This is a genomic window from Treponema primitia (genome assembly GCF_046533075.1).
GTDB lineage: Bacteria > Spirochaetota > Spirochaetia > Treponematales > Breznakiellaceae > Termitinema > Termitinema primitia_B.
On record NZ_JAJQRB010000083.1, the window covers coordinates 57,672 to 113,748 of the forward strand.

Consider the following 56,077-nt stretch of genomic DNA (forward strand, 5'->3'; position numbering starts at 1 on the left):
GTGCATTTGCAAAAACCGTCAAAACCGCAAATAAACCAAAAATTAGCTTTTTCATAAAAATCACCCCCTAGGTTTCTACTGCGTTACCGCCCCCTGCACAATTCTGAACACATCCCAGCGGTTGCCGTTTCTGTTCTGGGGTACAGCAAAGGTATTGAGCAGCCGGTCACGGTTATATACCCGGATCACCGCCCCAGATTGGGAGAGGGCGCGGGAAGCGCTGTTCCCCCCGTTGGTATAATCCATTACATAGAGGCGATAAACGCTCCGGGTATCGGTCTCCATCACCGTAATCGTTTCAGGGCCGAAGCCGTTGCGGTCATCCCGGTCAAGGAGGACGCTCCCGTCATCGGTACTGTGGGTGTTCCAATAAGAGACGTGGTAGCCCCCGTCCTTTTCAAAGTGGAGGTCCAAGTCCCCGGGCCGTTCGCCCCAGTCAAGAACTATGCGGAGATAATCTCCCCGCATTTCGGGGGAGATCGAATACCATCCGTTGAACACATTGTTGAGCTTTATCTCAAAGTTTATTGGGGTGGTGATAAACCCCTCTTTGGAAAACACCAGGGAGAAAAGGCCGTCATCCCGTTCGGGGAAGCTGATGATCCCTTCGTTATTGGTAACAAAATCACCGATTCCCTCAATGGCGATTTGAGCCCCCGGAATGGGCTTGCCGTCCAGGGCGTTGGCGAAGCGCAGGGGGATGAGCCCGTCCATTTTCAGCTTCATCATCCGGTTCAGTACGGCTAAATCTTCCCCGCTTGCCGCCTGTCCAAAGGCCATTGCGGCCATACAGGAACAAACAAGCAGCAGTATTACTTTTTTCATTTTAATTTACCGCTCCACCTTGGGTAATCTGCGATAACGCATAGTCCCGTACTTCTATTAACTCATCAACCAGGGAAGCCTTGGCCTCGGTAGTTGCCGCAGCGGGGGGGATCTTCGCCTGCTGTATAATAGCCTCCGTGACTTTTTCAGGTTCTATGGTCTCAATCACACTGATAATGTCCTTCCTCGCAAAGCGTACCAGCACATAGGCCACATACCAGGTCTGGCCTGTGGCGGATTTTCCCGAATCAATATACCATTCCAGGGTTTCGTAGCTGGGCAGCTTTGTTCGTATCGAATTGGTAACGGCGGTCTGGATAAGCCGTTCAGCATCTTCAATATCCGTGTCCCGGAAAAGGGACTGTTCGGTAATATCAATTCTGGCGGCGTACTGGTTTGCAATGTTTGCCGCAATGTTTTGCTGCACATTTTCCCGGGCCCGGGTCCGGGCACGCTGCTCGGTCGCGGCCATGTTGGAGGAACCCACATCATAGTACCAGACAGAAGGGGTGTTTGCACTGGGCCGGTCATAGGTTTTTCTGCCGTATTCAAGGGGCATATCCACCCACTGGGGACGTTCCCGCTTCTTGCTCTGCTCAAGGGTATTTTCAAAGGAGGCGTCGGGCAAAAAAAGGAAATTTTTGTATGCCGCAATTTCGCCGCTGGCTATGTTTACCGCTTTTATGCCTAAGCGGTACTGTTCCCCCGCCCGGGCTATATCGCCGGAAATGATATACTGCGCCCCGGTCTGCTTGCCGACTGAAACTGCGGTTTCGTCACTCACATTGCCGAGAAGCTGATACAACGCCTCCGTCTCAAGTTGTGCAATTACCGCCTGCGAGCGTTCCACAATGGTAAAATTCCTGCTGTTAACGAGCTGTGCAGTCAGGGCCCCCGCAGCATAGTCCGAAAGCTGCTTTAACGGCGCCTCTATGCTGACAACCAGCAGGCTGGCCCGCGCCGGGAGCAGCGCCGAGAGGTATATCCTTGCCTCCGCAAGAGTTGAATCCAGCGTTCCTCCGCTTTGCGCAAAAACGCTTCCATAAGATACGAACAGAGCCAATAAAACAGCCATGGTTCTTTTCATGTGAATACACCCCTTCTTTTATAAAATCTATTAATCAAACAGTTTCCCGGACCAAAAATTCCGGGAAAAACACAAAACTTCTTAAAATACTATATTTAAAAGGATAATATTTATCAAGATACGCATAAAATATTTAATTCAGTTATACCACAGAGGAAAGAAGGTGATAATACAAAGATAGCCGGTAGAGACGGCAAAAACTCTATGTTCGGTGTTAAATTCTTACATTTATGTAGCTTTTTATAAAGACTTAATTTCGGGTCATTCGTGCAGCGATATCGTCCAGCTCTTTGTTTTCCTCGGCCTGGGCGAATTTCCGGTACTCGCCCTTACGCTTATCCTTAATCTTATCCAGGACCTTGCGTTCCCGGGAGGCTTCCAGGAAGATATCCCGCTTTTCAGCTACCACCAGTTCCGCCTTGGCGGCGTCCATGAGGAGCTTGTCCCGGGTTTGATCGAGCCGGAGTATGTACCGGTCGTAGTTTTGCATTTCCGCTAAACCGTTTCCCGGGGCGAAGCGTTCCGCCGCGGCATGGAGCCGATCCTCCGCCACAGCGGCAATGTGCTGCTCTATCAGGGTCAGGGCGCCCACGGCCTTGCCCAGTTCTATTTCCGCTTCACGTTCCGCGTATTCCCGCAGTTCCAATACCCGTTGGAGGCCGAATCTGAAACGCTTCATACCCGATACCGGGACAATTCTTCTTCCGGGATCTCCATGTCCGCGATTTTACCCAGGACCCGCAGGCTGTCTGCCACCGCAGTTTTTTCTTCCACGGTCTGAATAAGAAACTGTTCGATGACTTCCCGCTTGGCGATGGCTTCATCAATCGCCGGATTTGAACCGGCGTGATAGGCCCCTACGTTGATCAGATCCTCCGCTTCGGCATAAACCGCCATGAGGCGGCGTATATAGCCCACCACTTTTACGGTAACCGGTCCGGATACGACCGGGGCCAACCGGGATATGCTGGCGAGGACGTCAATGGCGGGATAGTGGTAACGCTGGGCCAGGCTGCGGGAAAGGATGATATGGCCGTCCAGGATTCCCCGTACGGTGTCCGCCACGGGCTCGTCCATGTCGTCCCCATCCACAAGAATAGTGTAGAAGCCGGTGATGGTTCCCTTGTCGGAGGTACCGCAGCGTTCCAGCAGCTTGGGCATGGAGTCGAACATACTGGGGGTATAGCCCCTGGTAGCAGGCGGCTCGCCTATGGCCAGGCCGATTTCCCGCTGGGCCCGGGCAAAGCGGGTAACCGAATCCATGATAAGCATCACATCCAAGCCCTGATCGCGGAAGTATTCCGCCACCGCAGTGGCTGTGTAAGCGCCGCGAAGCCGGGCCAGGGGGGGTGAGTTAGAGGGGGTTACAACAACTACGCTGCGGGCCAGACCTTCAGGGCCGAGACTCTCTTCGATAAATTCATTTACCTCACGGCCGCGCTCACCGATAAGGGCTACCACGTTTACATCAGCATTGGTGTTTTGGGCTATCATTCCCAGGAGGGTGGACTTCCCCACCCCGGAACCGGCGAAGATTCCCATGCGCTGTCCCCGGCCTACCGCCAGCATACCGTCTATGGCCCTGACCCCGGTAACGAGGCGTTCCTTTATCCGCCGGCGTTTCAGCGGATCCGGCGGGCTGGCGATGGCAGGATAATGTACGGGAGATTCTATTTCACCCTTATCGTCCGCGGGGCGGCCCATGGCGTCCAGGACCCGGCCCAGCAGTTTTGGTGAAACCGGTACCCCCAGTTGATCCCCCGAAGCGATTACCCGGTTGCCTATCTCTATACCTTCAATTTCCTCGTAGGCCATAAGCTGGACCACGCCGCCGGAGAGCCCCACCACCTCCGCCTGAATGATCCCCTTACCCCGGGGAACTTCAATGCGGCACACCTCTCCTATCACCGCCTGAGGGCCGGCGCTTTCAATAAGTATACCCCGGACCTTTATAACACGGCCCACATATTTTATGGTTTCCGTTTCTTCCGCTGTTTCGAGGTACTTCTCTAAAAGTGCTTCCATGATCCGCCTCCCCTAATTGGCAATAGCGGATAGGGATGGCGCCCCGCCGGATGAGGTCTTGGGCTTCGTCTTTATCGGGGACATTTCCAGGATCTTCGCCTCAAGCTCCGCAAGCTGGCTGCTGATCCGGGCATCGATCTCGCCAAAATCGGTTTCGATGATACAGCCGCCGGGATCAACCGAGGAATCCTCCGCAACCTGTACGCCCTTTACCCCTTCTATCTGCTTAATAAAACTGTTGATATGATCGGTGGTGAGTTTCACATCCCGGAGATTAACCCGGATAATGATATCCCCATGGCTTTTTACCTTGCGCAGGGCCTGAATCACATTTTCCCTGACCACGCCTTCCTGGGTTTCGGAGATAATCTTGATAACCTTACGGGTCATGAGCAGCACCAAATCTACGATCTGCTGTTCCGTTTCCACGAGTATCTCTTCCCGGCGGCTCTGGGCCCGTTCCAGCACGGTTTGGATCCGTTCAATCAGGCGGTCCGTTTCGGCCCTGCCTTCGGTATATCCTGCTTCCCGGCCTTCCTTCAAACCCGCATCCACCGCTTCCTTACGCTCATTGTCGAAGTTAGCCTGGGCAGTATTTTCAATCTCCGCCGCCTTTTGCTTTGCCTCGGCAAGAATTTTCTCCGCCTCCGCTTCCGCCTGCTGTTTTACCTGCTGGGCTTCATCACTTAAACGGAGAACGTCTTCGTCGGCGCTTGCCTGGGCCGCGCTTATTATCGCGTCCGCCCGGTCCCGGGCTTCCTGGATCATGCCCTCCCGTTCTTCGTCCCAGTGGGACTTGAACAGCTCCGCCTCCCGCCTGAGGTCATCCGCGGTGGGGCCGGTAAATTCCGGCATATCAGGAATTTCATCCAGTTCTTCCAGGGTCGGCCCCAGACTAAGGGACATTGCCTCGTAGGCCTGGGGAGATTCCAGGATAACCTTTTCGTTGCTGAGTATAAGCTCCCCTGGCCTGAAAACCGCCTTGTTAATCATACTACTAACTCATCCTCACCGGCGCGGGCAACCACAATTTCACCGGTCTCTTCCAGATGCCGGATGATGGACACGATCTTCTGCTGGGCTTCCTCAACATCCTTAAGCCGTACCGGTCCCATGAACTCCATATCTTCCTTGAGCATCTGGGCTGCACGCTTACTCATATTCCGGAATATCTTATCCTGCACTTCCGTATCCACCGACTTGAGGGCCTTGGATAATTCCTGGGAATCCACTTCCCGCATAACCCGCTGTATGGCCCGGTCGTCCAGCATAACGATGTCTTCGAACACGAACATCCGTTTCTTGATTTCCTCCGCAAGTTCCGGGTCCTCGTCTTCCAGGGCTTCGATGATCTGCTTTTCAGAAGACCGGTCTACCAGGTTCAGTATTTCTACGATGCTTTCCACACCGCCCGCTGCGGTATAATCTTCGCTGGACAGGGTGGAGAGTTTCTTTTCCAGAACCCGTTCTACCTCCCGGAGTACTTCCGGGCTGGTACGGTCCATGGTGGCGATACGCCGGGCCACATCGCTCTGCACTTCATGGGGGAGGTTCTGCAGAATGATGGAAGCCTTATTCGGTTCCAGGTACGCCAGGATAAGTGCGATAGTCTGGGGATGTTCCTGCTGGATAAAGTTAAGGAGATGCGCAGGATCAGTGCGGCGTATAAAGTCAAAGGGCCGGACCTGGAGGCTGGACGTAAGGCGGTTGATAATATCAATAGCCTTCTGGCTTCCCAGGGATTTTTCCAGGAGTTCCCGTGCGTAGTCGATACCGCCGGTGGTTATAAACTCGTTGGCCATCATGAGTTCCTGGAACTCCATGAGGACCGCTTCCTTCTGGGCCGGCTCTATGGTTTCAAGCCGGGCAATCTCAAAGGTGAGTGTTTCTATTTCATCTTCCCGGAGATACTTGAAGATCTCCGCGGATATTTCAGATCCAATACTTACCAGGAAAACTGCGGCCTTCTGCCGGCCGGTAAATTCCTTTGCGCCCTTCTTCTTTCCTCCGGCGGCGGCGGCCCCGCCCCCTGCAGCTGCTTTAGCCATATACTATTCCTCCAACAGCCAGGTTCTGATAAGCTGGGCCACATCTCCGGGATGTTCCTTCGCCATGTTGATGGCGTTCTCCTGGAGTTCCATACGTTTCCGTTCTTCCACGGACATGGATACTTCCACACCCTGCTCTTCCGCTTCCTGGAAGGCCCGCTCCCGCATCTCCTGATGCTGCCGTGCAAGCTCCTCTTCCCGGGCCCGTCTGCGCCGTTCCATTTCCCGGGTAATCATCCTGAAGGCGATAAACCCAATGAGCAGTAACGCTACCCCCGAGAGCAATACCAGGATGGTGGTCTGCATCTGTTTCTGCCGGAAATAAGCGGCGTCATCTTCGGCAAACTGCTTCGTCCGGTCAAAGCGGATATTCTGCACCGTCACCGAATCTCCCCGGGCGGCGCTGAAGCCGATAGCATCCTGGATCAGCGCCTGGGCGGCGCGGAGATCCTCCGGCGCTACCGGGGTGTATTCCCGTTCCAGGGAACCGTCTTCCAGTATCACGGGGTTCTTCTTTTCATCATACTTCAATTTCCAGGTTCCGTCGATATTCACCGAAATAGTTACCCGGTCGATACTGGGGCTTTTCTCTTCCTCAATACGGCGGCTGTTAATTTCCTCATTATGGGTAAGGGTTTTCTGTTCAACCTCCCCATAGAGGTTGCTCATATCCCGGAACGCCGGCGGCATCTGGCCCTCAACCCCGGCGGGACCTTCGGGGTTAAGTCCCGTACCCTTCCAGGCGGTACTGGACTCTGATTTGGACCGGGTAATGGACAGGGCGCTTTCAGAATCATCATAGGAGAGGCCCGGAGTTCGGGGCTTTACGGTGATGGGATAGAATTCTTCGGTACTCACCGCCTTCTTGGACATATCCATGGCGATCTTAATATTGAGGTCCCGTACCCGGTCGGTAGTAAAGGTGTACTGAAGAGACTTAAGCACCGTAGCCCGGTATTTAGCTTCCAGGGTCTGGACCAGTTTGGTTTCCCGCTCAATAACTGCCAGCCGGTCGAATTCCGCCATGCCCGCAAAATCGTTGAGCACCAGACCGTTCTGATCCGCAATAACGATATTATCGTCCTTGAGTCCTTCCACGGCAAATTTAAGTATTTTTTGGATGCCCTCTATTTTTTTACGGTTCGCCGTAATATCGCTCATGGGCTTGGGGGTAATGATAACGCTGGCGGTAACCGGGTTCTGGTCCGACGCGAAAAGTTCCCGCTCGGGCATAACGATAGTAACATTGGCGTCGTCCACTTCATCCAGGGATTTTATGTGATCCGTAACCATCTGGGTGATGGCCCGCCGGAGGTTAACATTCCGTTCAAAATCGGTGATGGTCCACCGGTCCCGGTCGAAGATGGCCCAGGGATCGGTTCCTGCGGGAATCATATCTTCCCGGATAAGGATGGAGCGGATCCGCTGGGCGGTCTTGGCGTCCTCCACCAGGATAACCCCGGCGGCATTGACCGTGGTCTTGACCCCTTCCTCGTTGATCCTGGTGATGATCCGGTCCCGGTCATTTTCATCTTTAATGGGAACATCAATAACCGGCACCATGGTGGGCGCGGAAGAAACCGATACCAGGGCCACAAGCCCGGCGATAACCGCAACGGTTATACCGATGAGTATGCCCCTTTGCATCCAGGACCACTTGCCCCATAGACCGGTGATCTGTCCTACAACTTTTTTAAACCATTCGTTCATATTCCCCTCCCCAGAAGAACGGCGCCAAAGCGCCCTGTATATGTACTATCTCGTATTAATTATATCCTTCCACCCCTGGACCACGCGGCTGAGCACGGTCCTGGCTATATTCAATGACATACTGGCCTTGGCCTGGGCAATGGTAATATCCTGGGGGTCCATGGAACCCGGATCGGTGATAGCCTTTTGGACCAGATCTGCGGAAAACTGCTGCTCCGCACTAACCTTGTCCAATGCCTTGAGCATCACATCCTCAAAGCTGCCGCTGCGAAGTACCGCCTCGGAACCGATCATGTTGCCCATTTCGGATATTACGGACCCCCTGCCCTGGGCGATATTGCCGCCTATGGAAAAGGGGCCGCCCCGGGGTACCATGTGCTTAGGATTCGTAATTGCCATGGGGACCTTATCCCCAGTTACCAGTTCAGGTTTGTAAATATTCATCTATCCCCTCCCCTATACTTTTACCTGCTGCCTATCTCAAGGGCCCGCAGAAACATTGTTTTAGATCCGTCAATAATAGAAGCGTTCGCTTCATAGGCCCGGGATGCGGCGATCATATCCACCATTTCGGTGACCACATCCACGTTGGGCATCTCCACATACCCCGCCCGGGGCCCGGTCTGTATCGCATCGGGGTGGGTGGGATCGTAGACCAGCCGGTTCGGCGTAGTATCCTTCTGGATCTCCGCAACCCTGACCCCCTTACCGGGTCCGCCGTCCATCATGTCCGGCAGGAAGGGTGAGCGCCAGAAGGGCTGTTCCGCCCTTGGCCGTAATACCACCCGGCTCCTGCGGAAGGGGCCTCCCTCGGCGGTGCGGGTGGTGGAGGCGTTAGCGATGTTGTCGGCGATCACGTCGGAACGGAGCCGTTCTGCGGTCATCCCCGTGGCGGCTATATTAATTGCATTGAACAATCCCATATTCTATCCTACCTTAATACCATATTTATCTGGCTGAATTCGAAGGTCGTGGCCTGGGCTAAGAGGGTATACATCATCTGGTTTTCCAGGGCCAGCATCATTTCCTGCTCAGGGTCCACGTTGTTTCCGTTATTCTTGGAAGTACTGGCGTAATCCCGTACCCGCCGGGGCTCCACGTCCCGGTAATCCCGGGCGCGCCAGTTGGGGATATGCTTGGGGTCGGTCAGGGTCAGTTCCAGGGCCGGCCGTTGTTTTTCCGTTTCCAGGGCGCGCTTGAGTTCGCTTTCAAAGTTGACATTGGACCGCTTAAAATCGGGAACCCCGGAATTTGACATGTTATCCGCAATCACATCCCGGCGAAGCGTGCTGGCATCCATGGCCCGGTGCAGCAGGTCAATAGTTTTTTCAAAGTTATTCGATATCATAAGGTTCTCCCAGATTCTATCATCGGCCTTTTAAAATATTTCATAAGATATATCTCCCAAGGTCATTATCCACCACCAGGTCCTGGAGACGTTCGTTTACGTAGGATTCGGTGATGGAAATTTTGGTGGGGGCTATGTCCGGAGCCTCGAAGGAAAGTTCTTCCAGGAGAGCTTCCATGATCGTGTGGAGACGCCGGGCGCCGATGTTTTCCAGCCGGGAATTGACCTCCGCCGCCAGGGCGGCCAGGCGATCTATAGAATCGGGGGTAAATTCGATTTCCACCCCTTCTGTGGCCAGGAGATCGACGTACTGTTTGGTCAGGGCGTTTTTGGGTTCCGTGAGGATGCGGAGAAACTCCGCCTTGCCCAGGGATTCCAACTCCACCCGAAGGGGGAAGCGCCCCTGCAGTTCGGGGATCAGATCCGAGGGCTTACTGACATTGAAAGCCCCTGCGGCAACAAAAAGGATGTGGCTGGTATCCACGGGTCCCCACTTGGTATTCACCACGGCGCCCTCAACAATGGGCAGTATATCCCGCTGTACCCCTTCCCGGGAAACATCGGGGCCCCCTCCCCGATCGCCCTTGACGGCAATCTTGTCGATCTCGTCAATAAAGACGATGCCGGTCTCACAGACCCGCTGACGGGCTTCGTCGCTCACCCGGTCCCGGTCGATAAGTTTTTCCGATTCCTCGGCAACAAGGACTTCCCTGGCACGGCTCACCGGAAGGAGCTTCTTTTTCTTACCCCCGCCGAAGAAACCGGCGATCCCAGAAAGGCTGCTTTCTAAGTCCTCCATGCCGCCCCCCATCATTTCGAAGGCCGGAAACTGGGGGCTCTGGTTTATGGTAATTTCTACCAGCCGGTCCTCCAGCTTTCCCTCCCGGAGCATGGTCCGGAATTTTTCTCTGGTGGAATCCTTTTTAGATCCGGCATCGGCGGCGGGCTCCTCAGCGGAACTGTCGGCAATGTTACTGCTTATTTCCGGCGTATCATCATTGCCGCCCGCCTGCTGCCGGGATATCGGGATGCCCACCTGTATTGCTGCGCCCATAAGGGAACCGTTACCATTACTGGGGTTGATTGAAAAGGCGCCCATGGGCCGCACCACCGGGCCCTCCGGGGGCTTTGTTTCCTTGGGCTTTTTCCCCGTACCCGGCAGGAGCAGATCCAGCAGCGCATCTTCGGCGCGTTTTTCCGCATCCGCGGTAACCGTTTCCTGCATTTCCTGTTTAACCATCTGGACACCCGCCGCCATAAGGTCCCGGATCATGGATTCCACGTCCCGGCCTACATAGCCAACTTCGGTGTACTTGGTGGCCTCCACCTTGATAAAGGGAGAGCCCGCCAGTTTGGCCAGCCGCCGGGCAATTTCAGTTTTGCCTACCCCTGTGGGACCTATCATAAGGATGTTCTTGGGGGCGATGTCCTCCCGAACCTCCGGGTCCAGCTTGAGCCGCCGTATGCGGTTACGCAGCGCCACCGCTACCGCCCGCTTGGCCTTTTTCTGGCCAACGATGTATTTATCCAGCTCCGCCACGATTTCCCGGGGGGTTAGCCGGTCCAGATTTTTTTCGCTCATCAGCTTAACTCCTCCAGGGTAATATTTCCATTGGTATAGATACAGATGCTTCCCGCAATCTTAAGACTCCGTTCGGCGATTTCCACCGCAGAAAAACTGCTGCCCTCAAGATAGGCCAGGGCCGCGGCGTAGGCGTAGTTGCCTCCGGAACCGATGGCCAGGGCATTTTCCGCAGGCTCTATCACGTCCCCGGTACCGGACACGAGCAGGGTCTTGGAAAGATCCGCCACCAGGAGCAGGGCCTCAAGTTTCCGCAAAGCCCGGTCCGTACGCCAGTCCTTTGCCAGCTCCACCGCCGCCCGGGCGAGGTCCCCGGAATATTCCTTGAGTTTTTCCTCAAAGCGATCAAAGAGGGTAAAGGCATCGGCGGTGGCTCCGGCGAAACCGCAGAGGACCTTGCCGTCCATAAGACGCCGTACCTTACGGGCGTTGTTCTTCATCACCGTTTCACCCATGGTCACCTGACCATCCCCGGCCATGGCGACCCTGCCGTCCCGGCGCACCGCGATAACCGTGGTCGAACGTATTCTACCGTATTTATTCATTTCGTATTCCTTTTACCGTGAGGATGCGCTTTGGTATATACCTTCTTCAAGCGTTCTATATCCACATGGGTGTAACGCTGGGTTGTGGAAAGGCTGGCATGGCCTAAAAGTTCCTGGACTATCCTGACATCACAGCCCGCGTTAACCAGATGGGTAGCAAAACTGTGCCGCAAAGCATGGGGATGCACATTTTTCTGCAGCCCCGACCGCTCGGCGTATTTGGCGATGATCCACCGTACCCCGGCCACCGAAATGGGCCCTCCGCGGCGGTTCACAAACAGTTTTTCCGTGGGATGCTCCGCCTTAATCCGGCTGTGCCGGGCGGGAATATAGGCGGCAATAGCCTCGCGGGCTTCGTCGGAAAAAAATATGTACCGTTCCTTATCGCCCTTTCCGGTAACCCTGCCACCGCTGAGATCCCCGTCGATGGATTTAAGGGAAAGGGTAACCAGTTCGGAGATCCGCAGTCCCGCGGAGTACATGGCCAGGATCAGCGCCTTATCCCGCAGGGGCCAGAGTATGCCCGCCGTATCCGGCAGGTCCGCAAAGTCCGCCATCTCCCCTTCCCAGAGAAACACCGGAAGTGTTTTAGGCACCCTGAGGTTGCGGAGGTTTCCCGCAGGGTTATCCTTCCGGCGTCCAAAGCGGATAAGCCAGCGGTAGAATCCCCGTATCGACGAAAGGGCCCGGTTCACGCTCACCGAGGCCATCCCTTCGGCGCTGAGATCCCCGATAAAACCCTGAACCTCATAGGGGGTCGCCGTATCGGGAAGGACACTGCGGTTTTCACAGTAGTTGGCAAAACGGACAAGATCCCCCTCATAAGCCTGAAGGGTCCGTTCCGAAACGCCCCGGACTGCGCGGAGATAACTCAGGTATTCGTCCACCGTTTTGCCGGCCACCGTATTACTGTTCACTCTCCTCCCCTTCATCATCATTGGAATGGAGATAATCGCATTCCGGATTGATGCAGGCCTTGTGGGACCCGTTTTTCTTGTCGTATTTCTCCACCATGAACTGCCCGCACTTGGGGCAATCCTGGTTTATGGGCTTAAAGTGGCTGATAAAATCACAGTCCGGGTAATTGGTGCAGCCGTAAAATTCCTTACCCCGTCCCTTGGTTTTCCTGGCCACCACATCCCCGCCGCACTTAGGGCATTTGGCCAGGGGGATAGATTTCGTGTTATGACAGCCGGGGAAACCGGAACAGGCCAGGAAAAATCCAAAACGTCCAAGCTTCTTTACCATGGGCATACCGCATTTCTCGCAAACGAGATCCGTGGGCTCGTCCAGGGAACCCTTGTAGGATTCCAGGGTTTTCCCCACCTGGTCTACCTGATCCTTAAAGGGACCCCAGAATTCCCGGATCATGTCGGGCCAGCGGATCTGGCTTTCCTCAACCGCATCGAGTTTGTTTTCCATGGAAGCGGTAAAGGCGGTATCCACCACATGGGGGAAATACTCCACCAGCATATCGCAGATCAACCTGCCAAGCAGGGTGGGAACCAACTGTTTATTGGACCGGGTAACATAGTAACGATCCAAAAGCACAGAAATGATGGGGGCGTAGGTTGAAGGCCGGCCTATACCCTTTTCCTCCAGGGTTTTCACAATAGTAGCATCGGTGTACCGGGGCGGTCCCTGGGTAAAATGCTGTTCCGGATGGAATTTATCTATCCCCACCTTATCCCCGATTTTCAATGAAGGATAGGCGCTGCCCTTCTCTTCCTTTGAGTTAAGGAGCTTCAACACCCGGTAAAATCCCTTGTCCACAATTTTGGTACCGGAGATGCGGAAGATCCCCTCTCCTGCGGCAATATCGGTACTCACCGTTCTGGTTTTCGCGTTCTTCATCTGGCTGGAAACAAAACGTTCCCAGATGATCGTATAGAGCCGGAGCTGATCCCGGGTCAGGTGATCCTTCATATCATCCGGGGTATAGTGTACATAGGTTGGCCGTATGGCTTCGTGGGCATCCTGGGCTTTCTTCCCCACGGCATACTCCACCGCCTTTTCCGGAAGATCCCCGGGATACTTTTCCCCAAGCCAGGTACGGACCTCGTCCAGGGCAAGCTGGGAAATACGCACAGAATCGGTACGCATATAGGTGATAAGCCCTATGCGGGAGCTGCCGATGTTCACCCCTTCGTAAAGCTGCTGGGCTACCTGCATGGTTTTCTTGCTGGTAAAGCCCAGGCGGTTTGCCGCAGTCTGCTGCAGCTGGGATGTGGTAAAGGGCGGCTTTGGTTTAACGGTTTTTTCGGTTTCCCGTATATCCTGAACAAAGCAGTCGGCGCCGGTGATCAGATCCACTATGGCCTTTACATCCGCTTCGTGTTTCAGTTCCGGCTTGGCGCCCTTCCAGGTAACCAGCTGGGCGGTGAATAGGGACTTGCCCACTTTGAAATCCGCTTCCAGGGTCCAGTATTCTTCGGGGATAAAGGTTTCCACATCCTTCTCCCGATCACAGATGAGCCGCAGGGCTACGGACTGAACCCTTCCGGCGGAAAGGCCGTTTTTCACCTTCTTCCACAGTAATGGTGAAAGGTTATATCCCACAAGACGATCCAGCACCCGCCGGGCCTTCTGGGCGTTTACCAGGGATTCATTGATATCCGCCGGATGGGACACCGCATCCTTAATCGCCGCCGGGGTTATCTCATTAAAGCTGATCCGTTGGATGGGTACCTTATCGGTTTTTGCAATAATGGCGTTCCGCAGATGCCAGGCTATGGCCTCCCCTTCCCGGTCATTATCACTGGCCAGCAGCACCGAGTCCGCCTTTTTTGCGTCCCCCATGAGTTCTTTCAAAAGCTTCGCCCTGCCGCGAACGGTGATATACTCGGGCTCAAAGTTTTTGTCCACATCAATGGCAAGCCGTGATTTGGGCAGATCGATGAGGTGGCCCATAGAAGCTTTGACGGTATAATCCGGACCAAGGTATTTTTCTATGGTCTTTGCCTTAGCCGGGGATTCCACGATCACCAAAATCTTTTTGTCCCTTGCTTTCTTAACGGTTTTTACTGCCATGTATCCTATTCCTCGCAAACAATATTAAGGGACCGCCCTAAACTTAAGGCCAGATCGGTTCCGGTGGCGTTACGTGTATCTTCCGGGTATGCCATGCCCCATTCTTCAAAAATTTCCGCAGCCCGGACTATTACCCGCGCCCCGTCTTCCGCCAGTTTTTTGGTTCCCGCCCCAAGGGGAGAAGAAACTCCGGCGGAGGCTACAAAAAGATCCCGGCCCTGATCCAGGGCAAACTGGGCGGTGATCAAGGCGCCGGAACGCTTTGGCGCCTCCACTATCAGAACCCCCCGGGCGAGGCCGGATATGATCCGGTTACGGGCGGGAAAATTCCACCGGAACGGTTCCGTACCGGGAGGGTACTCGCTGAGGAGGACGCCGCCGGTTTCCAGGATACGCCGGGCCAGGGCGCGGTTTGACACCGGATAAACCTGGTCCAAACCGGAACCCAGCACCGCTGCGGTAGGGGCCCCGCCGTCCATGTTACCCCGATGAGCCAGGGCATCGATACCCAGGGCCAAACCGGAAACCACGGGCATTCCGCCCCGGGCCAGTTCCCGCCCCATATCGTAGGCCTGGGCTGCAGCCCGGCCGGAGGGCCGCCGGGTTCCAACCACCGCCGTCATGGTCTGTTCCGGGTTCGGAAGTACGCCCCGGTAAAAAAGCAGCGCCGGGGGATCAAAGAGCTCCCGGAGCAACGGGGGATACTTAGAATCCCCATGGGAAATATAATCTATCCCACGGAGCCTTCCGGCGTTTGCATCCCTTTCAGCCTGTACCCGAAGTGCATCCATAGTCCAGGGACTATTCAGGGGGCGCTTGACTATCTGCTCTATATCTTCTTTTGAAAGTACGTAAAAATCTTCCTCCCGGTCAAATTTTTCACCCAGTACAATCTTTTCCCGAGGCCCGAGATGGGGGATACGGTTAATGACCAAATCCAACAAGCCCCGTTTATCCATAAATTATGTCCAATACCCTTTGCCGGTTCATCTGGGCTTCGTTTATCTTTTCAGTATCCTTGGTAAAATCGATGATCCTTTCGTACACCGCCACCGCCTCCCGGTAGGATTCTATCATATAGTAAGACCGGGCCAAAACAAACATGGTATCCGCATCGGGACTTATTGCCAGGCTCCGAATCAGGTAGGGTATGGCCTCCCGGGGACGGCCAAGCTCAAAGGTATAGAGCACCCCCAGACCGTACATGGGTTTGACATAACGCTCATCCAGAGAAATAGCCCTAAGGTACCCATTCTCCGCAAGGGTATAATAATTATCCCGGCTCAAATTCCCCGAACTCCCTTCAAAGTTCAGTGATGATTTAGCCACAATCCCCGCAGAAACTCCTACCATATAATGGAGGGCCGCATCTACGGGATTATAATCAATAGCCCGTTCCAGGGCTTCCAACGCTTCACCGTGGAGCCCCTTGTCTTGAAGCCGGTAAGCCAGGATCTTCCAATAAACCCCGGTTTGAGCGACGTCCTTAACGTGCATCGCAATCTTAGCCTCGTAGGCTTTGATGGCGGTACGCAGCCCCTGAATAGTCTCCGGAGGACCATTCCCGGGACTCAGAGCGGCAATCTGTCCCGCCAGGGTATCCCGCTGCTTATTCCGGGTATACCCTACGAACCCCGCAACAAGAGAAACAATAAGGGCAATTACGATAAGGCCAACGACCACCTCTTTTTTTACTCTCATTCGCTACCCCTATGCCTTTCCGGCGGTTTTAAGTTCCCTCAGTTTCGGTCTATACCGCTTGAGACTTTCTTTAAGCAAGGACACATCCACATGGGTATAGATCTGTGTCGTAGCCAGATCCGCATGACCCAGAAGTTCCTGTACCGACCGGAGATCCGCGCCGCCGGCGAGAAGTTCCGTGGCATAGCTGTGCCGCAGGGTATGGACCCTGGTACTTATTCCCGCAGGACCGGTCAGGGCGGCGTAATTACGCCAAATACCCTTACGGGAAAGCCGTTTCCCGGTCCTACCGAGAAACAGGGCCGGCGTCCGTCCGCTTTTTACCAGATTGGGCCGGCATTCTTCCAAATAACGCTTTAGCCAGAGCGCGGCTTCCCCCCCAAAGGGCACCAGCCGTTCCTTATTCCCCTTTCCCCTTACCCGGGCAACACCCTCGGGGAAATAGAGATCCCGAATATTCAGAGATACCGCTTCGGAAATCCGCAGACCCGAAGAATAGATCAGCTCAAACATAGCCCTATCCCTTAAACCCAGGGGATTATCCGAATCCATACCCTCCAGGATACTCTCCACCCGTTGTTGGGAAAGCACCTCCGGCAAATGCCGGCTTCCTTTGGGCGGTTCCAGGATAGCCGCAGGATTATCCTCCCGCAGCCCTTCATCCCCGATATACCGGAAGAATGATCGCAGGGCGGAAATTGCTTTAGCGGTGGAACGAGAATCGATACGATTTTTTTCCCTGCGCTCCTCCAGGTACCGGGAAATTTCCAGGGATTCCACGGTCTCCACCCTAAGTCCCGCAAGTGAAAGCCATTCCAGAAAACGGCGAACCTCAAAACGGTAGGTTTGGGCGGTCATGGGGGAACGGCGCTCCATTGCGATAAGCCGGGAATAAAAACGTTCCAGCAAATTCGGACCCGCTATCGGTACAGGCATCTATATTTCCCTATTATCAGAACCGGTTTTCTCGCCTCTCCCCTTCTCAAATTGGAGTAAATAATCCCTATCCCGGTAAATCGCGGGAACATTCAAATCTTGAGCGGTCCGGCGGGAAGAAAATTCCCCGGAGCCGGTGGGGAAGTTTTCCGCAGCCCGTTTGGAGTGGCTGGTCACCTTTTCCCACTCGGTTATGTCGATAAAACCGGTATCCTTGGTTTTTGTCTCCTCCTGGGATTTCGCAGCCGCAGTTTCTTTGATGTTCTGCCCGCGAAAACCGGTGGCAATAACCGTTACCTGTATTTGATCCTCATGGTTTGTGTTCAAAACGGTCCCGAATTTGATAAACACATTGGGATCAGCCTTTTCCTTAATATAATTGACGATGTCCGCAACTTCAAAAACCGAAAGATCATCCCCGCCGGTGATATTAACGAGGATATGCTGGGCGCCGGCAATGGTAGTATCCTTGAGCATGGGATTGTCGATAGCCTTTGAGGCCGCATCCTTAGCGCGGTCGCCCCCTTCGCCTATGCCTATACCCATAAGGGCGTCCCCCTGCCCCAGCATGGTGGTTCTCACATCCGCAAAATCAACATTGATATCCCCGGGTACGGTGATAAGATCCGCTATACCCTGTACGCCCTGACGAAGCACATCATCGGCCTTGAGGAACGCTTCTTTCATAGAAGTTTTCTTATCAATTATTGACATGAGATGCTCATTGGGGATGATGATAAGGGTATCCACCGCCTCCCGCATTTTAGCGATCCCTTCTTCGGCGAGGCGCATTTTGTTCTGCCCCTCGAAGGCAAAGGGCTTGGTTACCACCCCTACGGTAAGGGCCCCGTTCTCCCGGGCCACCTGGGCGATAATAGGCGCCGAACCGGTACCGGTACCGCCGCCCATTCCGGCGGTAACAAAAACCATGTCGGCGCCCTTGAGAACATTGGCAATAGAATCCCTGTCCTCCATGGCAGCCTTTTCGCCGACCTCCGGCTTGCCCCCAGCCCCAAGCCCACCGGTGGATTTGGCGCCAAGGGCTAATTTTGTCCCGGCCTTACTCAGGTTCAGCGCCTGCTGATCCGTATTAGCCGCGATAAAATCTACCTGCTGCAAACCGTGTTCGATCATACGGTTTACCGCATTGCAGCCCCCGCCGCCGGCGCCGAAAACCTTGATCTTCGTCGGCCTCGGTCCCATTACTGTTTCTTCATGAACTTCAAAATTTTTCATGCAGCTTCCCCTCCCAAATCACTTTTTTGATAAAATCTCAGGGCGTTCCCATGCGCCCCTATAGTTTAAAAAAATTCCTTTTTTAACCACTCCCATATTTTTCCGAAAAAGGAAACTTGTCCCTTTTTCTCCCGTACCTTGGTATCCGTCCCTCTATCGGGAATTTTTTCTTCATCCCGAATATTCCCTTCCAGCACTAATCCTATGGCCGTTGCAAATAACGGGCTGTTGTACCTTTCCTGCAGCCCCCCCATGGACAGGGGATTACCGATCCGCACGGGCATTCTGAAAACCTGAGCTGCCAGTTCAACCGCCCCGAGAAATTCTGCTCCGCCTCCGGTAAGCACAATTCCGCCGCCCAAGGGCCTGCTCAGCGGAAGAGCATCCAGCTTATCCTTAACCATGCGATATATCTCCGCCAGGCGGGGACGCACAATTACTGCGATCTGAGACTTCGGAATGGGCAGGGGAGGTCTTCCCCCCAGGCCTTCAATGATAATATCCTCATCATTTTCCAGCAATTCCGCCATACAGCACCGGGCGTCAATTTTAGCCCGTTCCGCATTTTCAAAGGAAATATTTTTTACAATCGATATGTCCTGGGTTATTTCGGAACCGCCCAGGGGAACCGAAATGGTTGAATAGGGGGCGCCCTGAAAGTAAACAATCACATCGGTGGTACCGCCGCCAAGATCCACCAGGGCAACCCCCAATTCTTTTTCTTCCTCCGTAAGTACCGCCCGGCCCGCAGCCAGCGTTTGCAGGACCAGATCGTTAACCCGGAACCCCGCGCGGTTAACACACTTGATCAGATTCTGTGCGCTATTGGCGGAACAGGTAATAATATGTACCTCCGCTTCCAGGGCCACACCAATCATATTCAGGGGATTCCGTATACCCGGCTGTTTATCCACAATATAAGTTTGGGGTATCACTTCCAGGATTTGGCGATCCATTGGAAAGACCATAGCCCGGGCGACTTCCAGTACCCTGGCTATATCCTCGGGTCCTATTTCCCGGTTTTCCTTTTCGTCCCGGCTCCGGCCGGTAACCGCCACAACACCCCGGGAATTCACCCCATCGACGTGGTTGCCCCCGATACCGGTCCAGCAGGCATGTACCTCCCGTCCGCTCATCATCTCCGCCGCTTCAATGGCAGCCGCCACGGACTTCAGGGTAGCTTCAATATTTACCACCACCCCTTTCCGCAGCCCCAGGGAAGGACTGATCCCCACACCGGTAATTTCAATGGTTCCCTTCTCTGTCCGTTCGCCGATAACAGCGCGGATACTGGTGGTGCCGATATCAAGGCCTACCACTAATCCATCATTGGCCAAGGGCGGCCTCCTTTTTATAGGACGCCGTACCGGTTCTGAAATCAATTTCATCCACCATAACGCCCTGTTTTATAAATACATCAATGAGCAAGAGCATATACCGAATCGTATCCTGTGTTAATTCATTCCCTACCCGGATTTTTGCGGGATAGTGAACCGGAAAAAGTACCAGTTCAAACCCATCATAGGGTTTGGCCTTGACCTGGATCTCCGAAATTGTTCCCAGCAGCTCCGGCGCCGAACTGTTCAGATGCCCCAAATCTGCGAGGAAACGCTGAAAAAGTGCGGGAAGCTTCATGCCCAGGGAGGTGTTTTCAAAGACCAGCCCCGAAATAATCGGCAGGGTATGTATGCCGTCTTCCACAATATCCCCCCCAATTTTAAAAACCACACCATATCTGTCAAAAAACACCGGCTCTATTCTGCCGTTTATCGGGGCAAGAGCCATGGCAACCGCTTTACGGTTCTCTAAAACAATTTTAACCGTATCGGGAAACTGTTTCGTTACCCGGGCGGACTCAACCTGATACAAAGCTCCCAGGGCAAGTTCCGCCCCGCGGGTATCTACGGTCATGTAGGAAGTATGGACCCCAATCCCCGCCTGGCTTAATATGGCGCCCCGGTCAAGTTCGGGGATTCCCGATATCTCTATCACCGACAGGGGCATACAGGGGGTAACCCCCAGGACCCAGATCAGCTCACCCGCCAAAATTACCGCCAGGGCAATCAGAAGCCATTTGAGCCGTCTGTCCATTTTGGAATGAACCGGATTCTCCTCCGGAGGGGAACCTCGGCCGAAGGCCTCGGCGGATGTCCCCGGCAGGGTATTTTCAAACACAAACCCCTCAGACATGGTCGACCTCCCCGTTTCGTGAAATATTAACGATAAGTCCTGCGATCAGTAATGTTATTGCCAGGGATGAACCGCCGGCGGAAAAAAACGGCAGGGGAACCCCTGTAGCGGGTACGGCCCCGGAAACCACGGCGATATTCAAAAGCGCCTGGGAACTGATCATGGTAACCAGACCGAACCCCAAAAGCCTTCTGAACATATCCTTTGACTTAATGGCCGCCCGGTATCCGTGGATCGCAAAAACGACGAAGAGTATGAAGAACAAAAATACCCCCGCAAGGCCCGCCTCTTCGGAAAAGGACGAAAAGATAAAGTCCGAATGTATCTCCGGAACGCTGGCAATTTTCCGGGTACCCTGACCAAAGCCCTTTCCCAAAAGCCCGCCGGAACCGATGGAAAGCAGGGAAGAATGAACCTGGTATCCCGCCCCCAGGGGTTCCCAGTCGGGAATAAAGAAACTAATAACCCGGCGGAGCCTATGCTCCTTAGTAAGCACTAAAAATGCGGATATAGGAGCCAGTATTATTGCGCCGCTGATAAAGTACCGATACCTCACTCCGGCAAGATAGAAAATAAATACCGCATTCGCCGCGACGAACAGCGCAGTAGAAAAGTTATTCTGCAAATAAATCAAAAAGAAAAATAGTAACGTTATCAGTGTGGGAGGCAGGATTCCCGAGATAAGAGAGTTGATACGATCCTGCTTTTTGCTGAAAATATGGGCCAGATAGAAAGGCAGGGTCAGTTTAACCAACTCCGACGGCTGAAAAGTATTAGTACTCCCTATCCGTATCCATCGGGCAGCTCCGTTTTTTGTTACCCCGATGCCGGGCATAAAGGTTAAAAGACATAAAACTGCGGTGACCACCACCATGGGAACAATCAATTTTCGCAGATATTCTAAGTTGATCCAGGATGCAACAAAGAAGACTCCCAGTCCCACGAATCCATAAAGTAACTGCCGGGTAATAAAGTACAATCCCTTCCCAAAAAACCGTTCCCCATAGGCATAGGATGCGGAATAAAGGGTGACTAACCCCACCCCGGTAAGGAGGAGAATAGCGGCGATCAAAACATGGTCCGCCCGGGATTTACGTCCGGCGCTTTCAAGGTCAAATGCTTGTATCATTGTATTTTCAATGTTGATAGGGCTATTATGGCAAACAGGCCCCCGAGGATCCAGAACCGGATGACTACCTTAGTCTCCGCCCAGCCCGATTCCTCGAAATGGTGATGAAGCGGAGCCATCTTAAAGACCCGCCTCTTCCACAGTTTATATACCAGCACCTGGATGATAACCGATGCAGCTTCCAAAACAAAAACACCGCCGATAATCAGTATCAGTATTTCTTTTTTGACAATCAGGGAAATAGTTGCCGCCACCCCGCCAAGGGAGAGACTTCCCACATCGCCCATAAATACTTCAGCGGGATGGGCGTTGTACCACAGAAATCCTATGCAGGCTCCCACCGCCGCCAGGCAGAAAACGGTTAACTCTCCGCTGCCCACAATGTAGGGTATTCCCAGGTAGGAAGAGTAGTCCACCCGGCCTGTAATGTAGGTTAGGATCGCCAGGGCAATAAAGACCAGAATCAGGAGCCCCGTAGCAAGCCCGTCCAGCCCGTCGGAAAGGTTCACCGCATTGGATTCCCCCACCAAAAGCAGTATCGCAAAGGGAACCCACAGGTTCCCCATTTCAACCACCGGGTTTTTAAAGAAGGGCACGTACAGGGTGGTGATCCCCTCTTCATCGGAATTATAGAGGATCAGTGTTATGGCTACCGCCACAACGAATTGAAGCGCCAATTTTGCCCAGGCCGGCAGCCCGTCGGAGTTATGGCGCCGCACCTTGAGAAAATCGTCGATAAAGCCGATTACGCCAAAGGCCACAAAGGCGCCCAGGGTAAGCCAGACCTTTTCATTTTCCAGATCCGTCCAGAGCAGCACCGCAATTACCGTGGAAAAGATGACAAGCACACCCCCCATGGTTGGGGTTCCGCCCTTTTTCAAATGGGTAGAGGGGCCGTCATCCCGGATAGATTGTCCTATTTTAAGTTTACGCAGAGATTCGATGATCAGGGGACCAAAAATGAAGCACAGTAACAGTGTGGTTAGAGCGGCATAGGCGCCCCTGAAAGTCAGATATTGAAAAACATTGAGGGGGGTGAAGTATTTTACCAGGGGGTATAAAAATTCTAAAAACATTTAAACTACTCCCCCCGGTATACGCTCAAGGATTTCGGTACTGCTGCCGATAATTCCGATAGGGGTAGTGCTGATACTACCCCCGGGGACGCGGCGCAAGGCTAAAATGTTCATGGGACTCCTCCTAGCCATCGATCCTCCCCCGGCCGTTTTCAATCCTGATCTGTAAAATTTCTTCCGGCTGCTTTTTCGTAAGCCCCAACTGTTCTACCGCAATATGTTCTATCCGTTCTGCGGAGGAAAACAGGGTAATTCCCGCGATAAGCCGTTTATTACTTTCGATCCATTCTTCCTGGACCACCTCAAGGCGCCGCACGTCCCGCTGCAGGGACGCATAGTTTCTGGACTGCCAAACGGAGATCACCAAAAATACGGGAAGTGTCAGGGCAAAAAAATAAAGTAATACAAACCGTCTCATGACCGTCCATCCTCATCAAATACTTTTTCTACCACCCGCAGCTTAGCGCTCCGGGAGGGCGGATTACTCCGGATCTCATCGAAACCGGGGGCAACCGCTTTCCGGGTTATAAGGTTGACAACCCGGCGGCCCTCACATCTACATATCGGCGTTTCCGGCGGACAGGTACAGTCCTTGTTTTTGTCCCGGAAAAAATTTTTCACCCGCCGGTCCTCCAGGGAATGAAAACTGATAACCCCCATACGCCCGCCGGCTTTTAACGCAGAAAGGGCCGATTCCAGCAGATCCAGCAGCCGCAGCAGTTCTCCGTTTACGGCTATCCGCAGGGCTTGGAAGGTCTTTGTTGCCGGATGCACCCTGGAACGGCGGTACTCCGCGGGAACCGCCCGGCTTACAATTTCCGCCAGGGCCACGGTACTGGTGATGGTCGCCCGGGACCGGTTTTCTACAATGGCATGGGCTATACGCCGGGAATATCGTTCCTCGGCATTGTTGTAGATCAGATCCGCCAGTTCCTTTTCCGGAAGCCGGGCGATCAGGTCCGCAGCGGTATCCCCCGCGCTGGTATCGATCCGCATATCCAGGGCCTCGTCCTTGCGGAAGCTGAAACCCCTGCCGGACTCCTCGTAATGGTACATACTCACCCCAAGATCGATGAGGATGGTATCGGGCCGTTCACTGCGGGAGGCAAAAAAATCATGGGACCAGCCGTTATAAAAGTGTATCCGGTCCCCAAATTCCTCCAGCCGCTCCCGGGCCTTTTCCTGGATATCCCTGTCCGCATCGATACCCACAATCCTGAGGCTGGGAAAGCGGGAAAGGAAGGCGTAGCTATGCCCGCCCTCCCCTAAGGTGGCGTCCGCCATCAATTCACCATCCCTACGGGGCGCGAGGTATTGGACAGTCTCCTCCAGCAAAACCGGGGTATGGGTAATGGTCATTACTCGCCGTCCTTTTCCCGCAGCAGGGCAGCGCCGAGTTTTTCGTAGGCAATTTCATATTCTTCTTTACTTTCAGTCTCATAGCTTCTATACCGGTCGGCGTTCCAAATTTCAACAAAATCATCCTGGCCCAAAACGATGCAATCCCGGATAAGTTCCGCATATTCCCGCAGGGTTTGGGGAATGGCGATGCGCCCCGCCTTGTCAATCTCAACATCCTGGGCAGGCCCGATAAGGTGACGCCGTAACGCCCGGAAGTCGGAATTAAAGGCGGAGCTGGACGTCCGCACCTTTTGCATCAGCTTATTCCATTCTTCCATGGGATAAAGCCAAATGCAGCCATCGGGTCCCTTGGTGAGCATATGATTATTGTCCTCCAGGGCTGTCCGAATTTTCGTGGGCAGGCTCAAGCGGCCTTTATCATCGAGGGTTATTTTGTACTCGCCATTTAAGGACTTCATCCTATTTTTTTCCCCTTAGATCCATTTTTTCCCACTTGAACCCACATAATCCCATTATTTTCGTTTTGAATGAAAAGGTCAACCGCCTTTCTTAGAAAAAATGTTATAATGAGTAAATAATATTTTTTTTTACTATACGGATATAAAGCATAAGGAGTCTGAAGCTTCCATGGACTCTTATTAAGCGGAGGAGTATGCTCGATCCATGATATCGCACCGCATTGGGACCGAACGGGAACAGAGTCTCCACAGGGCTTTAAAATTCCGCTATTCCGGCGCCGAGGGAGATATCGAGGTCATCAGGGCGGGATATGTCTGTGACGGGGTCAGTGGGGACGGCGAAATGATCGAGGTCCAGACCGGCAGCTTTGGTCCCCTGAAAAAAAAAGTTCCGGAACTGCTGCGCCTGGGTCCGGTACGTATCGTCCATCCCATTATTGTCCGCAAATCCATAGAGACCCGGGATGCATCCGGCGCCCTCCTCCGCTGCCGAAAGAGCCCCCGGAAAGGCACGCCCTGGGACCTTTTCAAGGCCCTGCTCTACGCTCCCGAGCTGCCCCTTCTGCCGGGCCTGGTTCTGGAACTGGCCCTGGTGGACGTAATGGAAAAGCGTATCCTGGACGGTAAAGGTTCCTGGCGCCGCAAGGGGGCCAGCATAAGCGACAAAAGCATTACCGAATACCACGAAACCATGGTGTTTAACACCCCTGGGGATTACCGTTATTTCCTCCCCTTTAAAAACCGGGAAACCTTTACGGTAAAAAGCTTGGCGGAAAAAGCGGGGATAGCGCCGGAGATTGCCCGGAAGGCGCTTTATGTTTTGATGCGGATTGGGGTGGTGGAGCGGGTTGGGAAAGCGGGGAATGCCTGGGTTTATCAAAGTATGCAGGGTCATTCGAAAAAACGCCCGCGGGGACGGGGAAGCCACGCTGCGGGATGCTTGTAGAGTCTGCTTCCGCAGCCCCGCTGCGCGGGTCTACTACAGCAGGGAATTCCAAATATCCCGCAGCGCGGCTTCCCCGTCCCCGCGGGCGCCTGTTCGCAGGAGATTCTTAACCCGGCTATCCCTTGTTGCGCTAGATGGAGTTTGGGGTGTATGGTGGGGCAAATTCGCTGCGCTCTTTGGGGTGCGGGGAACAAGCCTGGAACTCTAACAGATCCTGGGAGCTTATGAGAGAGGGGCAACCGGTCCCCTGCGGAATAACGGGTGCGCCGTCCCCACCCTGGTGCCTGAGGCAGGTCTTGATAAGCCGCCGGGGAAGCGTTATATTATGGACATGAGCGATATAAAAGAATCCGGGAACGCTATTTGGTCCTTGGCAAAAGGGTTCGCGTCGGCCTTTGACCTAACAGGCCGGACCTATGTTTCAATCCCCGATCTATCCAGAGGTCCGGAACGGGACCGGGAAGCTTTGAGAGGGGACTGGGTTCGCCTTGGCAACGACGTACGCAAATCCATGCCATTGGTGACCAATGAGCAATAAGCCCGCAAAAGAGAGCCATTCTGTATCCATGTCCTATATTGGCCCTTTGCCGCAATAGCCCCTACTATTGTATCATTAACGGGGCTTTCCTCCGTATTTATTAATTTCCGGAAAAAAACCCCTACTTCACCTCAATCTTAGACAGCCCGTCCACCGCTGCCTTTTTCATCTTGTCGTAGCCCGGGCGTATATATGGGTAATTGGCTTTTTATGTCATGATTTTTCTTTGCATTGAAGGGGGATATAGAAGTCATGGGCAGGGGAACTGATAAAATAAGCATCGAAAGTTTCATTTTATTCTTGCAATTTTAGCCCCGGTGTTGTAGGATAATACTGTTCTTGGCACATAGGCCTCATAACTCAGGGCGCCAGGGGAACGTAAGAGAGTTGATTTTTCCCCTAAGTGGGGATAAAATATGTTATACTTAACATATGGGATGTCCTTCTGGATATAAATAATAGCCCAAGGTGATCAAAATGGCAGATTTGAGTGAAATCCTAAAAGAAGCAGATGAGCTCGGTATTATCAACATTGACGTTGCATCCGGAGAACAGCTGTCTCCCAAAATGATTGAAATCGCTGTCGGAGCCACAAAACTACTTGGCCCCAAGCTTAAACAAAATGAGATTAAGGTTAAGCTCCAGAAGGCTGACAGTGAATACTTCAACAGTAGATAATTCACCCCTTAAGGATGAGCAGTGGGCGATTAAGTCGTTTCGCCCGTTGCTGAAAGCCCTTCATGTCCAAGATATGCCTTCTCCGCCGGAATTTACCCTCCTGTATATTGCTGATTATCGACATCTGGTTATTCAGGGCATGGGCCATTGTATTATAGTTATCGAGCGGTATGCTTTGCCTCAAGATGTTGGAGGTATGCTAATTACATCCTACAACAAAAGAAATAATTTCTTTCTATTGCATATTCTTATTAACCAGGAACTTGGCAAACAGGATGCAGCAACAAAACGCAATAATAAAATCGCCGCAGTACATGAGTTCACCCATACTACTGCAGCGCTTTGTGCCGTTGGAAGAACAAAGTCTGACGAACTGGTAAAACGCCTCAAGGAAATATTTAGTGCCAAATCTCATCCCCTGCTTTATGCCGACATACAAAAGGTTGCGGAGGAGCTGACCGGTACGCTTCTTGGTAAATTGCAGCAACCAGCAGCAAAACCCAAAAAGCCTTATTTTGAAGATGCCCATTACCGGCTTGGCTTTGAGGATTTTCCAATAAGTTATCCGGTTTTTTTTCAAGACTTACTGTTTTCTAAAGAGCTTTTTGAAGAATATTTTACCAAGGAAATAATCAAAAACTGTTGTAAACTGATATATGAGAATGACTCTACCGGCCTGGGAGAGATTATTAATACAATCTGTCATAATATCGCCAATGATAAAGCTCTTAGTGTAGAATTCGTAATATCGAAAACGATTGATAATATCATGTCCCATTATATCAAATACAAAAAACAAAGAGATGTTTTGTTTGAAGTTTCCAGATAAATATAAAGAGGGCTTTATGAAAAATTTAAATTTTATTTTTATTACATTTTTCGTCATTGGGCTTGCGGGATGCGCCTCTCTCGGTGAAGTTATGTATACAGAGGGCAAGCGCACCCGTGGGATCTTTCGAATTTATGCTTGTAAATGAATGCCCTTGGCAGTTGACACTTGGAACAGGATTTTCTGCACCAGTGGTAGATGGCGATGGTGGGGCAATAAAACTCTATACGCTTGCAGATGGTTCTGTAAAGGTTAGATTTTAAGGACCACTTGATCGGTACGCAAGCGGAATAAATGTTTTTGGCCTTAGTGGAGCAAATATCGATCCTTTTACCGAGGATGGCAAGACTATTATCATCCGCTACGAAACTGCAAAAGGTGGCTATACCATATATACGAAATGATCAATGAAGCTCCCCGTGGCAAGCCGTGGGATATTAAACCGTATTGGCTTTGTGCTGATTGTGCAGCAATCGATAAACCTACTCAACCAAATCGTATAATAGAAACTACAATATCAACATATGTAAATCCAAATTTCAATGAGCAGCATGAGAAACGGGTGTACGGTAACCTCCAAAAGATATTTCAGCAGAGCATTCATTTTTTTATGACCAGATTCTGTTTTTTTACAAAAAACGAAACGAAGATCCAAAGTATCTTGATTTGGCAATAAAAGCGTGTGAAGATCAAATAGCAATCTCAAAAGCAGTAATTGCATAATCCGGCCACATTTGAACACGAAATCCGAAATACTTGAACAGAAATCCGAAATTATTTGAACATCCGTCCGGCAGGACTTGAACAGAAATCCGGGAACATTTGAACACCTGTCCGGCGGGATTTGAACAGAAATCCGGAAACACTTGAACATGAATCCGGCGCATTTGAACAGTATGCCCTCCCTATTCCACAATGCTCTTAACAAGATTTTAGGAGCGTGAAGATGAGGAGATTTGCTATGGGCAAAATCAAGGACATCCTGAAGTACCGAGCTGCAGGGTTAAGCCAGCGGGAGGCAGCGGCAGCAGCCGGTGTCTCTTTGGGAACGGTGAACACCGTTCTTTCAAGGATTAAAGAGGCCGGCATCAAAGATCCGCTGGCCCGCAAGGAACACGAGCTTGGGGCCATTGTGTATCCGACGCCCCGTGCGGCAAGCTCGCCGGTTTCGGCGGGAAAGCGGCCAGAGCCTGACATGGAGTTCATCCACAAAGAGATGCAACGGCCCGGAGTTACCCTTAACCTGCTCTGGGAGGAATACAAGGCGGCGCATCCTGATGGATACGGGCGTTCGCAATTCTGCGCCCGGTATTTTACATTCCGCAAAGAAAACGAAGTCTATATGCGGAAGGCCTATAAAGCAGGAGACCAAATGATGGTTGCTATAGCCGGTTGCTGTATGTACAACGCCTCGGCAAGCATTTCCTGGGTGATAAGCCCCTTGCCTGACGCAATTCGTTTAATGGCATTTCGACCATGGCCTCTTTAACTTTTTGTGCAACCCGCTTTCTGGAGGCAGGCTTCTTCACCCTGTTATAAACTTGGGCGGACGAGGCGGAAGCCCAGATCGTAGCTCCGGCGAGACGGGGGGTTGCTGTCCTGGTTCAACGCGGTTCGCACCCGTCAGCCGGAGTTTAACGGGATTTTAAATCTTGTAGTTTCCGCTTACTTCCATCATGCCATGTTCAAAGAGAAGTTTTTCAAGGCGTTCCGCTTCAATGGGTTTTGGTATGGTGAATTTATCGTTTTCATCGACTGCCTTTGCCAGGGCGCGGTATTCATCAGCCTGTTCGCTGTCGCTTCTATATTCAATAACCGTTTTTCTGCTTAGCTCGGCGTGTTGAACAATATTATTCCGGGGGATAAGGTAGATAAGCTGACTGTTTATTTCGGATGAAAAGGCCCGCAATAAATCAATTTCATTATCAACGTTGCGGCTGTTACAGATAATGCCGCCCAGCCGGACTTCTCCTTTAAGGGCGTATTTTGCAATTCCCTTACATATATTATTCGCCGCATAAAGGGCCATCATCTCGCCCGAAGCAACGATATATATTTCCTTCGCCTTCCCTTCCCGGATGGGCATGGCAAAACCGCCGCAGACAACGTCCCCAAGGACATCATAAAAAACATAATCCAGAGTGTCATCATAGGCGCCTAGGTTTTCAAGCATATTAATTGCGGTGATAATTCCCCGGCCCGCACAACCAACTCCCGGCTCCGGGCCCCCGGACTCGACGCAGCGGATATTTTTGTATCCGATTTTTATAAGATCCTGCAACTCTACCTGTATATTGCCATTACGGATCGTATCCAATACCGTCTCCTGATGTAAACCACCCAACAGGAGCCGTGTGGAATCCGCCTTTGGATCACAGCCCACTACCATTATATTTTTATTATTTTCGGCCAGTCCCGCCGTTAGGTTTTGTGTGGTGGTGGATTTGCCAATACCGCCTTTTCCATAAATTGCTATCTGCCTCATTTTTGCCATTTGTTTTTCTCCCTTATTAAAATTATTACAGGGCTAGTGTCGCCCTTGCTTCGCTGTACATATCTTCCAGGAGTTTCAGTCCTCCGCCGTATCCTGCTACACGACCATTAATCACCATGCGGTCTATCATGGGATACGAAATATTCACAAATATCCCCGATACTTTTTGGGCCACCGCGCGTTCCCAAACTGAACCTATAATAAGCGGATTACCGCTAAAATTAATGTCCCGTATTTTTTCTTCAATCACACTTCCGTCGGTGTTATACTCAACCTGCGCCTTTATACCATAATTGAGATTTTCAAACTCCCGGTTGATCCCGGAGCGGTATTTTTCCGGCGTATCATCGGTAATAAACTGAATTTCGGGGAACATACCCAGATCGTTCACCAGAAATTTCGTTATCCCCAGAGCGTAAAAGGCATCGGCCACGGTTAAAAACCGTTTTGACATGATACGCTGTTCCAGAAAAATATCCGAGTAGCGTTCTATATAGTAATAGTATTCATCCTCTTTTTCATTGATAAGGTGTTCGGTTATTTCTTTTTTAACGCCGGTAATATCCGCGACCTGACGCAGAAATTTGCTTGTCTCAAAAGCTCCGATGGGCAGCACCGGGTAATGCAAAAAGGGCGTTTTATATTTGGCCCCAAGGTATTGTATACTTTCAAGTCCCGCCCAGGGGGAAACCAGTATATTGAGTTCCGCCTCCGGGATACGATCAATATTCGGTAAACCCCGGGCATGGCCGAAAATCGTATTCACCGTAAGTCCAAGTTCCGAAACAAGAGATTCAAGTTCCCGCAGATTGCCCAGCCAAAAAGGATCCTGCATGGGCGGGGATACAAATAAGTTTACCATACCTTTTTGTACTTTTACCCCGGAGGCAGGCGGTTCCGGAAGATACTGTTCAAAAATAGCCTTCATTACCCAGTCGTGGCCAAGATAATTATTGCCCTTGAATCCCGGGGTGTTTGCGAAAATGACCCTTTTATCCGCGGAAGCAAACTCGCCTACCACCTCGCCCACATCATCACCCACGATCTCCTGTGTGCATCCCGTCAAAACTACAAATAAATCTGCGTCAACTATTTTTATAGCATTTTCAATGGTGGTACGCAGTTTGTCGGTTCCCCCAAAAACAACTTCCTTTTCACTTACGCTGGTACAGGGAAATATATTTGGAGAATACATTCCCGAAGTACCGTTGTTGTCATTTAACTTTGATGCACAACCGGGACCGGAATGTAAAATGGGAATTGCCCGGGGAATCGCGTGAACGGTCTGCATTGCAGCCAGGGCGCATTTGTAACGGGGCTGGAATAATACTTTTGCCATTACAGTACATCCTTTTCCAGTACCGGTACTCTTGGCGCTACCCGATCCGGGAAAAGCATGGCGTCATTTTGCTGGGTATACCACCATGATGTATAGGGCAGCTTTATACGGGAGGCCAGATTTTTTTCAAAACTCCGGTTATGGATAGTGTCAGCTATACTCTGGGCAAAGTTGAGCATACCGCGGTAACCAAAGATCATGTATTCATCCGCTACGTACATTGCGGCAATACCCTGCTTAATCGCCCATACGGTGCTGCCCGGATGCCTGGAAAAATAGAGATCCGGTTGATATTTGTTCAGGATACTGAGTACCTCATAATTCTGCATATCCGCAACGCTTAAACCCACATCGGAGGGCGAGTTGGTTTGAAGCCACTGAAGGGCGGGGGGTACTTCGCTGTTGTCATATTGGTAATCGTAGTGCCAGGCGGCCGCCCATACAACTTCCATATCAAGCTCCTGAAGCACCCGGGTAACTTCATAGGTATACCCCGGTCCCATGCCGATAACGGCCCGTAATCCCTTTAATTCACGTTTTAATTCGTTTATTCGGGGAAGATATTTTTCTTTTTCCCGTTTTAAAAAAGCCGCCACTTCGGTTTCTTTGTGGATGACCTCCCCAATCCGGCGCATCCATGCCTCAAATCCCGCTATACCCATGGAATTTATCGTGCGTATGTAGGGAACGCCGTATTGGGACTCCAGGGCGTTTCCAAGGTAGGTACCCAGGGTACCGCATATACACACGCTGGCCAATGATTCTGAAAGGTGTGAAAGCTCTTCCACCGTGGAATTCATGTACAAAAACTGCGGCTTTACATCAAATTCGCCGAACATGTTCGTAATTTGTCTGCGTTCACTTTCAAAAAAATTCTTAAAATTTATAACCGGTCTTTTCTCTTTTGGGGGTTTAACGATGGAACGCAATACCGCATGATCCGCAATATCAAACCCGGATGCCCAGATACGGGATTTAAACCCCTCGCAGTGAATACTTACGACCGGTACGGGAAGCTCTCCGGAAAGTTCTTCCGCCAGACTGTCAATATCTTCTCCCGTGACTCCCGAAACGCAGGAGCTGGCTACAAAAATCGTTGCGGGCCGGTGTTTTTTATAGGTTTCAAGGATGATTTCACGTACCGCCGGAATAGCTCCGAAAATAGTATCGTTTTCGTCAATATCCGTGCCGATTAATACCGAATTGTTCTGTTTGCCGATACGCTGGGCAATCTGACGGGCCAGTACATGTATGGCGGCGGCAAAGGCGCAGCATCCGGAAGGTGCGTGATACACAACCGCAATATCCCGTATACCCAAAAGCTGTTCAATGGCACACAGGGAAAGACACATACTGGACTGGCTGAAACAACGTTCCCTGTTTTTAAGGGTCCCGCAGCATGAGCGGGAAACCAGATCCTGTAAAGCTCCGTTATAACCGGTAATTGACCCCAGACGATCTTCCCTTGTTCCTACGGTGGATTTTTTTAACTGTGAATTCAAATTGATGATCATATATACTCCTCCTATATATAATACTGCGAATCACGTCCCAAATTGAAACGTGAAAGAAACTGTTTGGTTCGTTCTTCTTTTGGCTTATCAAAAATATCTTTTGGTTTGCCCTCTTCTACCAGAAACCCGTTATCAATAAAAATAACCTTGGTTGCCACATCATAGGCAAACTGCATTTCATGGGTCACGATTATCATGGTGACGCCGCTTTTTGCCACAAAGCGGATAACCTCAAGGATCTCGTTTACTATTTCGGGATCAAGGGCGCTTGTGGGCTCGTCAAACAGGATTACCTTGGGATTAAGCGCCAGGGCACGGGCTATACCCACACGCTGCTGCTGTCCGCCGGAAAGCTCAAAGGGCTTGCTGTCAAAACGGCCGTGGAGCCCTACTTTTTCAAGCATTTCTTCCGCGATGGCGCGGGCCTCATCTTTACTTTTTTTCTTTGATACCAGCAGCCCTTCCATAACATTTTCACCGGCATTTTTATTCAAAAACAACGCATAGTTCTGAAATACCATCGCTGTTTTTTGTCTGACATTCTGTATTTCCCCGGCCTTCACATGGGAAAAGTCCACTTGAAGGCCATCGATGCTCAACTTACCGGAATCGGCCCGTTCAAGAAAATTTATGCAGCGCAGAAGAGTTGTTTTTCCTGAACCGCTGGGTCCGATAAGCGCTACCACATCACGTTCGTTTACCGAAACATCCAGCCCCTGTAGTACCTTGGTTTTTGCGAAGGATTTATGAATGTTTTTTATTTCAAGCATTGCCATTACGCTACCCCCCGGTACATTTGTTTTTTAAAGTGCGCTTCAATTAATAAAAATGATTTTTCAATCAGGATAAACAGTCCCCAAAAAATAACCCCCGCCGCAAAATAACTTTCTATGTATCGGTAGTTAATGGTGGCTTCCAAAAGCGCGGTATTTAAAATATCATTCATACCGATTATTGATGCAATGGGAACCGATTTTAACATCTGTATGCAAATGTTCCCCGTAAAGGGTAGAATTACCGGGATAATCTGGGGTAAAACGATTCTGACAAGTACATGGTACCCCGAATGTCCCACCGAATATGCGGCGTCAAACTGGTTTTTGTTTACCGATTCAAGGGCGCCGCGAAACGCCTCGGACATGCGCACGGTAGCCGGAAATGATAATGCAACGATCGCCACAAAACTAACGGGAACCCTGCCAAATTCGGAAAATAATATATAAAACACCAAATAAAATATGACAATCGGAATTCCCCGGAAACTTGTTATAAGGATTGACAAGAGGGTACTAAAAAACGGAACCCGGTAAAACCGGATAAGGGCAATGGGCAGCCCCATGATAACCCCCAGTAACATGGAAATCATGGCAACCAAGAGAGAACGGGGGACAGCGCTGAGCCCAGCGATAAATGCATGTAGAAAAAATGTTAAATTGAAATCCATTATTTTTGTAATTTCGCGTAATAATCGGCGATCTCTTTTTGCTTTATTTTTTCCCATGTACCATCGGCTTTCATTTCGCGTAAGGCGCCGTCAACTGCCTTTTGCAGATCCGAAGCGTCTTTTCTGAAAATAAAATACGCCTTTGACAGGATAACCGGATCTCCCCGCAATTCCAGCTTCAGCCCCTGCAGGGCGTTAGCCCGTTGTATATCTCCCAACATCGAAATACGCGCCGCGATCCGTCCGCTGCCGAGTTCGGTGTGCATTACTTCGTCATCACTGAACGCCTGAAACTTAATCTGATGATTCGCGTCATGGTTGGCGTTATAGGTTTTTACAAAGGCTTCATGGTTTGACGCCGTACTGACCCCTACGATGGCTCCCGGATCGGGGTTCCCGGCAAATTCATCAATTGAATTGACATTGGCCCACTTCCCCAGGGTATTGACCACAACATAGCTGTCATAATCATTGTAACCCTCTTCTCCGTATAAATAGGTTGCCCGCCGTTCCGGGTTTTCTTCAAATTCATGGGCTCCAATATCAACTTTTTTTGTGGCAAGGGATATAAGCACATTGGCAAAATCATAGGTCTCGTAGGAAAAATAATACTGTGGAAGCCTTCTGTCCACCTCGTCCAGTACCGCTTTCTCAAATCCTACCAAATTACCGTTTGCATCAAGGTAACAGTATGGTTCATAGGTTTTACCGGTTCCCACAACCACTAATGTACCTTCTTTCGTATCAGCTTTTTTACATGAGACAACAGAAAATACCAATACCGCAGCTATCATTGGTAATATCAACACAAAAATCTTTTTCATAGATTCCCTCCAGAAAATATTTCTTACACAGTAAATGTGTATACGTTTTAAATAGCTCCCTGCGTCCTTGTCTTCCGGGCAAGGTGCAAAAAGGCCCTTTCGATCAAAAAAGAAAGCATGATAAAAAGAACAGCCACTACAAAATATGCCTCAAGGGTATGCATGGTATGCTTCCCGAGGGACTGAGCTTTACCGACTACTTCAATTATGCCCATAACAAAAGCCAGGGTGGTGTCTTCGAGCAGTCCAATAATCATAACTCCCGTACTGGGTATGGCTATCACGATACTCTGGGGGATAATTATCCGCAGCCAGGTTTGCAATTTACTGTGCCCCACGGAAAATGCGGCGTCCCACTGCTCCCGGGGGACGCTTTGTACCGAGGAGCGGATTATTTCGGAGAAAAAAGCGCCCGAATTCACACCGTAGGCAATAAGGACAAAGATAAGCTTCTCGACCCGCATGATGTTTATCCCGAAAGCAAGAAGCGCCAAGGGGAGCCCGTAATAGATAACGAACATCTGTATAAAAATCGGTGTGCCCCGGACAAATGAAACAAAAACAGCCGACAATCTGCCTAAAACCGGAATACGTTCAATGCGAAAAATGGCCCAAACAGCCCCCAAAAGAAGCCCGGACACCGAAGCGGACACGACTATCAAAAGGGTAAGCGGTAATGCCTGCAAAATTTTCGGAATATAGTCAATAACATAGCTCCAGTCAAACTTGAACAACCCAGACCCCTCAATTTATACCTTATAATTCATATGGTTTTTCAAAGCTATAGAAGTTTGAAAAACATGTCAAGTACCCGGAAAATGCTCTATAAGTTGTTGTATTATATAGAATTATAAAGTATTCGCGGAATTGCCGCCTCATTCTTGACATCCAATAATTCAATTTATATAATATAATTTAGATATTTATTATAGGAAATGACCATGGATATTGAAACGGCGAACAGGATAAAATCCCTTACCCATCCCTGCTATAATGGCTGTGGGGGGAAAAACACCCGCATACATATGCCGGTAGCGCCTCTCTGCAATATCCAGTGTAACTACTGCATACGCAAGTTCAACTGTGTAAATGAAAGCCGTCCCGGGGTTACCGCAAACGTATTGAGCCCCACCGAAGCATTGACCCGGTATAGCGCAGTGAAGCAGCGTTTGGGGAAACTGGATGTTGTCGGTATCGCCGGTCCGGGGGATGCCCTGGCAAATTTCGAACCGGTTAAGGAAACATTTTCGCGTATCCGGGAACTGGACGAAAATGTTACCTTCTGTGTTTCAACAAACGGATTGCTGCTGCCCCATTATGCCGAAGAACTTGCAAAACTCGGGGTTTCCCATGTGACGGTTACTATCAATGCTTCTGAGCCCAGTATGGGGAGACGAATTTACCGCCATATTGATTATCAGGGGAAACGGTATACCGGGCTTGAAGCGGCGACCATCCTTCTGAAAAACCAATACGAAGGCATTGGGATGCTTAAAAAGCTGGGGATCATCTGCAAAGTAAATACGGTGCTTCTCAAGGGGCTTAACGATGAATTGATGGTTGAAATTTCCCAAAAAGTAAAAAACGCGGGGGCCGAGGTTCACAATATCATGCAGCTTATTCCCGTGGAAGGAACCCTTTTTGAATCCATGCCCCTGGTCAGCAATGATGAGTTGAATAAAGTCCGAAGGGCCTGTGAAACCATCATTCCGCAGATGTTCCATTGCCGGCAATGCCGGGCCGATGCCATCGGCTCCCTGGATGATGATATTTCCTATGAATTTACCTGCGGCAGTGATACCCGGGAAAATTCCGAGGGTTCGGAAGCATTGCCCGATGAACCGGGTCTGCTTTTTGCGGCGGCCAGTAAAAACGGCGTAGTGGTGGATCAGCATTTTGGACATGCCACGGGTTTTTTTGTATATGAATATAAAAATGGCCAAACACGTTTTGTCGAAAGAAGAGAGGTGTCGCAATATTGTACCCCCCAGGAAGGACAGGGCGGAATTTTCCTTCCCCGGGACCACGAGGGAAACATGGAGGCTATCCTTGACGCCATTGGAGATTGCGCCGCCGTTATTGCCCTCAGGATTGGGGACTATCCGCGCCGCTTACTTGCAGATCACGGGATAGAATGTTTTATAACCTTTAGCAGCGTTTCTGAAGCGGTACAAAAGGCAGCGGAAATGGTACTGAAGCGCAGTATTGTATCATGATAGTAGCATCGTAATAATTTTTGTTAAAAAAATAAGCGTATACCCATTTGAAACCGGGGATCAAAAATATCTTGTTTATCTAAAATATGTTCCAAAAACCCCCATTCAAAGAAAAAACTAAAGTTTTTTTCAACAAATATATCAAGACCTATTCCAAGCCCAAAATTATAAGCAATAGGCGTTTCAAATAATTTCTTTGAATCATTTGAGTAAATACCTATTCCACCTTCAAGAAACGAATAATACCGAAAAAGTTTATTTGCTGTTATTTTTCCAAAACTGAATTTTTCAGTAAATGTATATGCAGTATTTGTCAAATCATCGTTATCATTTAACGTTAGCGAATTTAACCCGAGCTGGTTTCTTATGTCCAATTCTTCATTATGGAAAATTAAAAACCCAAAATCGGTAGAAGCAGCAATTCCATTAGTGGATGGTGAAAAATTGTAGCCCATACTCCAAGAGAAACGATTAACTTTTTCTTCTTGTGCATATAAGCCAAAACAAAAACCCAAAACCAACAAAACAAATACAAATCTTTTATACATAAGTACCTCCGGATAATATATAAATAAAATGAATTATTTTAACAAAAGTTACATTAAATACTTCTTCGCCCCCTTCGACTTTGCGGTTAAACATCCTTAAATGTATGATGTTGTACCAGGCACTTTCCTCAAAGTAAACACCCCCTCTTCATACTATAAACACCGGCGGGCGGAGGGAGGGGCATCCCCGGTCGAGCACATTTTGGAATTCTCTGCTGGAGGAGACCCGAAGGGGCTCCGCAAGCAGGCTCTACAAGCGTGCTCGACCGGGGATGCCCCTCCCTCCGCCCGTCTTTGCCGATAATCCTGAAAAAGGGATATTTCCCAAAGACTATGGCTTGATTGCCCTTCCTGTGTTATCATTTACTCTATCAGGATTAATTGGAGGCTTTCCTTGTCGAAAGGTTTAACCCAGCGGGCCCATCGCATATTGACCATTGACGCCCAGGAAGAGGCGCGGCATTTTAATTCGGACCAGCTTCTTCCGGAGCATGTGATTATCGCCCTGCTTAAGGATGGGGCAGGCATAGCCTGTAAGGCGCTGATGTTCCTCAGAATAGATCTGCTGGAATTCCGGCATACCCTGGAGAACGAAATAACCCGTATGTCCGGGGTACTGGTTTTTGGGGATGTACCTCCCTCTAAACGGACCAGAACCATGCTGGAAAACGCCGCCGAGGAGACCCGCTCCATGGGGAACGACTATATCGGTACGGAACATCTCCTCTTTGCGGCCATGCGGGAACAGGATTCCCCGGTTCAGCTTTACCTGAACCAACGGGCGGTGGATACGGATATGCTGCGGGTCGTGGTTCAGACTACCTTTAACCATGGCAGTTCCGGGCAGGAAAGCGAATTCTTTTCCGCCGCAGGAACGTATATGGGAAATGCGGATCTTTACCCGTCCAATTTCCCCCACCAATCCTCGAAGGAATCCCGGTCACATTCAAACCGGGCAAAATCAGCCTCCTATCCGCCCCTGAGTTCCACCCCTACCCTGGATGAATACTCCCGGGACCTTACTGCCCTGGCTAAGCAGGGTAAACTGGACCCGGTTATCAACCGGAGGAAGGAAATCGGCAGGGCAGTGCGTATCCTGGCCCGGCGGACTAAGAACAACCCCGTTTTGGTGGGAGAGCCCGGGGTGGGCAAGACCGCCATCGTAGAGGGGCTGGCCCAGCTTTTTTCTGAGGAAGATATTCCCGAAATGCTGGCGGGGAAACGTATCCTCTCCCTGGACCTGGGTTCCGTAGTTGCGGGGACCAAGTACCGGGGCGAATTCGAGGAACGGCTTAAAAAGATTATGAAGGAGATCGCCGCAGCTAAAAATGTGATCCTCTTTATCGATGAAATACACACGATCATCGGAGCGGGGGGCGCCGAGGGAACCATCGACGCTTCAAATATGCTCAAGCCCGCCCTTTCCCGGGGGGATATCCAGTGTATAGGCGCCACCACCCTGGCCGAATACCGGAAGCACTTTGAAAAAGACGCCGCCCTGGAGCGCCGTTTCCAGGCGGTGCAGGTTGATGAGCCCGGGCTTGAGGAAACCCTGAAAATTCTCAAGGGGATTCAGAAAAAGTACGAAGACCATCACCGGGTGACCTATACCCCGGAATCGGTTTCCGCTGCGGCGCGGCTTGCCCAGCGTTACATAGTCGGCCGGTTCATGCCCGATAAGGCCATCGATATTCTGGACGAAGCCGGGGCCATGCGGAAGCTGGAAGGGGGAGGCAATCCCCCGGAAATCTCCGACATAGAAACGGAGATTCAGCAGTTAAGCAACGAAAAGAACGCCCTGGTTTCGATACAGGACTACGAACGGGCTGCGGGAATACGGGACCGGGTACGGAACCTCAGACTGCGGCTGGAATCGGTCCGGGACGCCTGGGAGCGTTCCTCCCGGGATGAACGGATGGTAGTAAGCGAAGGCGATATGCGGCGGATCGTGGCGGAAACTACGGGCATACCCCTGACCCGGCTGGAGGAACAGGAATCAAGGCGGCTGCTCAAGATTGAGGAGGAGCTTCACAAGGAATTGGTGGGGCAGGATGAGGCGGTGCGGCGGATCTCCTCCGCCATACGCAGGTCCCGGGCGGGGATTTCATCCCCCAAACGTCCCCTGGGCTCCTTCATCTTCCTTGGTCCCACCGGTGTGGGCAAAACGCTTTTGGCTAAACGGCTTTCGGAGTATCTTTTCGGCAACGAGGATTCCCTGGTCCGTATCGACATGTCCGATTATATGGAAAAACACAACGCCTCCCGGCTCGTGGGCGCCCCTCCCGGTTATGTGGGTTACGAAGAAGGGGGGGTCCTCACCGAGCGGATACGGCGGAACCCCTACCGGGTAGTCCTCTTTGACGAAATTGAAAAGGCCCACCATGATGTCTTCAACCTGCTCTTACAGGTATTGGAAGAAGGTGAGCTGAAGGACAACCTTGGACACACGGTCAACTTCCGTAACACCGTTATTATCATGACCAGCAACGCCGGTGTGCGGGAGATTTCCCGGGACTCACGATTAGGCTTTTCCTCCGAGACCGGCATCATGGACATAGCGGAGATACAGAGCGCCGCCATGGCGGAACTGCGCCGGCTCTTTAACCCGGAATTTATCAACCGTGTGGACGACGTGGTGGTTTTCCATGCCCTGGACGAAAAACAGGTGGAATCCATCCTGGAGCTTCAGGTTGAAGAACTTGCCCAGCGGCTGGCGGAACAGGGTTACTCCATCGAAGTCCTCCCCGGAGCCCGGAAAATCCTTATCGAAAAGGGCTGGGACCCAAAATACGGCGGACGGCCCATGCGCCGGGCTATTCAGAAGGAGCTTGAAGATCCGCTGTCAACGATGCTGTTGGAGGGGAACTACCCCTTCGGCGCGGTGTTTATCGCCGATGGCCGTGACGGAAAGATAACGGTACAGCAGGCTCCAAAAACAGCCGGGCATCCGGCGCCGGAGACCGTGCAGCCGGTGGTGCTTTAAGAGGGGGTTTATACAATTATTTTTCAATTTCAACAAAGCCATTTATAATGTCAATTACATCGAATAATATTTCATCCGCAACCTCTTCAATGTATTCAGCATTACGTGCATTGGGATCCAATGTTCTTACTTGATCGCAAAGAATTACCCCTGTTGTTTTTGTTCCCTTATCCAATTTTATATGAAACGGATGATTTTTATCCGTGTTTGTAATTGGACAAACAATTATTAAACTTGAAAAATTATTAAAACTTTGATTGCTTACAACAAGAGCGGGTCGTCTACCCTTTTGTTCATGTCCGGTTTGCGGATCAAAATCAAGCCAAATTATATCACCCTGTTTTACCATATTTCTTTTCCCAATGGCTTTCCCCAATCTATTTCTTTTTGTTTCTTCCCACTTTTTTCCTTACCATAAAATTCTAATATTCTTTCTTTTGTGGTTTTATGTTTCTTTCCATTTATTTTTTTAATAACTATTGCTTCATTTTCTAATAGCACATCAACTTTATCATTTTCCGATATATTGATATTTTTTAAAAAAGTCTTTGGGAGCCGTATTCCCTGACTATTTCCCCATTTAACAATTGACGTTACCATATTTTCCTCCCTCCTAATAGGATATACTTAGTATATCCCATATTTTGTATAAGGTCAAGTATGAATATGGTGTTCTTTTAATAAGGGGTCATCCAATATTTCAGCACGTGCAAGCTATACGCCAAGCCGCTGCTGCGGCGCAGCGTATAGCTTACTTAACACTGTTATGGCGTAATCCAATACGCGGTACTGCTGCCGGTTGCTGCAACAAATCTGTCGCTGCCGTAGCTTACAGAGCTGAAATGGATGTTGCCATTATAAACACTGTAATAATAGTCTTCCATAGCTGTCCATGTGATGCCATCGGTGGAATATGCGGCATTGGCATTTTCGCTGACCGCAACAAATTTCCCGCCGCCGTAGGCTATGTCATCAATGGCGGCAGAACCAAATGTTATATCAGTTATGATGGTCCAGGTTATACCATCGCTGGAATATGCCGCTTTCCCGCTTTGACCGGCCGCGACAAATTTTTCGTTGCCGTAGCTTATAGTATAAATGGCAGAACCGCCAAATTTTGAATCGTCTACGGCGGTCCAGGTTATACCGTCGCCGGAATATGCCGCTTTTCCGCCTGCGCCAACCGCAACAAATTTACTGCCACCATAGGCTACATCATAAATATTGGAAGTACCAAATTTTGTGTCGCCTCCGAGGGTCGGTGTTCCTATTGCAACAGAATCTGTAAAATATGCCGCCTTCCCTGAATCTCCAACCGCAACAAACTTCCCTCCGCCATAGATTACGCCATTTATTTGTGTAGTACCAAATGGAGAAGGTGAAATAATTGTCCAGGAAGATCCGTTGCTTGTTTCTGCTATTCTCCCGCTGGAGCCGACTGCGACAAAATGATTAGCCCCTCCCGCTATAGCTGTGTATGTAAAAGAACCAGCTGATATGGTTACATTGTTCCAGGCAACGCCATCGGTTGACCAAGCCGATTGAGAACCACTACCAACGGTGACGAATCTTCCGCTACGATAAGCTATGGCATTTGGACCGGATGATGGAGATGTGGTATCCCTGGTCCAGCCTTTGCCGGCATAGTAAATAGTAACCGGCTGCGGTTCGCTCACTGCATAGCCTGTTTTCTGCACTGTTACACTCAATTCACCGCCTTGTGTAAAGTCTCTAATGTTCAGCCAGTAGACAAAAGGCGCCACAGTCGTACCGTTCCAGCTGTCTATGGTAATACCAGGTATGCCGCTTATAACAAAATCACCCTGGCTAAGCCCACTGATTGCTGTGTTGGAAGACAAGGTTATGCGGCTAGTGGTATAGAGGGCAGAACCATTGGCACTTATGGACAGGGTAATATTGATATCAGGCCGTGCACTGGCAGTGGAGTAGACAAGTGCATAGGTTCCGGTACCGCTGCCCCAAGGATTCACCGTTATTTTTACAGCGCCTGTTTGATCCGCAGTAAACTCACGCGGTGTTGTAAAAGCGGCATGAGCGCTGGAAAAGATATATGATCCGTCTGCATAATCAGCACTAAACTCAGCACTGAGCGTTTTGCTACCATCACCACTGGTTGCGCCGCCACTTACCTTACTATCATTCAACCAGATGTAGTAGGTGGTTCCGCTTGTAACGTCAAGCGTATACCATACCTTGTTATCAGGGGTGGTCGAGATAATTTCGCCATCGGTCCATATATTTTCGGTTAGCAAGAATGGGGATACCTCGCTACCGTCACCGCCGCCGCCGCCACCACCGCCACCGCCGCCACCGCCACCGCCACCGCCGCCACCACCGCCGCCGCCGCCGTCACCACCGTCACCACCGTCGCCGGTCTGACCATCACCGTCGCCACCACCGCCGGTCGGACCACCGCCCGGATCACCGCAGCCGGTAAGCGCTAACCCCAATGCCAACACTATGCTGATCATTATCAATAAAAGCCTTTTGGGTTTCATAAAAACCTCCTTGTCCTTAGGACATCATGTTTATTACCCATGATAATACCATGGGTAATGATATCCTATTATCCATTTTTCTGCCTGTCAACTACAATTTAGAATAAAGTCAGGATGACATATGGAAGAACATGATTTACGGAGGATTTTAAGCGCTAACATCAAACGTTATAGGGGTCTTCGTGGCTGGTCTCAAGCGGTCTTAGCAGAAAAGCTCGACCTTTCGACCAATTTTTTGGCTGATATTGAGACCGGAAAAAGCTGGGTATCCTCTTTAACCCTGGTAAAACTTGCCAATATGCTTGAAATTGAGGTTTATGAGCTTTTTAGACCGGACGAAGCGGCCGATGACGAAACAAAAGAGCTTATGCATCGATTTGTAAAGGATATTTCTATATCTTTTAATCAATCTTTGGGAAAATTATCCCAAAAATACCTTACTTGATAAAAATTGTAGGGTTTTTCGATAAATGAGATGGTTTTTTCACCTATTTTAGCCAGTTTCTGCCTCACGGTGGGTATTAGTAGGGATGGGAAGTTCCCTTAACCCGGGACCCAAAGGCCCATACCTGATAAAAGAAATAAGAATATCCCTGTCCCGGACTGTAAGGGCTAAATCACCGTGCCCGGGTACAGTACCGTGTTTTTCGGGATAACGATGATGCCGTCCACAATGTAGTAGTTGCCGTAGTTACCATCGGTGCGGTTCATATCGTCGATGCCGATACGGCAGCCTTCGCCTATGCAGGCGTTTTTGTCGATGATAGCGCCCTTAACAATGGCGCCCTTACCTATGCCCACGTTTGGAACCCGGGCTTCGGCGTTCTGCTGTTTCTGGATTTCCGTTTCGTAGAAGTCGGCGCCCATACAAATTACCCCGTTCAGGCTGGCGCCGGATTCAATGATGGTGCGGACCCCGACAATGGAATTGGCAATGGATGCATTGGTGATGATACAACCTTCGGCGGCGATGGATTGGTTCATGTTGCTGAAATTCATCTTTGATGGGGGCAGGTTCCGTACATGGGTATAGATGGGCCGGTCCTCATCGTAAAAATCAAAGCGGGGCTTGAGGGTGGTCAGTTCCAGGTTTGCTTCGTAAAAACTCCGGATGGTTCCGATGTCTTCCCAGTAGCCGTTAAAAATATAGGCGTTGACCTTGAGGTTATGGATGGCGGTGGGGATGATTTCCTTACCAAAATCGGTAAACTCATTATCCAGACAGCTTTCCATGGCGGCGGCGTTAAAAATATAGATACCCATGGAGGCCAAATATTCATCGGCCTTGCCGTTTTTGTCCCTCTTCAATTCAATGGGTACCTTATAATCCCCAATATCCTTGGTAGGACCGGGTTTTTCTAAAAATTCCGTAATTTCATTTTTCTTGTTTACCTGGAGTATCCCCAGTTGGCTGGCGTCTTCCCGGGAAACCGGGGTACTGGCTATGGTTATGGCCGCCCCGGATTCCTGGTGCTTCTTCAGGAAATCCTGAAGGTCCATCCGGTACAGCTGATCCCCGGACAGGATGATGTAATAGTCCGGCCTCTGGGTTCTGAAATGGACAAAATTTTTCCGCACCGCATCGGCGGTACCCTCATACCACCCGGAATGTTCATTGGTCTGTTCCGCCGCAAGGATTTCCACAAAGCCCTTGGAAAAGGTATCAAAGGCATAGGCATGGGCCAGATGAAGATGGAGGGAGGCGGAGTTGAACTGGGTAAGAATATAGATTTGCCTGAAGCCCGCGTTAATGCAATTTGAAATAGGGATATCCACGATCCTGAATTTGCCCCCAAAGGGAACAGCCGGCTTTGCCCTTGACTGGGTTAAAGGAAATAAACGGGTCCCCTTGCCACCACCTAGTACTATAGATAGAACTTCAGTCATAGAACCCCCTTTATTTTTATCGGCAAAAACCTATAACCCTATTATAGATAGGAATTACCAATCTGTCGATACTATACGTTTATTCTTTCTTAGGGTTACTATAAAAAATATGGAAAATGCAGCGAAAGAATTGAAAAAAATCCTCACCGATCCGGGTTTTGCCCCCTATATTGTGGAAGAACGGCTCCTACCGGCTACGGATGGGGTTTTTGTCCCCCTTCCGGCGGATTTAGACAGCCGGATTGCCGCCGGACTGCGGGATCGGGGTATCCGGGAAATCTATACCCACCAGGCTGAGGTCTGGGATGTGGTACAGCGGGGCCGGAATGTGGTGGTGGTAACCCCCACTGCTTCGGGGAAAACCCTCTGTTACAACCTGCCTACCCTGCAGGCGCTGCTGCGGGACGAAAAAGCCCGTGCCCTGTACCTCTTCCCCACCAAGGCCCTGTCCCAGGACCAGCAGTCGGAGCTGAACGAATTGGTAGGCGAAGAGATACCCATAAAGGTGAGTACCTATGACGGGGATACGCCGGATTCGCTGCGGGTGGCGGCCCGGGATACGGGGCGGATCATCATCTCCAATCCGGACATGCTCCATGCGGGGATACTTCCCAACCATCCCCGGTGGATCAAGTTTTTTTCCAACCTTAAGTACATAGTCATCGACGAAGCCCACGCCTACCGGGGGGTCCTGGGAAGCCATGTGGCGGATGTGCTGCGGCGGCTGCGGCGGGTCTGCGCCTTTTACGGTTCAAAGCCCCAGTTTATCCTCTGCTCCGCCACCATCGCCAACCCCAAGGAACTGGCGGAAACCCTGATAGGCGGCGATGTTACCCTGGTGGATAACAACGGGGCGCCCCGGGGAGAAAAGCGGATCATCCTCTACAACCCGCCCCTGGTGGACGCGGTTCAGGGCATACGCCGTTCGGTGGTGACCGAAAGCCGGCGCTGGATGCTGGCCTTCCTCAAGGGGGGTATTAAGACCATACTCTTTGCCCATTCCAGGGTAAAAACCGAGGTGGCCGCCGCGTATGTGAACGAGGACCTGGCCAATATCTACACCGATAATAAACGGATCCGGGTGGAAGCCTATAGGGGCGGCCTGCTCCCCAACGAGCGGCGGGAAATTGAGAAGGGTCTGCGTGAAGGGACTATCCGCGGGGTGGTTTCCACCAATGCCCTGGAACTGGGCATAGACATAGGCGGCCTGGACGCTTCGGTGGTGGCAGGCTTTCCCGGCTCCTTTAACAGCTTCTGGCAGCAGTCAGGCCGGGCGGGACGGAGGGGCGGCTCCTCGGTATCGGTCTTTGTGGCGTCAGCATCACCGCTGGACCAATTTATCATGAACGATCCCGAATGGTTTTTCCGGAAAAGCGCCGAGGAAGCGCGGATTAATCCGGATAACCCCTATATACTTACGGACCATGTTAAATGCGCCGCCTTTGAGCTGCCCTTCCGGGATGAGACCATAGAAAAGGGTGATGAACCCTTCGGAAAGGATGTGGGAGAAGTACTTTCCTTCCTGGAAGAAGAGGGCATCGTACGTCATACTACGGGACGATGGCATTGGGCGGATCGATCCTTCCCGGCGGAGGGGATCAGCCTCCGCTCCGCCTTAGCGGATAATGTGGTGATTGTGGATGTAACCGAGGGGCGCAACACCGTTATCGGCGAGATGGACAGGCCCAGCGCTAAGGAACTGATCTTTAAAAACGCAGTATATATGCACCGCGGCAGGCAGTACCTGGTAGAATCCCTGGATATCGCCAACCGGAAATGTCTGGTCCGGGAAGCGGAGGTGAATTACTTTACCGACGGTCTGGTAAAAACGGATATCAAGGTACTCACCGAAGACGAGACCCTTAGTTACCCCTTGGAAGAAAAATTAGGGCAGAATGTCCGTGGACATTCTGCAACACAAAACGCTGCAGGCGTTTTGTGCGATGTACTGGTCCGGTCCCAGGTTGCCAAGTTCAAAAAGATCCGCTTCCACACCCACGAGAATGTCGGCTACGGGGACATCGAACTGCCGGAGGAGGAAATGCAGACCCGCTCCCTGGTACTGCTCTTTGGCGAGACCACCGGAGGCGGGGCGGCTCTTTCCGGCTTTGGGGAAGACGAGATCGGCTCAATCCTCGCCGGAACAGGAACCCTGATCAAACACATAGCCCCGGTTTTCCTTCTCTGCGATCCCAGGGATATCGGCGTAGCGGAACGGGTCCGGGACCCACACTTCGCCCTACCCGCCCTGTACATTTACGATAAGTACCCCGGTGGTACCGGTCTTGCAGAAAGTCTATCACATCGGACAGGAGAACTGTTCCGCTCCATATACCGGGTACTTACAGAATGTCCCTGCAAAGACGGCTGCCCATCTTGTGTAGGCCCCGGAGAAAACAAACAGGGAACCACAGAATTCCTGCGCGCCCTTCAATGAATTTTGACCATGGGGATGAGGAATTTTGACCGCGAAGTCGAAGAAGTCGAAGAAAAAAACCGCAGAGATCACAGAGGAAACACAGAGATCACAGAGGAAGATGGGAAAGTGGCATTTTCCTCTTCCTCTGCGGCCTCTGTGTTCTTCCCTCCGTGATCTCTGCGTTTAAATTCTTCATCCCTCATTTTTCTTCATGATTACTTCTTCTCAGAAGTTTCGATGACTTTGATTTTTCGGAGAAAGTACCAGGTACCGATGGGAGTACCGTTGGCAAAGGTCATTTCCTGGGAGCTTTCCTGCCCTTCCACGGTTACGTTCTGCTGCTGGAGATCCCAGAGCTTGTCCCGGTCCTCTTTGTCAATACGCCATTCCCGGTCGGTCCCGGTAATAACCAGCTCCATCCCGGGGCCGCTTCCTATCAGCCGCACCCGGCCCGTAACCCGGACGGTGTTGGGGATTTCATCCTGCCCGCCCAGACCCATCAGCATAACTGCGGAGAGCATGAGGGGGAGCATGAGAAATAGTGTCCGGGGTCTATTCCGCCCCATTGTCCTGACTCCACAGTTTTATAGGCGCCGTTTCTTCGCGTTCCCGGCGTCCTAAAATATCCCGTGCATCAATTACCCAGGAATCCGGCTGCCGCCATGCCTGCCGGCCATTTCCCGCAATGGAAGCGCTTGGAATTGTTTCCGCCGCCCCGCCGGTAAGTTTGCCGGTTTCCCGAAGACCCTCTACTGTGTTAATATAATTGTCCTTCGCATATTGGTTCCAATCATCTAAGGCATTAAAGGTAAGGAGCCTTCCGTTGGCAGGAAAGGTGAAAACGCTGACGCTGGGCGAAGGGGTTTTACCCAGTCCCGCATATTTGATGTGTGAGCCGCCGCCTGAGGGGAGCGTACCGGAGGCAGCGCCGACAACGCTGTACACCCCTTCGCCGGGCAATAGGTATTTTGTTGATCCCCCGATAGCCCATACCCGCACGGTGGGAAGGTCACCCTTATAGCCGTATATTCCATTGGCGCTGTTGATATAATTCGCCGCAAACCATGTCCGCAGCACATTTTCCCATGTTTTTGTACCCAGACCGGCGGCAAAGGCGCCGGTAATCGCCCCGATAACCGCCCGGTAATCATAATAATTTGAAGTGATAATATCCCTATAAATACCGGTTCCGCCTGATTGCAGCCTGAGCCACTGGAAAAAGAGGTAGGCGGTGGAATATTCATCCAAAACAACGTTCTTGTCTTCTCCCCAGACGAAGAAGTTATTTCCCTGTGCAATGGTTTGGCTGTATATAAACCTGTTAACCCGGGACATATCATGCCCCCCCAGGTAGATATACTCTGCGGCGGTTGAAAGCCCTTCATCAATCCAGGTATCCATTAAATAAGGTCGTTTCTTCTGTGATGTGACATAATTGATAAAATGCTGGAGTTCATGGGCAATGGTGGCATAGGACTCGGGGGAACCGAGTTTCGACGGATAGGTATCCACATAGATCATATCCGCCTTATTGGAATTGGTTCCCGAAAATAAATCGGCGCTGCCGAAATAACCCGCAGTGTAGGCCCCCCCGGGGCTGCTATAGCCATCTTTGATATCCAGCAGAAGCAGGGTGAATTTACCGTTGTTGTCCACATCACCAAAATTCATGAGCTCATCGGAACCGAAAAGATTCGTTATTCTTGAATAAATGTTGTTATCATACTCTTTAGCGATGGCTTTTCCGGTATCAACGGATACCTCGGCGTTTTTTTCAGCCCAGACGATGCATCGTTGCCCCTCCGCAAGTTTAACCGCGTTAAGCGTATAGTAGTTGGATTCGGGGGTACTCATATCCTGAGCCCAGAATTGTCTGCTCGCCAGACCGCTATAGGGATTCTTAGTCCCCGAGTCCCCCGAGTCGGTGGGACAGGAACTCATTAGAAAAATCAGTGCCATGACCGGGGCGGCCAAAACAAGTCGTCTCATATTGAAGAAGTATACCATTGGGAATTCTTCGGATCAACCACGCCACGGACCACACGGACTAATACATTACCGTCTTTGTCCGTGAGGTCCGTGGTTATTCTTAATTCGGGATTGCTTCCCCCAAATAAACCTGTCTATACTGGTACAGGGGATAAGATGGGAGAAAATTTACGGGCGCGGCTGCGGCGGATCCGGGAAGCATCACAGAGAACGGTCCCGCCCTCCCCTTCCTCGGCTGTCCCCGATATGGCCGCTTTCCCCGACTGGACACCGGTTGGGTTCCAATCCCTCAAGCGGTCGGTGTTTATGGCCCCGTCCATGGCTATTCCCGCCAATCTGCCCCGGTCCCTGGGCATCCTCGTCCCGGATCTCCTTCGTTACCCTTCCTTCCCGCTTTCCCCGCCGGGAGCGAAAAACCTGCTCTTCTTCGATCTGGAAACCACGGGCCTTTCCACCGGCCCCGGTACTCTGGCCTTTCTGGCCGCTTTTGGCAGGCTGACGGAGGCCCCCCTTGGAGGAAGCTGCCTCAGGGTAGACCAGTACCTGCTCCTGGATTATCCCGGGGAAAACGATTTTCTGGAGGCCATCCTGAAGGAGTTTTCAGCATCATCTTTGGTAATAAGCTATAACGGCAAGAGTTTTGATTCCCAGCTTCTCAAGATACGCTGTCTCATGAACGGTATACGGCCTCCGGAATATTACCAAGCGGATCTTCTCCACCCCAGCCGCCGGCTCTGGAAGCGGGTACTGCCATCCTGTTCCCAAGCGTCGATTGAAACCGCCATCCTGGATATGGATCGCAGCGGAGATATACCCGGTTCCATGGCGCCGGATATCTGGTTTTCCTTTCTGAAAACCGGTGATCCCAGGGCACTTATGGGAATCTGCGATCACAATGCAAGGGATATCCTTGGTCTCCTGGCGATCCTGGGCGCCCTCTGCGGGATAGCGGAGGATCCCCGCGGCGGGGGTGAAAAATTCCGCTGCGATCCGGAAAGCCTTGCCCTCTGGTGGCATAGGGCAGTCCGTATTTTCGGGGAAAAAAATTTTGGCCCCGGGACCGCAAAGACCGGAGAAGCCCTGTTACAGGCTGCCGCAGAAAAGGGACACCGGCGGGCCGCTTACACCTATTATCGTAAACTGGCGATAGAGGCGGAGTGGAAAAGGCGAGATCCGGCATTAGCCCTTGGTTACGTTAATTCGTTCTTGGCGTTACTCGAAATTCAGGATACTATGGGAGAAGAGATGTTCCGCCGCCGGGAACGGCTAGTGGAAAAAATTGAAATAAAGGGAAAACTACTATGAATATACGATTTTTGACGATTGAGGATTACGATGCGGCTTACTCACTATGGAAGATTTCTACGGGCATAAATTTAAGGACCCTGGATGATTCCGAAACGGGGATCAGAAAATTCCTGGAACGGAACCCGAACACCTGTTTTGCGGCGGAAGAAAACGACGAGCTGGCGGGAACCATATTGGGGGGCAATGACGGGCGCCGTGGATATATATACCATATTGCGGTAAAAGCGAGCTTTCGCAACCGTGGTATCGGAAGATCCCTGATTGAATCGGTAGAAAACGCCTTCATCCGGGAGGGGATCAACAAGGTCGCCATGATATCAGTTAAGACCAACATTGGGGGGAACCGCTTTTTAAGGGCCTGCGGATACCCCATCCGGGAAGATATCGTATACCGGAATAAGAACCTCAACACTGAAAATACCTAGGAAGCTCCGATGTTTAACAGTATACGGGGAACCGTTACCGGAAAAATTGATGACACCCTGCGGATCATCACCGGGGGGCTTGAATGGGAAATCATCGTACCTCTTACGGATATGAGCCGGTTCCCCCTTCCCGGGGAGGAGGGGCAGGTCTATACCTGGCTGTATCACCGGGAGGACCAGATGCGGCTCTTCGGCTTTGCCGATGAAATCCGGCGGGCTACCTTTTTGGAACTCCTCAAGGTTGAAGGTATAGGCCCCAAAGCGGCGGTGAAGATCATGGGGGGTATAAGCCAAGACGAATTGCAGCGGGCCCTGGACACCGAAGATGTGGGCCGCCTGGAAGCGGTACCCGGCCTGGGAAAAAAGACCGCACAAAAGATGATCCTCGCCCTCAAGGGCAAACTGACAAGCGGCAGCAACAAGCCCAGGGCAGCATCCCCCCACAGCGACCTGGTAACGGCCCTGGCGGAGATGGGTTACGACCAGCGTTCAGCCGCAGACGCCCTGGCAAAAGCCGAAGCATCCCTGCCGCCCGGCTTAAGCGGGGCGGAACTGGAGAAGGCGCTGTTCAGACAGGCGATACTGTATTTGAGCGGAGCTTGAGAATGGGTAATAATATACTATTTTGTACGTAAGGATTCGCTATAATGAATAGAAAATTAACCCTCAGTTTAGATTCTGATATAGTGGAATTTGCCCACGATTTTTCTAAAAAATCACATAAACCCATATCCAAAATTATAGAAAACTATTTCCTGGAATTAAAAAACAAAAATAATGTTGGGCTGCCAAGGGATCTTCAGGAAATTTATGGAATATTTGAAAAATATGATGCACCGGATAAAAAAATTTTAAGGAAATCTTTCCATGAAAAGCATCATGAAGGAAACCGGAACTTCCGTAGCTTAGGGATCTAAAAGGACCACCGGAAATCAAGGTAAATAAGATTCTCTAGATGGTCCCTGGGAAAATTCCTCCGCCGATATATTCAGGGTTCCAACGGAAAGGTAATAACTATTTATATAGGTTGTTATGCCCACGGATAGCTCGAATTTCAGTTGTTCAAGCATTTGGTACCCTACAATGATCGGGTCTTTTTGGTGTCTTTTTCAATGAGGCACCGCAGTAGGTTGAATTTTACCTAAGTTCTGGATATACTCTATGTAAGAGGAGATCCCAATGAAAATTGATACCGTCAACATGCTTTCCATTTCCGAGGCTAACCAGAATTTTTCCAAGGTTACCCGAATGGTTGATAAAAACGGCTCCGCAATTATTCTGAAAAACAATGTGCCCCAATACATGGTGATACCCTTTAAGCTTGCCGAACAAGCCCAGACAGTGGCGGACGAAGAACTATTCGCCCTCTCGGACAAACTGATGGCGGAAAATAGCGAGGTCTACAGGGAATTGGCAAAGTGAAACGCATCTCGACAGATCAAATTATTGAAATACATAAGAGACTCATCGGCCAAAGTGGCGGAGCTGAGGGTATTCGGGATATAAACTTGCTGGATTCCGCAGTCAGGTCTCCCTTCCAAACCTTTGGCGGGATAGATCTCTACCCTAATTTGTATGCAAAGGCTTCTCAGATGGGGTATCAGCTTATTAACAACCATCCTTTTTTGGATGGGAACAAACGTATTGGTATCCATGTATTGTTTTTATTTTTACGTATAAACGGAGAAGTAATTGATGCTGCGGATGATGAAAAAATATCCCTGGGGCTGGGTATTGCCCGGGGCGACTTAAAACCGGAAGATGTATACCGGTGGTTGGAAACCCACTCCAGGCCATACCAATTCCTTTGACCGTCGGCATTCTGAGAGCAAAGTGGCGGAGCTTGAGAATGGGTAATAGACATGGGGTCTCAATAATTATATAATACCCAAAAAAGGGGTATACTATGCATTCTATTACTTTGGGAAGAACCGGGTTAAAGGCTACCATCGCGGGGCTGGGCTGCGGAGGACACTCCCGGATCGGCCTTAATCTTTACGGCCTGGATCATGCCGCCGGAATAGTCCGCGCCGCTTATGACGAAGGGGTCAACTTTTTCGACACCGCCACGGTCTACGGTACCCAAGGCGCGGTCGGCAAGGGTCTTGAGGGGATACCCCGGGACACGTACATCCTGTCCACCAAGTTCCCCTACAAGGATAAGACCGCGGATGACATGGTCAAAACCCTGGAAGAAAGCCTGCGGGAACTGAAGACCGATTATGTGGATCTCTATCATCTCCACGGGGTTCTCCCCGCCGATTACCCCCGGGTCAGGGACACCTTCGTTCCGGTTATGCAAAAGCTTAAAAAGGAAGGCAAGATCCGTTTCCCGGGTATTACGGAGCTTTTCGATACCGATACGGGCCATGAAATGGTACAGGTTTCCCTGAAAGAAGACCTTTTCGATGTGATCATGGTAGGCTATAACCTCCTCAACCCTTCCGCCGTAGAACGGGTGCTTCCCCTGAGCCTGGAGAAAAATGTCGGGGTCCTCTGCATGTTTGCGGTGCGGAAAGCCCTCCATGATCCGGAACAGCTCGCCAAGGATGTACGGAAAATCCTTGAAACCGGTCAGGCGGACCCTTCCCTGGTAAAACCCGAAAATACCTTGGATTTTCTTACCCAAAAGGGCATAGCGGCGTCCATCCCCGATGCGGCCTACCGATTCTGCCGCCACACAAAGGGTATCGACATCGTGTTGACCGGCACCGGCAGCGCGGATCACCTCAGGCAGAACCTCCGCTCCATCCAGGCGCCGCCCCTGCCCGCTGAGGCTCTGGAACAGCTCCGGAGCATGTTTGGCCGGGTTGACTGTATAAGCGGTCAGTAGGAAAGAGGCCTGCCCGATTCTTGCTTTTTATCGGCAATACCGCATTGGGTAAGGATATGGGCATCGCTACCTTTAACCGCAGGCACTTTGAAAGCTTCGGCGCCGAGCTGTATCCCTTGTGAAAACAAGCCCTCCCGGTCTATAGTACTCCCATGGGCAAACGAAAACCCGACAACCCCGGCCCCTCCGAAGAGGATATCCCCAAGGAGACTTTGTCCCCGGGCCTGCTCCACCCAGAGGCCATGGAGGAGGATACCCGGGACTACTCCCTCCGCCCCCGGAGCCTGAAGGAATTCCTGGGCCAGGCGGCGATGAAGGAAAATCTGGAAGTTTTTATCCGGGCAGCCAAGGAGCGGAAGGAAAACCTGGACCACCTGTTTTTGATCGGCCCCCCGGGGCTGGGCAAAACTACCCTTGCTCAGGTGATAGCTAACGAACTGGAAACCGAAATTGTACAGACATCGGCGCCGGCCCTGGAAAAGCCTAAGGACCTGGTAGGGATACTCACCAGCCTGAAGGAACGGAACGTTTTTTTTATCGACGAAATTCACCGGCTCAAACCGGCTATTGAAGAAATGCTCTATATAGCAATGGAGGACTACGGGATCGACTGGATAATCGGCCAGGGGCCGGGGGCGCGGACCCTTCGCATACCTATCAAGCCCTTTACCCTCATCGGGGCCACCACCAAGGCGGGGAATGTTTCCAGCCCCCTGGTGAGCCGCTTCGGCATACCCTGCCGGTTTTCCTTTTACGAAAACGCCGACATGGAGGCCATAGTCCGCCGTTCCGCAGGAATACTGGAGACAAGGATCGACGATGACGCTGCGGCGCTGCTGGCGTCTTCAGCCCGGGGCACCCCGAGGGTGGCGAACCGGCTCCTGCGGCGTATGCGGGACTTTGCCCAGGTTGCCGGGGAGGTTTCAATCACAAAAAAGGTAGTGGCAGAGGGGCTGCGCCGGCTGGAGATAGATCACCTGGGCCTGGAAAAGCAGGACCGGGAAATTTTGGCCATAATCATCAAACGGTACAATGGGGGGCCCGTGGGCGCAGAAACCCTGGCGATTTCTATGGGGGAAGGGGTGGATACCCTGGAGGATTACTACGAACCCTACCTGATCCAGGCGGGGCTGCTCCAACGTACCCCCCGGGGCCGCATGGTTACAGCTCTGGCCTATGAACATCTTAAACTTCCCAAGGGCAGCAATGAAACTAACGGACTTCTCTTTTGATCTCCCCCAAAACCTGATTGCCCAATACCCGCCGGAACAACGGGGGCAGAGCAGGCTCATGGTCCTGGACCGGGCTCAGCGCAGCCGATCCCATCACCGTATGACGGATCTTCCGTCCCTGCTTGAACCGGGTGACCTCCTGGTCTTTAACAATTCCAAAGTCAGAAAAGCCCGGATCTATGGGATAGGGGCAGGCGGCAGCCGGGTAGAATTTCTGCTCCTAAAACGCAGGGATCATCAAACCTGGACGGTCATGGCCCAGCGGACAAAACGCCGCCGTTTTGGGACCCGCTATGCTTTTGCGGATGAACTGGAAGCTGAAATCACCGGCGAAGAGGGGGAGCTCCGTTTACTCCGCTTTGACAGGCCCATTGATGATGCCTGGCTGGACCGGCACGGCCATATTCCCCTACCCCCCTACATCAGGCGTGATGATACCCCGGCGGACAGCGACCGTTACCAGACCGTCTACGCCGCCGTCCCCGGCTCCGCGGCGGCGCCCACGGCGGGGCTCCACTTTACTGAGGAAATCCTCGCGCGCCTTACAAGCCGGGGCATAGAAAGCGCCTTTGTCACCCTCCATGTGGGGCTTGGCACCTTCCTCCCGGTGCGCAGTGAAACTATTGAGGACCACCGGATGCACGAGGAAAACTATTCCATTGATGAAGAAACCGCCGCTAAAATCGAAAAGGCAAAGGCGGAAAAGCGCAGGGTTATCGCCGTGGGAACCACCGGTGTCCGCACCCTGGAATCCGCCTGGGACAGCGCTGCAGGGGAACTTCGCCGCGGCGAGGGGGCCACGTCGATCTTCATCTACCCCGGCT

At 51.3% G+C, this 56,077-nt stretch carries 59 protein-coding genes (2 of these 59 only partly in view); 19 read left to right on the top strand and 40 right to left on the bottom strand.

Features of this window, described 5'->3' with window-relative positions:
• From LQZ19_RS16960 to mraZ, 26 genes are all read right to left on the bottom strand, one after another.
• A protein-coding gene (locus LQZ19_RS16960) for an Lcl C-terminal domain-containing protein (RefSeq protein ID WP_411048875.1) crosses the window boundary here: on the bottom strand, positions 1-55 show its beginning. The gene continues 824 nt to the left of window position 1, outside the view; 55 of the gene's 879 nt are visible here — the first part of the coding sequence; the start codon lies at positions 53-55; the stop codon falls past the left edge of the window.
• A gap of 20 nt (positions 56-75) precedes the next feature.
• A complete protein-coding gene (locus tag LQZ19_RS16965) occupies positions 76-825 on the bottom strand; it encodes a YfaP family protein (protein ID WP_411048876.1) in 750 nt (249 codons plus the stop codon).
• 1 nt (position 826) lies between these two features.
• Positions 827-1,912, bottom strand: coding sequence for a CsgG/HfaB family protein (locus tag LQZ19_RS16970; RefSeq protein WP_411048877.1), 1,086 nt, complete (start codon positions 1,910-1,912; stop codon positions 827-829).
• Positions 1,913-2,162: 250 nt separating this feature from the next.
• Positions 2,163-2,591: a flagellar export protein FliJ gene (gene fliJ / locus LQZ19_RS16975; protein WP_411048878.1), complete on the bottom strand. Its 429-nt coding sequence runs from the start codon at positions 2,589-2,591 to the stop codon at positions 2,163-2,165.
• Positions 2,588-3,937, bottom strand: a complete 1,350-nt coding sequence (locus tag LQZ19_RS16980) for a FliI/YscN family ATPase (RefSeq protein ID WP_411048879.1) — start codon at positions 3,935-3,937, stop codon at positions 2,588-2,590. Before LQZ19_RS16980 ends, fliJ begins: the two co-directional genes overlap by 4 nt.
• A gap of 12 nt (positions 3,938-3,949) precedes the next feature.
• Complete coding sequence (gene fliH, locus LQZ19_RS16985; protein WP_411048880.1) at positions 3,950-4,930, bottom strand: flagellar assembly protein FliH; 981 nt, start codon at positions 4,928-4,930, stop codon at positions 3,950-3,952.
• Entirely contained in the window at positions 4,927-5,985 is a 1,059-nt protein-coding gene (gene fliG / locus LQZ19_RS16990; protein WP_411048881.1) for a flagellar motor switch protein FliG, read from the bottom strand. Before fliG ends, fliH begins: the two co-directional genes overlap by 4 nt.
• A gap of 3 nt (positions 5,986-5,988) precedes the next feature.
• A complete protein-coding gene (fliF, locus tag LQZ19_RS16995) occupies positions 5,989-7,695 on the bottom strand; it encodes a flagellar basal-body MS-ring/collar protein FliF (RefSeq protein WP_411048882.1) in 1,707 nt (568 codons plus the stop codon).
• Between the two features lie 45 nt (positions 7,696-7,740).
• Positions 7,741-8,139 carry a flagellar hook-basal body complex protein FliE gene (gene fliE, locus LQZ19_RS17000; protein WP_411048883.1) on the bottom strand — a complete coding sequence of 133 codons (399 nt, stop codon included), beginning with the start codon at positions 8,137-8,139 and terminating at the stop codon, positions 7,741-7,743.
• A 20-nt stretch (positions 8,140-8,159) separates the two neighbouring features.
• On the bottom strand, positions 8,160-8,618 hold the full coding sequence (gene flgC / locus LQZ19_RS17005; protein ID WP_411048884.1) for a flagellar basal body rod protein FlgC: 459 nt from the start codon (positions 8,616-8,618) through the stop codon (positions 8,160-8,162).
• 8 nt (positions 8,619-8,626) lie between these two features.
• Positions 8,627-9,043, bottom strand: a complete 417-nt coding sequence (gene flgB / locus LQZ19_RS17010) for a flagellar basal body rod protein FlgB (RefSeq protein WP_411048885.1) — start codon at positions 9,041-9,043, stop codon at positions 8,627-8,629.
• Between the two features lie 40 nt (positions 9,044-9,083).
• Positions 9,084-10,625, bottom strand: a complete 1,542-nt coding sequence (gene hslU / locus LQZ19_RS17015) for an ATP-dependent protease ATPase subunit HslU (RefSeq protein WP_411048886.1) — start codon at positions 10,623-10,625, stop codon at positions 9,084-9,086.
• Entirely contained in the window at positions 10,625-11,170 is a 546-nt protein-coding gene (hslV, locus tag LQZ19_RS17020) for an ATP-dependent protease subunit HslV (RefSeq protein WP_010259197.1), read from the bottom strand. The genes hslU and hslV overlap by 1 nt, the downstream gene beginning before the upstream one ends.
• Positions 11,167-12,087, bottom strand: coding sequence for a tyrosine recombinase XerC (locus LQZ19_RS17025; RefSeq protein ID WP_411048887.1), 921 nt, complete (start codon positions 12,085-12,087; stop codon positions 11,167-11,169). The genes hslV and LQZ19_RS17025 overlap by 4 nt, the downstream gene beginning before the upstream one ends.
• Positions 12,077-14,200 carry a type I DNA topoisomerase gene (gene topA / locus LQZ19_RS17030; RefSeq protein ID WP_411048888.1) on the bottom strand — a complete coding sequence of 708 codons (2,124 nt, stop codon included), beginning with the start codon at positions 14,198-14,200 and terminating at the stop codon, positions 12,077-12,079. Before topA ends, LQZ19_RS17025 begins: the two co-directional genes overlap by 11 nt.
• A gap of 5 nt (positions 14,201-14,205) precedes the next feature.
• Positions 14,206-15,159: a DNA-processing protein DprA gene (gene dprA, locus LQZ19_RS17035; protein ID WP_411048889.1), complete on the bottom strand. Its 954-nt coding sequence runs from the start codon at positions 15,157-15,159 to the stop codon at positions 14,206-14,208.
• On the bottom strand, positions 15,152-15,901 hold the full coding sequence (locus LQZ19_RS17040) for a tetratricopeptide repeat protein (RefSeq protein ID WP_411048890.1): 750 nt from the start codon (positions 15,899-15,901) through the stop codon (positions 15,152-15,154). Before LQZ19_RS17040 ends, dprA begins: the two co-directional genes overlap by 8 nt.
• A 9-nt stretch (positions 15,902-15,910) precedes the next feature.
• Positions 15,911-16,837, bottom strand: coding sequence for a site-specific tyrosine recombinase (locus LQZ19_RS17045; protein WP_411048891.1), 927 nt, complete (start codon positions 16,835-16,837; stop codon positions 15,911-15,913).
• Positions 16,838-18,073: a cell division protein FtsZ gene (gene ftsZ, locus LQZ19_RS17050; protein ID WP_411048892.1), complete on the bottom strand. Its 1,236-nt coding sequence runs from the start codon at positions 18,071-18,073 to the stop codon at positions 16,838-16,840.
• Between the two features lie 65 nt (positions 18,074-18,138).
• Complete coding sequence (ftsA, locus tag LQZ19_RS17055; RefSeq protein WP_411048893.1) at positions 18,139-19,410, bottom strand: cell division protein FtsA; 1,272 nt, start codon at positions 19,408-19,410, stop codon at positions 18,139-18,141.
• Positions 19,400-20,263, bottom strand: a complete 864-nt coding sequence (locus LQZ19_RS17060; RefSeq protein ID WP_411048894.1) for a cell division protein FtsQ/DivIB — start codon at positions 20,261-20,263, stop codon at positions 19,400-19,402. Before LQZ19_RS17060 ends, ftsA begins: the two co-directional genes overlap by 11 nt.
• Positions 20,256-21,392: a putative lipid II flippase FtsW gene (gene ftsW / locus LQZ19_RS17065; protein WP_411048895.1), complete on the bottom strand. Its 1,137-nt coding sequence runs from the start codon at positions 21,390-21,392 to the stop codon at positions 20,256-20,258. Before ftsW ends, LQZ19_RS17060 begins: the two co-directional genes overlap by 8 nt.
• Entirely contained in the window at positions 21,389-22,468 is a 1,080-nt protein-coding gene (gene mraY / locus LQZ19_RS17070) for a phospho-N-acetylmuramoyl-pentapeptide-transferase (RefSeq protein ID WP_411048896.1), read from the bottom strand. The genes ftsW and mraY overlap by 4 nt, the downstream gene beginning before the upstream one ends.
• Before the next feature lie 124 nt (positions 22,469-22,592).
• Complete coding sequence (locus tag LQZ19_RS17075) at positions 22,593-22,886, bottom strand: cell division protein FtsL (RefSeq protein WP_411048897.1); 294 nt, start codon at positions 22,884-22,886, stop codon at positions 22,593-22,595.
• Positions 22,883-23,827 carry a 16S rRNA (cytosine(1402)-N(4))-methyltransferase RsmH gene (gene rsmH, locus LQZ19_RS17080; RefSeq protein WP_411048898.1) on the bottom strand — a complete coding sequence of 315 codons (945 nt, stop codon included), beginning with the start codon at positions 23,825-23,827 and terminating at the stop codon, positions 22,883-22,885. Before rsmH ends, LQZ19_RS17075 begins: the two co-directional genes overlap by 4 nt.
• Positions 23,827-24,288, bottom strand: a complete 462-nt coding sequence (gene mraZ / locus LQZ19_RS17085) for a division/cell wall cluster transcriptional repressor MraZ (protein ID WP_411048899.1) — start codon at positions 24,286-24,288, stop codon at positions 23,827-23,829. The genes rsmH and mraZ overlap by 1 nt, the downstream gene beginning before the upstream one ends.
• A 205-nt stretch (positions 24,289-24,493) precedes the next feature.
• On the opposite strand from mraZ, the gene LQZ19_RS17090 reads away from it, so the two are divergent.
• The 6 genes from LQZ19_RS17090 to LQZ19_RS17115 all read left to right on the top strand — a co-directional run bounded on the left by LQZ19_RS17090 (position 24,494) and on the right by LQZ19_RS17115 (position 28,768).
• On the top strand, positions 24,494-25,234 hold the full coding sequence (locus tag LQZ19_RS17090) for a DUF8091 domain-containing protein (RefSeq protein ID WP_411048900.1): 741 nt from the start codon (positions 24,494-24,496) through the stop codon (positions 25,232-25,234).
• A gap of 331 nt (positions 25,235-25,565) precedes the next feature.
• Positions 25,566-25,772 carry a hypothetical protein gene (locus tag LQZ19_RS17095; protein WP_411048901.1) on the top strand — a complete coding sequence of 69 codons (207 nt, stop codon included), beginning with the start codon at positions 25,566-25,568 and terminating at the stop codon, positions 25,770-25,772.
• Positions 25,773-26,249: 477 nt separating this feature from the next.
• Positions 26,250-26,450 (top strand): hypothetical protein, encoded by a 201-nt coding sequence (locus tag LQZ19_RS17100; RefSeq protein WP_411048902.1) that lies wholly within the window; start codon positions 26,250-26,252, stop codon positions 26,448-26,450.
• Positions 26,428-27,279 (top strand): hypothetical protein, encoded by an 852-nt coding sequence (locus tag LQZ19_RS17105; protein WP_411048903.1) that lies wholly within the window; start codon positions 26,428-26,430, stop codon positions 27,277-27,279. The genes LQZ19_RS17100 and LQZ19_RS17105 overlap by 23 nt, the downstream gene beginning before the upstream one ends.
• Positions 27,280-27,413: 134 nt before the next feature.
• Positions 27,414-27,542, top strand: a complete 129-nt coding sequence (locus tag LQZ19_RS17110) for a hypothetical protein (RefSeq protein ID WP_411048904.1) — start codon at positions 27,414-27,416, stop codon at positions 27,540-27,542.
• Between the two features lie 698 nt (positions 27,543-28,240).
• Entirely contained in the window at positions 28,241-28,768 is a 528-nt protein-coding gene (locus LQZ19_RS17115; RefSeq protein WP_411048905.1) for a hypothetical protein, read from the top strand.
• Between the two features lie 156 nt (positions 28,769-28,924).
• Here LQZ19_RS17115 and nifH read toward each other — a convergent pair whose 3' ends face one another.
• From nifH to LQZ19_RS17150, 7 genes are all read right to left on the bottom strand, one after another.
• Positions 28,925-29,764, bottom strand: coding sequence for a nitrogenase iron protein (gene nifH, locus LQZ19_RS17120; protein ID WP_411048949.1), 840 nt, complete (start codon positions 29,762-29,764; stop codon positions 28,925-28,927).
• A gap of 34 nt (positions 29,765-29,798) precedes the next feature.
• Positions 29,799-31,112 (bottom strand): nitrogenase component 1, encoded by a 1,314-nt coding sequence (locus LQZ19_RS17125; protein WP_411048906.1) that lies wholly within the window; start codon positions 31,110-31,112, stop codon positions 29,799-29,801.
• Positions 31,112-32,626: a nitrogenase component 1 gene (locus tag LQZ19_RS17130; protein ID WP_411048907.1), complete on the bottom strand. Its 1,515-nt coding sequence runs from the start codon at positions 32,624-32,626 to the stop codon at positions 31,112-31,114. Before LQZ19_RS17130 ends, LQZ19_RS17125 begins: the two co-directional genes overlap by 1 nt.
• Positions 32,627-32,637: 11 nt before the next feature.
• Positions 32,638-33,402 (bottom strand): amino acid ABC transporter ATP-binding protein, encoded by a 765-nt coding sequence (locus tag LQZ19_RS17135; protein WP_486401709.1) that lies wholly within the window; start codon positions 33,400-33,402, stop codon positions 32,638-32,640.
• Positions 33,402-33,992, bottom strand: coding sequence for an ABC transporter permease subunit (locus tag LQZ19_RS17140; protein WP_411048908.1), 591 nt, complete (start codon positions 33,990-33,992; stop codon positions 33,402-33,404). The genes LQZ19_RS17135 and LQZ19_RS17140 overlap by 1 nt, the downstream gene beginning before the upstream one ends.
• Positions 33,993-34,069: 77 nt before the next feature.
• Positions 34,070-34,894: a transporter substrate-binding domain-containing protein gene (locus tag LQZ19_RS17145; RefSeq protein WP_411048909.1), complete on the bottom strand. Its 825-nt coding sequence runs from the start codon at positions 34,892-34,894 to the stop codon at positions 34,070-34,072.
• Between the two features lie 47 nt (positions 34,895-34,941).
• Positions 34,942-35,628 (bottom strand): amino acid ABC transporter permease, encoded by a 687-nt coding sequence (locus LQZ19_RS17150; RefSeq protein WP_411048910.1) that lies wholly within the window; start codon positions 35,626-35,628, stop codon positions 34,942-34,944.
• 207 nt (positions 35,629-35,835) lie between these two features.
• Between LQZ19_RS17150 and LQZ19_RS17155 the strand changes: the two genes are divergently transcribed.
• The gene (locus LQZ19_RS17155; protein WP_411048911.1) at positions 35,836-37,110 is read left to right on the top strand and encodes a radical SAM protein; all 1,275 of its coding nucleotides are present in this window, start codon (positions 35,836-35,838) and stop codon (positions 37,108-37,110) included.
• A 23-nt stretch (positions 37,111-37,133) separates the two neighbouring features.
• Here the strand turns inward: LQZ19_RS17155 and LQZ19_RS17160 are convergent, their stop codons facing one another.
• Positions 37,134-37,658 carry a hypothetical protein gene (locus tag LQZ19_RS17160; RefSeq protein ID WP_411048912.1) on the bottom strand — a complete coding sequence of 175 codons (525 nt, stop codon included), beginning with the start codon at positions 37,656-37,658 and terminating at the stop codon, positions 37,134-37,136.
• Positions 37,659-38,052: 394 nt separating this feature from the next.
• On the opposite strand from LQZ19_RS17160, the gene LQZ19_RS17165 reads away from it, so the two are divergent.
• A complete protein-coding gene (locus LQZ19_RS17165) occupies positions 38,053-40,641 on the top strand; it encodes an ATP-dependent Clp protease ATP-binding subunit (RefSeq protein ID WP_411048913.1) in 2,589 nt (862 codons plus the stop codon).
• Between the two features lie 16 nt (positions 40,642-40,657).
• Here LQZ19_RS17165 and LQZ19_RS17170 read toward each other — a convergent pair whose 3' ends face one another.
• The 3 genes from LQZ19_RS17170 to LQZ19_RS17180 form a co-directional block, all read right to left on the bottom strand.
• Positions 40,658-40,990 carry a type II toxin-antitoxin system PemK/MazF family toxin gene (locus LQZ19_RS17170; protein ID WP_411048914.1) on the bottom strand — a complete coding sequence of 111 codons (333 nt, stop codon included), beginning with the start codon at positions 40,988-40,990 and terminating at the stop codon, positions 40,658-40,660.
• Complete coding sequence (locus LQZ19_RS17175) at positions 40,984-41,241, bottom strand: AbrB/MazE/SpoVT family DNA-binding domain-containing protein (protein ID WP_411048915.1); 258 nt, start codon at positions 41,239-41,241, stop codon at positions 40,984-40,986. Before LQZ19_RS17175 ends, LQZ19_RS17170 begins: the two co-directional genes overlap by 7 nt.
• Before the next feature lie 164 nt (positions 41,242-41,405).
• Entirely contained in the window at positions 41,406-43,160 is a 1,755-nt protein-coding gene (locus tag LQZ19_RS17180; protein ID WP_411048916.1) for a beta propeller repeat protein, read from the bottom strand.
• Positions 43,161-43,281: 121 nt separating this feature from the next.
• Between LQZ19_RS17180 and LQZ19_RS17185 the strand changes: the two genes are divergently transcribed.
• The gene (locus tag LQZ19_RS17185; protein ID WP_411048917.1) at positions 43,282-43,605 is read left to right on the top strand and encodes a helix-turn-helix domain-containing protein; all 324 of its coding nucleotides are present in this window, start codon (positions 43,282-43,284) and stop codon (positions 43,603-43,605) included.
• A 167-nt stretch (positions 43,606-43,772) separates the two neighbouring features.
• Here LQZ19_RS17185 and LQZ19_RS17190 read toward each other — a convergent pair whose 3' ends face one another.
• Positions 43,773-45,047 carry a glucose-1-phosphate adenylyltransferase gene (locus LQZ19_RS17190; protein WP_411048918.1) on the bottom strand — a complete coding sequence of 425 codons (1,275 nt, stop codon included), beginning with the start codon at positions 45,045-45,047 and terminating at the stop codon, positions 43,773-43,775.
• Positions 45,048-45,156: 109 nt separating this feature from the next.
• Here LQZ19_RS17190 and LQZ19_RS17195 point away from each other — a divergent pair, with 109 nt between their 5' ends.
• On the top strand, positions 45,157-47,484 hold the full coding sequence (locus LQZ19_RS17195) for a DEAD/DEAH box helicase (RefSeq protein ID WP_411048919.1): 2,328 nt from the start codon (positions 45,157-45,159) through the stop codon (positions 47,482-47,484).
• Between the two features lie 197 nt (positions 47,485-47,681).
• On the opposite strand, the gene LQZ19_RS17200 is transcribed toward LQZ19_RS17195, so the two are convergent.
• Together LQZ19_RS17200 and LQZ19_RS17205 are read right to left on the bottom strand one after the other, a co-directional pair.
• The gene (locus LQZ19_RS17200) at positions 47,682-48,032 is read right to left on the bottom strand and encodes a hypothetical protein (protein WP_411048920.1); all 351 of its coding nucleotides are present in this window, start codon (positions 48,030-48,032) and stop codon (positions 47,682-47,684) included.
• Positions 48,019-49,455, bottom strand: a complete 1,437-nt coding sequence (locus tag LQZ19_RS17205; RefSeq protein ID WP_411048921.1) for a hypothetical protein — start codon at positions 49,453-49,455, stop codon at positions 48,019-48,021. Before LQZ19_RS17205 ends, LQZ19_RS17200 begins: the two co-directional genes overlap by 14 nt.
• A gap of 156 nt (positions 49,456-49,611) precedes the next feature.
• On the opposite strand from LQZ19_RS17205, the gene LQZ19_RS17210 reads away from it, so the two are divergent.
• The 9 genes from LQZ19_RS17210 to queA all read left to right on the top strand — a co-directional run.
• A complete protein-coding gene (locus LQZ19_RS17210) occupies positions 49,612-50,760 on the top strand; it encodes a ribonuclease H-like domain-containing protein (RefSeq protein WP_411048922.1) in 1,149 nt (382 codons plus the stop codon).
• Positions 50,757-51,188, top strand: a complete 432-nt coding sequence (locus LQZ19_RS17215) for a GNAT family N-acetyltransferase (RefSeq protein ID WP_411048923.1) — start codon at positions 50,757-50,759, stop codon at positions 51,186-51,188. The genes LQZ19_RS17210 and LQZ19_RS17215 overlap by 4 nt, the downstream gene beginning before the upstream one ends.
• Positions 51,189-51,197: 9 nt before the next feature.
• A complete protein-coding gene (ruvA, locus tag LQZ19_RS17220) occupies positions 51,198-51,791 on the top strand; it encodes a Holliday junction branch migration protein RuvA (RefSeq protein ID WP_411048924.1) in 594 nt (197 codons plus the stop codon).
• A 44-nt stretch (positions 51,792-51,835) separates the two neighbouring features.
• The gene (locus LQZ19_RS17225; protein ID WP_411048925.1) at positions 51,836-52,105 is read left to right on the top strand and encodes a DUF6364 family protein; all 270 of its coding nucleotides are present in this window, start codon (positions 51,836-51,838) and stop codon (positions 52,103-52,105) included.
• Positions 52,106-52,367: 262 nt separating this feature from the next.
• The gene (locus tag LQZ19_RS17230; RefSeq protein WP_411048926.1) at positions 52,368-52,610 is read left to right on the top strand and encodes a type II toxin-antitoxin system Phd/YefM family antitoxin; all 243 of its coding nucleotides are present in this window, start codon (positions 52,368-52,370) and stop codon (positions 52,608-52,610) included.
• Positions 52,607-52,999, top strand: coding sequence for a type II toxin-antitoxin system death-on-curing family toxin (locus LQZ19_RS17235; RefSeq protein WP_411048927.1), 393 nt, complete (start codon positions 52,607-52,609; stop codon positions 52,997-52,999). Before LQZ19_RS17230 ends, LQZ19_RS17235 begins: the two co-directional genes overlap by 4 nt.
• Before the next feature lie 95 nt (positions 53,000-53,094).
• On the top strand, positions 53,095-54,021 hold the full coding sequence (locus tag LQZ19_RS17240; protein WP_411048928.1) for an aldo/keto reductase: 927 nt from the start codon (positions 53,095-53,097) through the stop codon (positions 54,019-54,021).
• Between the two features lie 242 nt (positions 54,022-54,263).
• Positions 54,264-55,253, top strand: coding sequence for a Holliday junction branch migration DNA helicase RuvB (ruvB, locus tag LQZ19_RS17245; protein WP_411048951.1), 990 nt, complete (start codon positions 54,264-54,266; stop codon positions 55,251-55,253).
• A protein-coding gene (gene queA / locus LQZ19_RS17250) for a tRNA preQ1(34) S-adenosylmethionine ribosyltransferase-isomerase QueA (RefSeq protein ID WP_411048929.1) crosses the window boundary here: on the top strand, positions 55,228-56,077 show its 5' portion. Its footprint extends 173 nt past the window's final position; only the first 850 of its 1,023 coding nucleotides appear in the window; its start codon is at positions 55,228-55,230; the stop codon falls past the right edge of the window. The genes ruvB and queA overlap by 26 nt, the downstream gene beginning before the upstream one ends.

What these genes read in the sequence shown, in the direction of transcription:
- LQZ19_RS17230 (WP_411048926.1), top strand. Translation starts at nt 52,368, where the DNA reads ATGAAAATTGATACCGTCAACATGCTTTCCATTTCCGAGGCTAACCAG.
- LQZ19_RS17100 (WP_411048902.1), top strand. Translation starts at nt 26,250, where the DNA reads ATGGCAGATTTGAGTGAAATCCTAAAAGAAGCAGATGAGCTCGGTATT.
- dprA (WP_411048889.1), bottom strand. Translation starts at nt 15,159, where the DNA reads ATGGATAAACGGGGCTTGTTGGATTTGGTCATTAACCGTATCCCCCAT.
- LQZ19_RS17060 (WP_411048894.1), bottom strand. Translation starts at nt 20,263, where the DNA reads ATGTCTGAGGGGTTTGTGTTTGAAAATACCCTGCCGGGGACATCCGCC.
- LQZ19_RS17125 (WP_411048906.1), bottom strand. Translation starts at nt 31,112, where the DNA reads ATGGCAAAAGTATTATTCCAGCCCCGTTACAAATGCGCCCTGGCTGCA.
- LQZ19_RS17110 (WP_411048904.1), top strand. Translation starts at nt 27,414, where the DNA reads ATGCTTGTAAATGAATGCCCTTGGCAGTTGACACTTGGAACAGGATTT.
- nifH (WP_411048949.1), bottom strand. Translation starts at nt 29,764, where the DNA reads ATGAGGCAGATAGCAATTTATGGAAAAGGCGGTATTGGCAAATCCACC.
- hslV (WP_010259197.1), bottom strand. Translation starts at nt 11,170, where the DNA reads ATGAATAAATACGGTAGAATACGTTCGACCACGGTTATCGCGGTGCGC.
- ruvB (WP_411048951.1), top strand. Translation starts at nt 54,264, where the DNA reads ATGGAGGAGGATACCCGGGACTACTCCCTCCGCCCCCGGAGCCTGAAG.
- LQZ19_RS17240 (WP_411048928.1), top strand. Translation starts at nt 53,095, where the DNA reads ATGCATTCTATTACTTTGGGAAGAACCGGGTTAAAGGCTACCATCGCG.
- LQZ19_RS16970 (WP_411048877.1), bottom strand. Translation starts at nt 1,912, where the DNA reads ATGAAAAGAACCATGGCTGTTTTATTGGCTCTGTTCGTATCTTATGGA.
- ruvA (WP_411048924.1), top strand. Translation starts at nt 51,198, where the DNA reads ATGTTTAACAGTATACGGGGAACCGTTACCGGAAAAATTGATGACACC.
- fliF (WP_411048882.1), bottom strand. Translation starts at nt 7,695, where the DNA reads ATGAACGAATGGTTTAAAAAAGTTGTAGGACAGATCACCGGTCTATGG.
- LQZ19_RS17155 (WP_411048911.1), top strand. Translation starts at nt 35,836, where the DNA reads ATGGATATTGAAACGGCGAACAGGATAAAATCCCTTACCCATCCCTGC.
- LQZ19_RS17200 (WP_411048920.1), bottom strand. Translation starts at nt 48,032, where the DNA reads ATGGGGCGGAATAGACCCCGGACACTATTTCTCATGCTCCCCCTCATG.
- flgC (WP_411048884.1), bottom strand. Translation starts at nt 8,618, where the DNA reads ATGGGATTGTTCAATGCAATTAATATAGCCGCCACGGGGATGACCGCA.
- LQZ19_RS17190 (WP_411048918.1), bottom strand. Translation starts at nt 45,047, where the DNA reads ATGACTGAAGTTCTATCTATAGTACTAGGTGGTGGCAAGGGGACCCGT.
- LQZ19_RS17160 (WP_411048912.1), bottom strand. Translation starts at nt 37,658, where the DNA reads ATGTATAAAAGATTTGTATTTGTTTTGTTGGTTTTGGGTTTTTGTTTT.
- ftsZ (WP_411048892.1), bottom strand. Translation starts at nt 18,073, where the DNA reads ATGAAAAATTTTGAAGTTCATGAAGAAACAGTAATGGGACCGAGGCCG.
- fliE (WP_411048883.1), bottom strand. Translation starts at nt 8,139, where the DNA reads ATGAATATTTACAAACCTGAACTGGTAACTGGGGATAAGGTCCCCATG.
- rsmH (WP_411048898.1), bottom strand. Translation starts at nt 23,827, where the DNA reads ATGACCATTACCCATACCCCGGTTTTGCTGGAGGAGACTGTCCAATAC.
- LQZ19_RS17075 (WP_411048897.1), bottom strand. Translation starts at nt 22,886, where the DNA reads ATGAGACGGTTTGTATTACTTTATTTTTTTGCCCTGACACTTCCCGTA.
- mraY (WP_411048896.1), bottom strand. Translation starts at nt 22,468, where the DNA reads ATGTTTTTAGAATTTTTATACCCCCTGGTAAAATACTTCACCCCCCTC.
- LQZ19_RS17170 (WP_411048914.1), bottom strand. Translation starts at nt 40,990, where the DNA reads ATGGTAAAACAGGGTGATATAATTTGGCTTGATTTTGATCCGCAAACC.
- ftsW (WP_411048895.1), bottom strand. Translation starts at nt 21,392, where the DNA reads ATGATACAAGCATTTGACCTTGAAAGCGCCGGACGTAAATCCCGGGCG.
- LQZ19_RS17045 (WP_411048891.1), bottom strand. Translation starts at nt 16,837, where the DNA reads ATGCCTGTACCGATAGCGGGTCCGAATTTGCTGGAACGTTTTTATTCC.
- LQZ19_RS17180 (WP_411048916.1), bottom strand. Translation starts at nt 43,160, where the DNA reads ATGAAACCCAAAAGGCTTTTATTGATAATGATCAGCATAGTGTTGGCA.
- LQZ19_RS16965 (WP_411048876.1), bottom strand. Translation starts at nt 825, where the DNA reads ATGAAAAAAGTAATACTGCTGCTTGTTTGTTCCTGTATGGCCGCAATG.
- LQZ19_RS16980 (WP_411048879.1), bottom strand. Translation starts at nt 3,937, where the DNA reads ATGGAAGCACTTTTAGAGAAGTACCTCGAAACAGCGGAAGAAACGGAA.
- mraZ (WP_411048899.1), bottom strand. Translation starts at nt 24,288, where the DNA reads ATGAAGTCCTTAAATGGCGAGTACAAAATAACCCTCGATGATAAAGGC.
- LQZ19_RS17225 (WP_411048925.1), top strand. Translation starts at nt 51,836, where the DNA reads ATGAATAGAAAATTAACCCTCAGTTTAGATTCTGATATAGTGGAATTT.
- LQZ19_RS17185 (WP_411048917.1), top strand. Translation starts at nt 43,282, where the DNA reads ATGGAAGAACATGATTTACGGAGGATTTTAAGCGCTAACATCAAACGT.
- LQZ19_RS17195 (WP_411048919.1), top strand. Translation starts at nt 45,157, where the DNA reads ATGGAAAATGCAGCGAAAGAATTGAAAAAAATCCTCACCGATCCGGGT.
- LQZ19_RS17115 (WP_411048905.1), top strand. Translation starts at nt 28,241, where the DNA reads ATGGGCAAAATCAAGGACATCCTGAAGTACCGAGCTGCAGGGTTAAGC.
- LQZ19_RS17145 (WP_411048909.1), bottom strand. Translation starts at nt 34,894, where the DNA reads ATGAAAAAGATTTTTGTGTTGATATTACCAATGATAGCTGCGGTATTG.
- LQZ19_RS17175 (WP_411048915.1), bottom strand. Translation starts at nt 41,241, where the DNA reads ATGGTAACGTCAATTGTTAAATGGGGAAATAGTCAGGGAATACGGCTC.
- LQZ19_RS17130 (WP_411048907.1), bottom strand. Translation starts at nt 32,626, where the DNA reads ATGATCATCAATTTGAATTCACAGTTAAAAAAATCCACCGTAGGAACA.
- LQZ19_RS17205 (WP_411048921.1), bottom strand. Translation starts at nt 49,455, where the DNA reads ATGAGACGACTTGTTTTGGCCGCCCCGGTCATGGCACTGATTTTTCTA.
- fliG (WP_411048881.1), bottom strand. Translation starts at nt 5,985, where the DNA reads ATGGCTAAAGCAGCTGCAGGGGGCGGGGCCGCCGCCGCCGGAGGAAAG.
- fliH (WP_411048880.1), bottom strand. Translation starts at nt 4,930, where the DNA reads ATGATTAACAAGGCGGTTTTCAGGCCAGGGGAGCTTATACTCAGCAAC.
- LQZ19_RS17040 (WP_411048890.1), bottom strand. Translation starts at nt 15,901, where the DNA reads ATGAGAGTAAAAAAAGAGGTGGTCGTTGGCCTTATCGTAATTGCCCTT.
- LQZ19_RS17215 (WP_411048923.1), top strand. Translation starts at nt 50,757, where the DNA reads ATGAATATACGATTTTTGACGATTGAGGATTACGATGCGGCTTACTCA.
- LQZ19_RS17095 (WP_411048901.1), top strand. Translation starts at nt 25,566, where the DNA reads ATGAGCGATATAAAAGAATCCGGGAACGCTATTTGGTCCTTGGCAAAA.
- LQZ19_RS17090 (WP_411048900.1), top strand. Translation starts at nt 24,494, where the DNA reads ATGATATCGCACCGCATTGGGACCGAACGGGAACAGAGTCTCCACAGG.
- fliJ (WP_411048878.1), bottom strand. Translation starts at nt 2,591, where the DNA reads ATGAAGCGTTTCAGATTCGGCCTCCAACGGGTATTGGAACTGCGGGAA.
- LQZ19_RS17140 (WP_411048908.1), bottom strand. Translation starts at nt 33,992, where the DNA reads ATGATTTCCATGTTACTGGGGGTTATCATGGGGCTGCCCATTGCCCTT.
- LQZ19_RS17135 (WP_486401709.1), bottom strand. Translation starts at nt 33,402, where the DNA reads ATGGCAATGCTTGAAATAAAAAACATTCATAAATCCTTCGCAAAAACC.
- hslU (WP_411048886.1), bottom strand. Translation starts at nt 10,625, where the DNA reads ATGAGCGAAAAAAATCTGGACCGGCTAACCCCCCGGGAAATCGTGGCG.
- flgB (WP_411048885.1), bottom strand. Translation starts at nt 9,043, where the DNA reads ATGATATCGAATAACTTTGAAAAAACTATTGACCTGCTGCACCGGGCC.
- LQZ19_RS17210 (WP_411048922.1), top strand. Translation starts at nt 49,612, where the DNA reads ATGGGAGAAAATTTACGGGCGCGGCTGCGGCGGATCCGGGAAGCATCA.
- topA (WP_411048888.1), bottom strand. Translation starts at nt 14,200, where the DNA reads ATGGCAGTAAAAACCGTTAAGAAAGCAAGGGACAAAAAGATTTTGGTG.